Here is a 56,542-nt window from a genome sequence, read left to right as displayed (position 1 = left end):
GGTGACCATCCTCGAACTGATCGCCCCCGACCGCCCTGGCCTGCTGGCGCGGATCGGCAAGATCTTCCTGGACTTCGACCTGTCGTTGCAGAACGCCAAGATCGCCACCCTCGGCGAGCGCGTGGAAGACGTGTTCTTCATCACCGACGCCGACAACCAGCCGCTTTCCGACCCCCAACTGTGCAGCCGCCTGCAGGATGCCATCGTCGAACAGTTGCGGATCGACCAGGCCAGCGGAATCGAATCCTTTCGCCTGACCATTTAATGCCTTGACGAGACTTCGCGCCGATGAACAACGCTTTGAACCAGCTTCAGCCCTACCCGTTCGAGAAACTCCGCGCCCTGCTGGGCGGCGTCACGCCGGCGGCGGACAAGCGCGCCATCGCGCTGTCGATCGGTGAGCCGAAGCACACCTCGCCGGCTTTCGTGGCCAAGGCCCTGGCCGACAACCTCGACCAGATGGCGGTCTATCCGACCACCCTCGGCCTGCCGGCCCTGCGCCAGTCCATTGCCCACTGGTGCGAGCGACGTTTCGGCGTGCCCGCCGGCTGGCTCGATGCCGCCCGTCACGTGCTGCCGGTCAATGGCACCCGCGAGGCGCTGTTCTCCTTCACCCAGGCAGTGGTCACGCGCAGCGACGAGGGCCTGATCGTCAGCCCGAACCCGTTCTACCAGATCTACGAAGGCGCGGCCCTGCTGGCCGGGGCCAAGCCGCACTACCTCGCGTGCCTGGACAGCAACGGCTTCAACCCGGACTTCGACGCAGTGCCGGCGGACGTCTGGCAGCGCTGCCAGATCCTCTTCCTGTGCTCCCCGGGCAACCCCACCGGTGCGCTGGTGCCGCTGGAAACCCTGAAGAAGCTGATCGCCCTGGCCGACCAGTACGACTTCGTCATCGCCGCCGACGAGTGCTACAGCGAGCTGTACTTCGACGAGCAGAGCCCGCCGCCGGGCCTGCTGAGCGCCTGCGCCGAGCTGGGCCGCAGCGACTTCAAGCGCTGCGTGGTGTTCCACAGCCTGTCCAAGCGCTCCAACCTGCCGGGCCTGCGTTCCGGCTTCGTCGCCGGCGACGCAGAGATCCTCAAGGGTTTCCTGCTCTACCGCACCTACCACGGCTGCGCCATGCCGGTGCAGACCCAGCTGGCCAGCATCGCCGCGTGGAACGACGAAGCCCATGTGCGCGACAACCGCGACCTGTACCGCGAGAAGTTCGACGCCGTGCTGGAAATCCTCGCCCCGGTGCTGGACGTGCGCAAACCGGACGGCGGCTTCTACCTGTGGGCCAAGGTGCCGGGCAATGACGATGCCGCGTTCTGCCGCGACCTGTTCGAACAACAGCATGTGACCGTGGTGCCGGGTTCGTACCTGTCCCGCGAGGTCGACGGCATCAATCCGGGCGCCGGCCGGGTGCGCATGGCGCTGGTCGCGCCGCTGGCCGAATGCGTCGAAGCAGCGAAGCGGATCCGGGCATTCATCGAGGGCTGATCCGCCCATCGCGTTGTCGTGCCCGACCTCGGCGCGACAACGCCGGCCCTCCTGCCCTGCCGTAGCCCTGATCCCGCCGTCGCGCAACTGATATTTCTGTCAGTTGCGCCCGTTCGCCCCTCGCCGAACACTACCTTCGCGACAGCCTTGCCGAGGCTGGCAAACCCTTCGAAGGTGGCGATATGGAAGCTACACTCCAGGCGGTCATGGCGATCATGGGCACGGACGCCAAGAATCCCCTCCTCAGCGGTGTCGACAGGATCAGCACCTACCTGCTCAGCGAAACGCTGATTTCACAGGGCTACAGCAAGGACTCGGTGTACAACCTGCTTCATCTGATGGACAAGAGCAGGAACAGCTTCATCGAACGCGCCGAGCTGCCCGACCTGCTCGTCATCCGGAAGAAACTGGACAACTGGGATAGCGACAGGAACGGCAAGGTCACCTGCGCCGAGTTCATCGCCGCGCTGAGCAAGGACATGCAACTGACGGCCTCGCAACGCAAGATGTACGAACTGGCCTTCAAGGAGCTCGATGCCGACAACGATGGCCAGTTGTCTCAGCTCGAAGCCTTCGATGGCCTGGAAGTGGGCAGGGCCGGCTCGAAGACCCTGAGCGACGAGCAACTGCAGCGGATTCTCGGCGAACTGGGGCAAAAGGACCTGAACAACGACGGCAAGGTCAGCGTCAAAGAGTTCAGCGAGGTCATCGGCCCGTACCTGACCAAGGAAGATCTGCAGGCGTTGCTCAAGAAGATCAACCTCAATGGCGATAGCGAAATCACCTTCGTCGAGTACCTCAAGGACTATTACCTGGACTGGATCTCCGGCAACTGAAGCGGTCGTCGACCATGGCCGCCTTACTTCACCTGCCCCAGATTGGCCTCGCTCAGGTCCAGCTCGCCCAGCACCTTGCGCACCACGTCGTCACCGACTTCGTGACGCCGATGCAGCCGGTACAGTTCCAGGCGCTGCGCCCGCAACGCGCGCAGGCGCAAGCGGCGCTCCAGCTGGTCCATCTGCTCGGCCAGGGCGCGGGCCTCGGCGCTGTCGTTGTAGGCGTCGAGCTGCTGACGGTATTCGGCCATCAGTCGCGCCTTGAGTTCGGCGGCCAGCGCCGCCTGGGACGCATCCTGCGCGGCACCCGGCTCGGCGGTTTCCTCCGCTTCGAGGGCATGGATCGCCGCCTCGGCGGTGCGTCGCCAGGCGTCGTCGGCCTCCTGCTGCAAGGCATCGTCGGGACTCTTCTGTACCCCGCGCAGCAACAGCGGCAAGGCGATGCACGCCGCCACCAGCGACAACAGGATCACCCCGGCGGCAATGAAGATCAGCAGGTCACGCTCGGGAAACGCCTTGCCCGCGCCCATCAGCAAGGGCACCGACATCACACCGGCCAGGGTCACCGCACCACGCACGCCGCCCAGGGTCAGCAGCCAGCAGGAGCGCGCATTGGGCAGCAGCACCAGGTCGCGCTTGCCACGCCAGCGCCGGAGCGCGCCGATCAGGCGCCAGATGCTCTGCACCCAGACATAACGCAGCAATACCAGCACGACGAAGATCGCCACCACGTCCAGGCAGCGCCAGGCCAGGGTCGGCCAGAGCGAGGCCTCGTGACTGGTCACGGCCTTGATGATGTCAGGCAGTTGCAGGCCCAGCAGGAGGAAGATCAGGCCGTTGAAGGCGAACTCCAGCAACGACCACACGCTGCGGTTGAGCAGGCGGGTGCTGGTCTGCCGCGGCAGCAGGTCGAGCCAGCTCTGCATCATCCCCGCCGCCACCGCCGAGAGGATGCCGGAAGCCCCCAGTCGCTCGGCCAGCACGTAGGCGGCGAACGGCAGCAGCAGCATGAACACCACATGGGTCGCCGGGTCGTCCCAGCCACGGGCGATCATCCAGGCCCGCAGGCGCCCCACCAACCAGCTCAGGGCGACGCCGATGGCCAGGCCGCCGACCGCCACCAGGACGAAGGTCAGGCTGGCCTCGGTCAGCGAGAACACCCCGGTGATGGCCGCAGCCAGGGCGAACTTGAAGGTCACCAGGCCGGACGCATCGTTCATCAGGGCCTCGCCCTGGAGCATGTGCATCAGCGGGGTCGGCAGGCGGTCCTGGGTGATGGCGGAAACCGCCACGGCGTCGGTGGGCGACAGCACCGCGGCGAGGGCGAAGGCCACCGGCAGCGGAATGCTCGGGATGATCCAGTGAATGAAGTAACCGGCACCGACCACGGTGAACAGCACCAGGCCCACGGCAAGGGTCAGGATCGGCCCGCGCAGGCGCCAGAATTCGCGCTTGGGCATACGCCAGCCATCGGAAAACAGCAGCGGCGGGAGAAACAGGAAGAGGAACAGTTCCGGATCGAGCGCCACATGCAGGCCGAGGGTCGGCCAGGCCAGCAGCGCGCCGGCGGCGATCTGCACCAGCGGCAAGGGCAACGGCACCATACGCCCGACCAGTTTGGAGACACTGACCAGCATCAGCAGAATGAGGACGGTATAGGCTGACTGCATGCGGCGTGTTTCCTGTTCGATCCGATAACGTTGCGGACGCGCTGGACACCGGCGCGCCGTTTGACACATATAGTAACGAGCTGTCCCCCGAACGGGCCGCTGCACGAAGGTCGCAGGTTGCCGGGGAATGTGTAACACCATGCTACGCATCAGAGTGACAGAGTAGATTCGATGTCAGATTGGGGCCGCTGCGCGCCCGTTCGCGACGCGGCCGCAAAATACCGCTGAACACCAGGAAGGCCCCACCATGAGCACAGCACCGAACAACGATAGCCCCGATCGCGCCCTGCTCGTGATCGACATCCAGAACGACTTCACCCCCGGCGGCGCCCTGGAAGTGCCTCGCGGCGACGAAATCGTGCCGCTGGTCAACCAGATCGCCCAAGGCTTTCGCAATGTCGTCCAGGCTCAGGACTGGCACCCCGCCGGGCATATCTCCTTCGCCTCCAGCCACCCTGGCAAGGAACCCTACGACGTCATCGAATTGCCCTACGGTCCGCAGGTGCTGTGGCCGGATCACTGCATCCAGGGCAGCCACGGCGCGCAGTTCCACCCCGAACTGGACATCCCGCATACCCAGTTGATCGTGCGCAAGGGCGGCAACCCGGCGGTGGACAGCTATTCGGCCTTCTACGAAGCCGACCAGCAGACCACCACCGGACTGGCAGGCTATCTGCGGGAAAAGGCCATCAGCACGGTCTACGTGGTGGGCCTGGCCCTGGACTTCTGCGTGGCCTGGACCGCCCTCCATGCCTGCCAGGAAGGCTTCGTCACCTATGTGGTGCTGGATGCCTGCCGGGCCATCGACAACGACGGCTCGCTGGAACGGGCCATGGCCGACATGAGCGCTGCCGGCGTGATTTTCATCGAATCGCGGCAATTGCTCGCCCGCGCCTGAAAACTCGTCGGTCAGAAGCCGGCGCCGCAGCCGTGGCGCCGTGCCGATTGATGCCGCATAATCCCGCCCACCCCAATTTCCAGGAGTTGCGGGGGTCGCCCCGGGAGTGCCCGGCGCCCCTTGAAGTTCAATGGCTTACATTCTCTACGGCATCAAAGCCTGTGACACGATGAAAAAGGCGCGTACCTGGCTCGAGGAACAGGCCATCGGCTACGACTTCCACGACTACAAGACCCAGGGCATCGACCGTGACAGCCTGAACCGCTGGTGCGCCGAGCACGGCTGGGAAAAGATCCTGAACCGTGCCGGCACCACCTTCCGCAAGCTCGATGACGCGCAGAAAGCCGATCTCGACCAGGCCCGGGCCGTGGAGCTGATGCTCGCCCAACCGTCGATGATCAAGCGCCCGGTCCTCGACCTCGGCGGCAAGACCCTGGTGGGTTTCAAACCGGACCTGTACGCGGCCGCCCTGCAGTGAGCCGCCCGCTTTCAATCCATTTCAGTACGAGGTAACCGCATGTCCAATTCCCTGTTCAGCCTGGCCTTCGGTGTCGGCACCCAGAACCGCCAGGGCGCCTGGCTGGAAGTCTTCTACGCCCAGCCACTGCTCAACCCGAGCGCCGAGCTGGTCGCGGCCATCACTCCGCTGCTGGGTTATGCCGGTGGCAACCAGGCCATCGCCTTCAGCAACGCCCAGGCTGCACAACTGGCCGAAGCGGTGAAAGCCGTCGATGCGCAACAAGCCGCCCTGCTGACCCGCCTGGCGGAAAGCAGCAAGCCGCTGGTCGCCACCCTGCTGGCCGAAGACGCCGCCCTGAGCTCGACGCCGGAAGCCTACCTGAAGCTGCACCTGCTCTCGCACCGCCTGGTCAAGCCGCACGGCCTGAGCCTGGCCGGGATCTTCCCGCTGCTGCCGAACGTCGCCTGGACCAGCCAGGGCGCCGTCGACCTCGCCGAACTGGCCGAAGCGCAGCTGGAAGCGCGCCTGAAGGGCGAGCTGCTGGAAGTGTTCTCGGTGGACAAGTTCCCGAAGATGACCGACTACGTCGTGCCGAGCGGCGTGCGTGTCGCCGACAGCGCACGGGTACGCCTGGGCGCCTACATCGGCGAAGGCACCACCATCATGCACGAGGGCTTCGTCAACTTTAACGCCGGTACCGAAGGCCCGGGCATGATCGAAGGCCGCGTCTCCGCGGGCGTCTTCGTCGGCAAGGGTTCGGACCTGGGCGGCGGCTGCTCGACCATGGGCACCCTGTCCGGCGGCGGCAACATCGTGATCAAGGTCGGCGAAGGCTGCCTGATCGGCGCCAACGCCGGTATCGGCATCCCGCTGGGCGACCGCAACACCGTGGAAGCCGGCCTGTACATCACCGCCGGCACCAAGGTGCAACTGCTCGACGAGCAGAACCAACTGGTGAAAGTGGTCAAGGCCCGCGACCTGGCCGGCCAGACCGACCTGCTGTTCCGCCGCAACTCGGTGACCGGCGCGGTGGAGTGCAAGACCCACAAGTCGGCCATCGAGCTGAACGAAGCGCTGCATGCCCACAACTAAGTGGTACGATCGGGTCTGGCCTTTCGCCAGACCCGATATCCAGGCCCGAAGATCATGTTCCAACCCTCTCCCTGGCGCGCGGACTTTCCCGCCATCGCCGCCCTGCAACGCCAGCACCAGACCTATCTGGACAGCGCGGCAACCACCCAGAAACCCCAGGCCTTGCTGGACGCCCTGAGCCATTACTACGGCCATGGCGCGGCCAACGTGCACCGTGCCCAGCACCTGCCGGGCGCCCTGGCGACCCAGGCCTTCGAAGCCAGTCGCGACAAGGTCGCCGCCTGGCTGAATGCCGGCGGCAGCGGGCAGATCGTGTTCACCCACGGCGCCACTTCGGCGCTGAATCTGCTGGCCTATGGCCTTGAACAGCGTTTCGAGGCGGGCGAGGAAATCGCCGTCAGCGCCCTCGAACACCATGCCAACCTGCTGCCCTGGCAACAGCTGGCGCAGCGCCGCGGCCTGAGACTGGTGATCCTGCCACTGGCAGAGAACGGCCAGATCGACCTCGACGCCGCGCTGCAGCTGATCGGCCCGCGCACCCGGGTCCTGGCAGTCAGCCAGTTGTCCAACGTGCTCGGCACCTGGCAACCACTGCAGGCGCTGATCGATCACGCCCGCGCCCAGGGCGCGTTGACCGTGGTCGATGGCGCCCAGGGCATCGTCCACGGCCGCCACGACGTCAGCCAGCTGGGCTGCGACTTCTATGTGTTCTCCAGCCATAAGCTCTACGGTCCCGACGGCCTCGGCGTGCTCTACGGTCGCAACGAGGCCCTGGCCCTGCTGCGCCACTGGCAGTTCGGCGGCGAGATGGTGCAACTGGCCGGCTACCAGCAATCCAGCTTCCGCCCCGCGCCGCTGGGTTTCGAGGCCGGTACGCCAGCCATCGCCAGCGTGATCGGCCTCGGCGCGACCCTGGACTACCTGGCCAGCCTCGACGCCAATGCCGTGATCGCCCACGAAACTGCGCTGCACCAGTATCTGCTGCGTGGTCTCGGCGACCGCGAGGGCCTGCGCATCCTCGCCGCACCCCAGGCGGCCCTGGCCAGCTTCGTGGTCGACGGCGTGCACAATGCCGACCTCTCGCACCTGCTCACCGAACAGGGCATCGCGGTACGTGCCGGTCATCACTGCGCCATGCCGCTGGTCAACAGCCTCGGTCTGGACGGTGCGATCCGCGTGTCGCTGGCGCTGTACAACGATTCGGACGACCTGCAGCGTTTCTTCGATGCACTGGACCAGGCCCTGGAGCTGCTGCGATGAGCCTGCCCAACGACGCCCGGGAAGCCCTCGATACCTTCACCGCCGCCTCCGGCTGGGAACAGCGCGCGCGCCTGCTGATGCAATGGGGCGAGCGCCTGGCGCCGCTGACGGACGCGGAAAAGTCGGACGACAACCGTGTCCACGGTTGCGAGAGCAAGGTCTGGCTGGTGGCGCAGCAGGAGGCAGGCTGCTGGCGTTTCGCTGCGGCCAGCGATGCCCGGCTGATCCGCGGCCTGCTGGCGCTGCTGCTGGTACGGGTCGACGGCCTGTCCAGCGCCGAATTGCGGCAACTGGACCTGCCCGGCTGGTTCGATCAGCTGGGCTTGAGCCGGCAGCTCTCGCCGTCGCGCAGCAACGGCCTGAACGCCGTGCTGCAACGCATGGCTCAGCTCGCCGCGGGCGGCTGAGCGGCCTTGCGTTCGGCCGGGCGACGCGCGCCGGCCACCAGCTTGTCCACCGCCCGGCTCGCGGCCACCATGCCGAAGGTGGCCGTGACCATCATCACCGCGCCGAAGCCACCGGCGCAGTCCAGCTTGACCCCCTCGCCGACGAAGCTCTTGCTCAGGCACACCCCGCCATCCTCGCCCGGATAACGCAGTTGCTCGGTGGAAAACACCACCGGCACGCCATAACTGCGGCTGGTGTTGCGCGAGAAGTTGTAGTCGCGGCGCAGGGTCGAGCGCACCCGCGAGGCCAGCGGGTCGTTGTAGGTGCGGTTGAGGTCGGCGACCTGGATCTGCGTCGGGTCGATCTGCCCGCCGGCGCCGCCGGTGCTGATGATGGTGATCTTGCGCCGCTTGCACCAGGCGATCAGCGCGGCCTTGGCCATCACGCTGTCGATGCAGTCGATCACGCAGTCGAGGTGTTCGCCGATGTACTCGGCCATGGTCTCGCGGGTGACGAAGTCCGCCACCGCGTGCACGGTGCAGGCCGGATTGATCGCGCGCAGGCGCTCGGCCATCACCTCGACCTTGGCCCGCCCGACATTGCCTTCCAGCGCGTGGGCCTGGCGGTTGGTGTTGCTCACGCAGACATCGTCCAGGTCGAACAGCGAGATCTCGCCGACGCCACTGCGCGCCAACGCTTCCGCCGCCCACGAGCCGACGCCGCCGATGCCGACCACCGCCACATGGGCCGCGCCCAGGCGCTGCAGGCCGTCGACGCCGTACAGCCGGGCAATGCCGGCGAACCGTGGATCTTCAGTACTCATGCCGCACACCCCGCAAAAAACCGGCGCGCATTATAGGCCCCCGCGCGGGCAATGACAGCCCGCCAGGGATGTCTTCGGACGGCCCGCGCATTGGTCAGGATGATGGCAAAGCTGCTTTAATGTCCGGCGAAGTGTCCTACGCTGCAAAAAGTCTTGGACGACATATAACGGTCTTCAGAACTTCGTCACCTGAAGAAAATCCAATGGCTGTCTGGTCAACCTTCCTACAAGAACTGCACCGACATCCCCTGGATCCGCGCTCTCGGTGCGGGCCCGTTCCACTCTCCGGAACTCGAACAACCTATGTCATCGCGTAAATTTGGTCTCAACCTGGTGATCGTCATGGCGATCGCCGCGCTTTTCACCGGGTTCTGGGCGTTGATCAACCGCCCCGTCTCCGCTCCCGACTGGCCGGAACAGATCTCCGGTTTCTCCTATTCCCCGTTCCGCCTCGGCGAAAGCCCACAGAAAGGCCAGTACCCCAGCGAGGCGGAGATACGTGAAGACCTGGAACAGCTGAGCAAGCTGACCGACAGCATCCGTATCTACACCGTCGAAGGCACCCAGGCGGAAATCCCCCGGCTGGCCGAGGAATTCGGCCTGCGGGTGACCCTGGGCGTGTGGATCAGCCCGGACCAGGAGCGCAACGAACGGGAAATCCAGAAGGCCATCGAACTGGCCAACACCTCGCGCAGCGTGGTGCGGGTGATGGTCGGCAACGAGGCGCTGTTCCGCAAGGAAATCACCCCCGAGGACCTGATCAAATACCTCGACCGGGTGCGCGCCGCGGTCAAGGTGCCGGTGACCACCTCGGAGCAGTGGCACATCTGGAAGGAGCACCCGGAACTGGCCAAGCACGTCGACCTGGTCGCCGCGCACATCCTGCCCTACTGGGAATTCATCCCGATGAAGGATGCCGGGCAGTTCGTCCTCGACCGCGCCCGCGACCTCAAGCACCTGTTCCCGCGCAAGCCGCTGCTGCTCTCCGAGGTCGGCTGGCCGAGCAACGGGCGCATGCGCGGCGGTGCCGACGCGACCCAGGCCGACCAGGCGATCTACCTGCGCACCCTGGTCAACAAGCTCAACCGCCAGGGTTACAACTACTTCGTCATCGAAGCCTACGACCAGCCGTGGAAAGTCAGTGACGAAGGCTCGGTGGGCGCCTACTGGGGCGTGTTCAACGCTGCCCGCCAGCAGAAATTCAACTTCGAAGGGCCGGTGGTGGCGATCCCGCAGTGGCGCGTGCTGGCGGTGGGCTCGGTGGTCCTCGCCCTGCTCTCGCTGACCCTGCTGCTGATCGACGGCTCGGCCCTGCGCCAGCGCGGCCGGACCTTCCTGACCTTCATCACCTTCCTCTGCGGTTCGGTGCTGGTGTGGATCGGCTACGACTACAGCCAGCAATACAGCACCTGGTTCAGCCTGACCGTGGGCTTCCTCCTCGCACTCGGTGCGCTGGGGGTGTTCATCGTGCTGCTGACCGAGGCCCACGAACTGGCTGAAACGGTGTGGACCCACAAGCGCCGGCGCGAATTCCTGCCGGTGCAGGCGGACAACGCCTACCGACCGAAGGTCTCGGTGCATGTGCCGTGCTACAACGAGCCGCCGGAGATGGTCAAGCAGACCCTCAATGCCCTGGCGGCCCTGGATTATCCGGACTACGAAGTCCTGATCATCGACAACAACACCAAGGACCCGGCGGTGTGGGAGCCGATCAAGGCCCACTGCGAGCTGCTCGGCGAGCGCTTCAAGTTCTTCCACGTCTCGCCCCTGGCCGGTTTCAAGGGCGGTGCGCTGAACTACCTGATCCCGCATACCGCCGCGGACGCCGAAGTGATCGCGGTGATCGACTCGGACTACTGCGTCGACCGCAACTGGCTCAAGCACATGGTGCCGCACTTCGCCGACCCGAAGATCGCCGTGGTGCAGTCGCCGCAGGACTACCGCGACCAGCACGAAAGCGCCTTCAAGAAACTCTGCTACTCGGAATACAAGGGCTTCTTCCATATCGGCATGGTCACCCGCAACGACCGCGACGCGATCATCCAGCACGGCACCATGACCATGACCCGCCGTTCGGTCCTGGAAGAGCTGGGCTGGGCCGACTGGTGCATCTGCGAGGACGCCGAGCTGGGCCTGCGGGTGTTCGAGAAAGGCCTGTCTGCCGCCTATGCCCACAACAGCTACGGCAAGGGGCTGATGCCGGACACCTTCATCGACTTCAAGAAACAGCGCTTCCGCTGGGCCTACGGCGCGATCCAGATCATCAAGCGCCATGCCGCCAGCCTGCTGCGCGGCAAGGATACCGAGCTGACCCGCGGCCAGCGCTATCACTTCCTCGCCGGCTGGCTGCCGTGGATCGCCGACGGCATGAACATCTTCTTCACCATCGGCGCGCTGCTGTGGTCGGCGGCAATGATCATCGTGCCGCAGCGGGTCGATCCGCCGCTGCTGATCTTCGCCATTCCGCCGCTGGCGCTGTTCGTGTTCAAGGTCGGCAAGATCGTCTTCCTCTATCGCCGCGCGGTGGGGGTCAACCTCAAGGACGCCTTCGCCGCGGCGCTGGCCGGCCTGGCGCTGTCGCACACCATCGCCAAGGCGGTGCTGTATGGCTTCTTCACCAGCAGTATCCCGTTCTTCCGCACGCCGAAGAATGCCGACAGCCATGGTCTGCTGGTGGCGCTGTCGGAAGCCCGTGAGGAGCTGTTCATCATGCTCCTGCTGTGGGGCGCGGCGGCCGGGATCTACCTGGTCCAGGGCCTGCCGAGCAACGACATGCGCTTCTGGGTGGCGATGCTGCTGGTGCAGTCGCTGCCGTATGTGGCGGCGCTGGTGATGGCGATGCTGTCGTCGCTGCCCAAGCCTGCCGAAGCGGTGGAGCCAGCCTCCGCCTGACGGCACGCCTCCCCCGTAGGAGCGTGGCTTGCCCGCGAAGGACCGCAACGCGGTCCCAGGTTCGTGCAGTCGACCAGATTCCGGGGCCGCGTTGCGGCCCTTCGCGGGCAAGCCGCGCTCCTACGGCAATCGAGACATCCCCCATTCGCGGGCGCGCCAGACGGGCGAGCCCTGTCATCTCTTTTGCTATAAGATAACGCCCCAAAACCGTACCCCCCGCCTTGCCCCCGGAGTCCTTCATGACGGCCCCCGCCGAACTCTCGCCTACCCTCGAACTGGCCTGCGACCTGATCCGCCGGCCTTCGGTGACCCCGCTCGACTTCGATTGCCAGAAACAGATGATGCAGCGCCTGGGCGATGCCGGTTTCACCCTCGAGCCGATGCGCATCGAGGAAGTCGACAATTTCTGGGCCACCCACGGCACCCAGGACGGCCCGGTGCTGTGCTTCGCCGGTCATACCGACGTGGTCCCCACCGGCCCGGTGCAGGCCTGGCAGAACGATCCGTTCGAGGCGCTGATCGATGCCGACGGCATGCTCTGCGGCCGCGGCGCCGCCGACATGAAAGGCAGCCTGGCGGCGATGATCGTTGCCACCGAGCGCTTCGTCGCCGACTACCCGAACCACCGCGGCAAGGTCGCCTACCTGATCACCAGCGATGAAGAAGGCCCGGCCCACCACGGCACCAAGGCCGTGGTCGAGCGCCTGCGCGAACGCGGCGAGCGCCTGGACTGGTGCATCGTCGGCGAACCGTCGAGCACCACCCTGGTCGGCGACGTGGTCAAGAACGGCCGCCGCGGCTCCCTCGGCGCCCGGCTCACCGTGCGCGGCGTGCAGGGCCACGTGGCCTACCCGCACCTGGCGAAGAACCCGATCCACCTGGCCGCCCCGGCCCTGGCGGAACTCGCCGCCGAGCACTGGGACGAAGGCAATGCGTTCTTCCCGCCGACCAGCTTCCAGATCTCCAACCTGAACTCCGGCACCGGCGCCACCAACGTGGTCCCGGGCGAACTGGTCGCGCTGTTCAACTTCCGCTTCTCCACCGAGTCCACCGTCGAAGGCCTGCAGCAACGTGTCGCGGCGATCCTCGACAAGCACCAGCTGGACTGGGAGATCGACTGGGCGCTGTCCGGCCTGCCGTTCCTCACCGAACCGGGCGAACTGCTGGATGCGGTATCGGCCAGCATCAAGGCGGTCACCGGTCGCGAGACCAAGGCCTCGACCAGCGGCGGCACCTCCGACGGTCGCTTCATCGCCACCCTGGGGACCCAGGTGGTCGAGCTGGGCCCGGTCAACGCCACCATCCACCAGGTCAACGAGCGCATCCTGGCCAGCGACCTCGACGTGCTGACCGAGATCTACTACCAGACCCTGACCCGGTTGCTCGCCTGATGCTCACCTGCCCCATCTGCGCTGCACCGCTGGACCACCTCGACAACGGTGTCGGCTGCCCCGCCGGGCACCGGTTCGACCGCGCCCGCCAGGGCTACCTGAACCTGTTGCCGGTGCAGCACAAGAACAGCCGCGACCCGGGCGACAACCAGGCCATGGTCGAAGCCCGCCGTGACTTCCTCAACGCCGGCCACTACGCCCCGGTCGCCGCACGCCTGGCCGCGCTGGCGGCCGAGCGGGCACCCGCGCGCTGGCTGGATATCGGCTGCGGCGAGGGTTACTACACCGCGCAGATCGCCGATGCCCTGCCCAACGCCGACGGCTATGCCCTGGACATCTCCCGCGAGGCGGTCAAGCGCGCCTGCCGACGCAGCCCGCAGCTGACCTGGCTGGTGGCGAGCATGGCCCGCGTGCCGCTGGCCGACGCCAGTTGCCAGTTCATCGCCAGCGTCTTCAGCCCGCTGGACTGGCAGGAAGCCCGTCGCCTGCTCAGCCCCGGCGGCGGCCTGATGCGCGTCGGCCCGACCAGCGGCCACCTGATGGAACTGCGCGAGAAGCTCTACGACGAGGTCCGCGACTACGCCGACGACAAGCACCTGGCGCTGGTCCCGGCGGACATGACCCATGCCCACAGCGAAGTCCTCGAATTCCGCCTGAGCCTGGCCGCCCCCGCCGACCGCGCCAACCTCCTGGCGATGACGCCCCATGGCTGGCGCGCCAGCGCCGAACGGCGCGCCGCGGTGATCGACCAGGCAGCGCCGTTGCAGGTAACGGTGTCGATGCGTTACGACTATTTTGTCCTGCAGGACTGAGCCTTCCCGGAGAATCCCCATGCGCCAACCCGATATCGAGATCTACCTGAAGGACGCCGACGTCGACCACAAACAGATCGCCGCCTGGCTGGAGGCCGCCCTCGGTCCGTGCAGCGAGTGGAAGCAGAAAGGCCAGACCTTCAAGTGCACGGCCGGTGACATTCCTGTTACCTGGCTGCCCAAGGCCGTAGGAAAATGGAACAGTCTTTACCTGGAAAGTGACAAGACCCCGTGGGAAGACGACATCGCCTGTGCCCGCGCCGCCCATGCCGCGCTGAACGTCGAAGTGCGCTGCGCCCCGGGTAGCTGGGTCGAGGAAGAAGGGGAAGAAGACGCCGACCGCTGGATCCGCATCAGTGCCGACGGCGAAGAAGAAATCACCTGGAGAACCTGATCTCCAGCTACAGGCTGCGGACGCCCACGGTCGGCCCGCAGCCTGTAGCCATCCCCTCAGAGACCGACTACATCCTCGGCCTGCAGGCCCTTCTGGCCCTGGGTCAGGCTGTATTCAACCTGTTGCCCTTCGAGCAGGGTACGGTGACCCTCGCCACGAATCGCACGGTAGTGAACGAAAACGTCCGCCCCGCCCTCACGCTGAATGAAGCCATAGCCCTTGGCATCATTGAACCATTTCACACTTCCAGTCTCACGAGACGACATCTGTAACACTCCGGATTTTTATTTTGGACTCGCCTTGTCTGCAGGGGATTTTCGCCTCTGCGTACGCCGCTTGCGGAAAATCCCTGCAAGGGGCGGACCGAGTATAAGACAGACATAAATTAATTTTCATGACCAGGCCGGTTTTTGCTCAACTTGCGCGGATACGGCACACTTGCCCGCTGTCTGTACTTGCGTCCCATTTTCCAGAGCACACTCCGTATGACCCGTTCTCCCTTGCGCCGCCTGATCTTCGGCGCCCTGCGCCGACTGTTGTACCTGTGGGTTCGCTCCGAGACCATCAACCAGTCCTCCTTCACCCTCAACCTGGACCGCAGCCGCCCGGTGTTCTACGCGATCCAGGCGCCCTCGCTGACCGATCTGGCCGTGCTCGACCGCGAATGCACCAAAGCGGGGCTGCCGCGCCCGGTGCTGCCCGTGGCCGTCGGCAACCTGATGGAGCCGGCCGCGTTCTTCTACCTGACCCCGGAGCCGGACTGGCTCGGTCGCCAGTACAAGCGCGGCGCGCCGCCGACGCTGGGGCGCCTGGTCAGTGCGGTCAGCCAACAACCGGAGCAGGACGCGCAGATCATTCCGGTCAGTGTGTTCTGGGGACAATCGCCGGCCAGCGAGTCGAGTCCGTGGAAACTGCTGTTCGCCGACAGCTGGGCAGTGACCGGACGCCTGCGCCGCCTGCTGACCATCCTCATCCTCGGGCGCAAGACCCGCGTGCAGTTCTCCGCGCCGATCCACCTGCGCGAACTGGTCGGGCACAACAAGGGTCACGAACGCACCGTGCGCATGGCCCAGCGCCTGCTGCGCGTGCATTTCCGCAACCTCAAGACCGCGGTCATCGGCCCGGACATCTCGCACCGACGCAATCTGGTCAAGGGCCTGGTGCACGACCCGCTGGTGCGCCAGGCAATCCTCGACGAGGCCGAACGCGAGAAGATCCCGCTGGCCAAGGCCGAGGCCACGGCGCTGAAGTACGGCAACGAGATCGCCTCGGACTACACCTACACGGCGATCCGCTTCCTCGAAGTGGTGCTGAGCTGGTTCTGGAACAAGATCTACGACGGCATCAAGGTCAACCATATCGAGCAGGTGCAGGGCATCGCCCCCGGTCACGAAGTGATCTACGTGCCCTGCCACCGCAGCCATATCGACTACCTGCTGCTCTCCTACCTGCTGTTCCGCAACGGCCTGACCCCGCCGCACATCGCCGCCGGGATCAACCTCAACATGCCGGTGATCGGCGGCCTGCTGCGCCGTGGCGGGGCCTTCTTCATGCGCCGCACCTTCAAGGGCAATCCACTGTACACCGCGGTGTTCAACGAATACCTGCACACCCTGTTCACCAAGGGCTTCCCGGTGGAGTACTTCGTCGAAGGCGGGCGCTCGCGCACCGGGCGCATGCTGCAGCCGAAGACCGGCATGCTGGCGATCACCCTGCGCAGCTTCCTGCGCTCGTCGCGCACGCCGATCGTCTTCGTCCCGGTGTACATCGGCTACGAGCGGGTCCTGGAAGGCCGTACCTACCTCGGCGAACTGCGCGGCGCGAGCAAGAAGAAGGAGTCGATCTTCGACATCTTCAAGGTCCTCGGCGCACTCAAGCAGCGCTTCGGCCAGGTCTCGGTGAACTTCGGCGAGCCGATCCGCCTCAACCAGTTCCTCGACCAGCAGCAACCCGGCTGGCGCGAACAGCAACTGGCCCCGCAGTTCCGTCCGAGCTGGCTGAACGAAACTACCTCGCGCCTGGGTGAGAAAGTCGCCCGTCACCTGAACGAAGCGGCGGCGATCAACCCGGTCAACCTGGTGGCCCTGGCCCTGCTCTCCACCAGCCGCCTGGCCCTCGACGAGCGCGCCCTGACCCGGGTACTGGATCTGTACCTGGCCCTGCTGCGCCAGGTGCCGTACTCGCCCCACACCACCCTGCCGGAAGGCGACGGCCTGGCCCTGATCGGCCATGTCCGCGGCATGGACCTGCTGGCCGAGCAGCGTGATGCCCTCGGGCGCATCCTGTACCTGGACGAGCAGAACGCGGTGCTGATGACCTACTACCGCAACAACGTCCTGCACATCTTCGCCCTGCCGGCGCTGCTGGCGAGCTTCTTCCAGAGCAGCTCGCGGATGAGTCGCGAGCTGATCCTGCGTTACACCCGCGCCCTCTACCCGTACCTGCAATCGGAGCTGTTCATCCGCTGGGAGCTGGACGAACTGGATGCGGTGATCGACCAGTGGCTGGCGGCCTTCGTCGAACAGGGCCTGCTGCGCGAGGAAAACGGCGTGTACCTGCGCCCGGCACCGAGTTCGCGGCAGTTCGTCCTGCTGACCCTGCTGGCCCGGGCCATCACCCAGACCCTGCAGCGCTTCTACATGGCCACCGCGCTGCTGCTCAACAGCGGCCAGCACAGCCTCAGCGCCGAGGAGCTGGAAGACCTCTGCGTGATCATGGCCCAGCGCCTGTCGATCCTGCATGGCCTGAACGCCCCGGAATTCTTCGACAAGAGCCTGTTCCGCCACTTCATCCAGACCCTGGTGGAGCAGAACGTCCTGCGCCCCGACGAAGCGGGCCGGCTGGGCTTCCACGAGAAACTCGGCGAACTGGCCGAGGGCGCGGCCAAACGGGTGCTGTCGGCGGAGGTGCGCCTGTCGATTCGCCAGGTGGCCTTGCACCGCGACGAGCACAGCAGTAGCGACCAACCCACGGAGGCATGACCCTCTGCCAGACGTTTCCTACAGAATGTGAGGACGTCGGCTACCATAAAATCCGCTAAAGTCCTGAATGCCGGCCACCAGCCGGCATTCAGATCCGGAGACCTCATGAAAAAACTCTTCCTGCTGTGCTGCGCCTCGCTGCTCGCCGCCTGTTCCAGCCACAGCCCCGCCAACAAAGCCAGCCTCGATGGCGAAGTGTTCTACCTGCAACGTATCGCCCTGCCACCGAGCGCGACCCTGAATGTCGCCCTGCAGGACATCTCCCTGGCCGACGCCCCGGCAGTGACCCTCGCCAGCCAGAACGGTCCGGTCAAGGGCCAGGTGCCGCTGCCCTTCCATCTGTCCTACGACCCTGCCCAGCTCAAGCCTGGCCACCGTTATGCGGTGAGCGCGCGGATCGAGCTGGAGGGCAAGCTGTTGTTCATCAACACCGAGCAGCACAGCGTTAAACTCGACGGCAGCGATCCGCAACCGCTGCGCATCAGGGTTGACGCGGTTCGCTGATTCTTTCGTTCACCCGTTTCGATCAAGGATGCCACCATGTTCCGCCGTACCCTCACCTTCACCGGCCTGTGCGCCGGCCTGCTGCTGTCCGCCAGTGCCATGGCCCTGTCCCTTGGCGACCTGAGCCAGAAAGATGCCGCGGGCGGCCTCAAGGATGCCCTCAGCCAGGGCGCGCAGATCGCCGTCAAGCAACTGGGCAAGCCCGGCGGCTTCAGCAATGACCCCGAGGTGCGCATCGAACTGCCGGGCAACCTCGGCAAGGCGGCGAAGAAGATGAAGCAGTTCGGCATGGGCGCCCAGGTCGAGGAGCTGGAAACCAGCATGAACAAGGCTGCCGAGGCCGCCGTGCCGCAAGCCCAGGCAATCCTGCTGGACGCCGTGAAGAAGATGACCGTGGACGATGCCAAGGGCATTCTCAGCGGCGGCAACGACTCCGCGACCCAGTACCTGAGCAAGACCAGCCGCGAGCAGATCCGCGAGAAGTTCCTGCCCATCGTCAAGGCGGCCACCGACAAGGTGGGCGTGGCGCAGAAATACAACCAGTTCGCCGGCCAGGCCGCGGCCTTCGGCGTGGTCGATCAGAAGAGCGCCAATATCGAGGGCTACGTGACCGAGCAGGCGCTCAATGGCCTGTTCGAGATGATCGGCAAGCAGGAAGCCAGTATCCGCGAGAACCCGGCGGCGGCGGCCACCAGCCTGGCGAAGAAGGTCTTCGGCGCGCTCTGATCTGATCCGCTAATAGAAAGAACGACGCGGACCCGCTCCTGCAGGGTCCGCGTCATATTCACTCTTCCTTCCTGACCCTGAACCACGCCGCATACAACGCCGGCAGGAACAGCAAGGTCAACGCCGTCGCCACGATCAACCCACCCATGATCGCCACCGCCATCGGGCCGAAGAACACGCTGCGCGACAGCGGAATCATCGCCAGTACCGCCGCCAGCGCGGTCAGCACGATCGGCCGGAAACGCCGCACCGTGGCCTCGATGATCGCCTGCCAGCGACCCAGTCCAGCCGCGATGTCCTGCTCGATCTGATCCACCAGGATCACCGAGTTGCGCATGATCATCCCCGACAGGGCAATGGTCCCGAGCATGGCGACGAAGCCGAACGGCTGGCGGAACACCATCAGGAACAGCACCACGCCGATCAGGCCCAGCGGCGCGGTGAGGAAGACCATGGCCGTGCGCGAGAAACTGCGCAGCTGCAGCATCAGCAGGGTCAGCACCACCACGACGAACAGCGGCACGCCGGCGTTCACCGAGTTCTGTCCGCGCGCCGAGTCTTCCACCGTACCACCGACCTCCAGCAGATAGCCGTCCGGCAACTGCGCGCGGACCGGCTCCAGGGTCGGCAGGATCTGCTTGACCAGGGTCGCCGGCTGGTCCTTGCCGTAGATGTCGGCGCGCACGGTGACGTTGGGCAGGCGGTTGCGGTGCCAGATGATGCCTTCCTCGAAACCGTACTCCAGGGTCGCCACCTGCGACAGGGCGATACTGCGGCCGTTGTCGGTGGGCACCGAGAGACTGGCCAGGTGGTCGAGTTCGGTACGCTCCTGCTCGGTGCCGCGCAGCAGGATCTCGATCAGCTCGTTGTCCTCGCGGTACTGGCTGACGCTGCTGCCGGTCAGCGAACTCTGCAGGAAACGCGACAGGGCGGCGGTGCTCACGCCAAGGGCGCGGGCGCGGTCCTGATCGACGTTCAGGTAGACCACCTTGCTCGGCTCTTCCCAGTCCAGGTGGACGTTGGCCACATGCGGGTTCTCGCGGACCTTGGCCGCCACCTTGCGCGCCAGGGCGCGGACTTCCTCGATATGTTCGCCGGTGATGCGGAACTGCACCGGGTAGCCCACCGGCGGACCGTTCTCCAGACGGGTGACCCGCGAGCGCAGATCGGGGAACTGCTCGTTCAGCGTATCGATCAGCCAGGTACGCAGGACCTCGCGGTCCTCGATGGTTTTTGCCAGGACGACGAACTGCGCGAAGCTGGCCGCCGGCAGTTGCTGGTCCAACGGCAGGTAGAAACGCGGCGAGCCGGTGCCGACATAGGCCACGTAGTTGTCGATGCCTTCGCGCTGCCTGAGCATTTCTTCCAGACGCTTGACCTGCACCGCGGTGTTGCTCAGCGAGGCGCCCTCGGCCAGCTTCAGGTCGACCATCAGTTCGAGACGCCCGGACGCCGGGAAGAACTGCTGCTCGACGAAACGGAAACTCATGACGCTGCCGACGAACAGCGCCACGGTCGCCACGATCACCGTCTTGCGCCGGCGCACGCACCAGCCGACAAGACCCCGGATGCGCTGGTAGAACGGCGTGCCATACGGGTCGGTCTCGCCATCATCGGTGGTGCCGTGTTTCTTCGCATGCAGCTTGGCCAGGTCCGGCAGCAGGCGCTCGCCCAGATAAGGCACGAACACCACCGCGGCGATCCACGAGGCCAGCAGGGCGATGGTCACCACCTGAAAGATCGAGCGGGTGTATTCGCCGGTGCCGGACTGCGCGGTGGCGATGGGCAGGAAGCCCGCCGCGGTGATCAGGGTGCCGGTGAGCATGGGGAAGGCCGTGCTGGTCCAGGCGTAGCTGGCCGCCTTGAGCCGGTCGAACCCCTGCTCCATCTTGATCGCCATCATCTCCACGGCAATGATCGCGTCGTCCACCAGCAAGCCCAGGGCCAGCACCAGCGCCCCGAGGGAAATCTTGTGCAGGCCGATGCCCAGGTAATACATGGTGGCGAAAGTCATCGCCAGCACCAGCGGAATCGCCAGGGCCACCACCAGGCCGGTGCGCATGCCGAGGGAGAAGAAGCTCACCAGCAAGACGATGGCCAGCGCTTCCACCAGGACCCGGACAAACTCGCCCACCCCGGTCTTCACCGCCGCCGGCTGGTCGGAGACCTTGCGCAGCTCCATGCCCGCCGGCAGGTTGTTGGCGACGCGGGCGAACTCGGTTTCCAGGGCCTTGCCCAGCACCAGGATGTCGCCGCCGGCCTTCATCGACACCGCCAGGCCGATGGCGTCCTCGCCCATGAAGCGCATGCGCGGCGCGGGTGGATCGTTGAAGCCGCGATGCACCTGGGCCACATCGCCGATGCGGAAGGTGCGCTCGCCGACGCGGATGGGGAACTGCTCGATCTGCTCGACACTGTCGAAACGTCCGGTGACCCGCAGTTGCAAACGCTCGCTCGCGGTCTCGAAGAAGCCCGCGGTGCTCACCGCGTTCTGTTCCTCCAGGGCCTTCTGCACCACTTCCAGCGGCAGGCCGAGGGTGGACAGCTTGGTGTTGGACAGCTCGATCCAGATCTTCTCGTCCTGCAGGCCGAGCAGCTCCACCTTGCTCACGTCCTTGACCCGTTGCAGCTGGATCTGCACCCGGTCGGCGTAGTCCTTGAGCACGGCGTAGTCGAAGCCCTTGCCGGTCAGCGCGTAGATATTGCCGAAGGTGGTCCCGAATTCGTCGTTGAAGAACGGCCCCTGGATACCCGGCGGCAGGGAGTGGCGGATGTCCGCCGTCTTCTTGCGGATCTGGTACCAGAGCTCGGGGATATCCGCCGAGTGCATGGAGTCGCGGGCCATGAAGGTGACCTGTGACTCACCGGGGCGCGAGAACGAGACGATCTTTTCGTACTCACCGGTCTCCATCAGCTTCTTTTCGATGCGTTCGGTGACCTGGCGCGAGACTTCCTCGGCGCTGGCACCCGGCCACAGGGTACGGATGACCATGGCCTTGAAGGTGAACGGCGGGTCTTCGCTCTGGCCGAGCTTGGTGTAGGACAGCGCCCCGACGATCGCCAGCAGGAGCATCAGGAACAGCACGATCTGCCGATTGCGCAGGGCCCAGGCGGAAAGGTTGAAACCCATCGGGACTTACTCCTTGGCCGCCAGATTCACCGTACGATTGGACCGGTCCACCGGCCGTACCTGTTGTCCCTCGTGCAGCACGTGGCCGCCGGCGGCGACCACCCAGTCGGAGGCGCTAAGGCCTTCGAGCACCGGCACGCTGTCCTGGCCGTAGGCACCGACCCGCACCGCGGTGCGCTGCAGGGTGTTGTTGGCGTCGACGCGCCAGACGTAGGTCTGGCCGTTCTCCGCGGTGAGCGCCGAGAGCGGCACCGCCAGGGGAATCTGCTCGGCATGCTGGATGAACACCCGGGCACTCTGGCCCAGCTCGGCCGGGACCTTGCCGGTGTTGAAGGCGATGCGCGCGGCGAAGGTGCGCGAGCGCGGATCGGCGGCGGGCGACAGCTCACGGATGCGCCCGTCGAAGCGCTGCCCCGGTTGCGACCAGAGCTCCACGGTCACCGCCTGGCCCACGGCGAAGCGGCCGAAATTCTGCTCCGGCAGGCTGATCAGCACCTCGCGCTCGCCATCGGCGGCGAGGGTGAACACGGTCTGCCCGGCGGCGACCACCTGACCGACCTCCACCTGGCGCTTGGACACCACGCCATCCTGGGACGCGCGCAGCACCGAATAGCCTGCCTGGTTGCCGGCCACGTCGAACTCCGCGCGCACCTGCTTGAGCCGTGCCTGGCCGGCGCGGTAGAGGTTTTCCGCGTTGTCGTACTGGGAATGGCTGACCATCTGCCGGTCGAGCAGCTTCCTGTAGCGATCGCGCTCGGCCTGCACCAGGTTCAGATTGGCCTCGGCGGCGGCGACCTGGGCGCGGGTCGCTTCCAGTTGCAGGCGCACGTCCTGCGGATCCAGTTCGGCCAGCGGCTGATCGGCCTTGACCCGCTGCCCCTCCTCCACCAGGCGCTTGCTCACCTTGCCGCCGATACGGAACGCCAGCTCCGGCTCGAAGCGCGCGCGCACCTCGCCGGGGTAGCTGTCGACCGCCGCCGATGCCGGTTGCGGCTGCACCACCATGGCGGGACGGATGACGGTGGGTGGAGCGCTTTCCTGCCCGCAGGCGGACAGCAGCGCGACCAGAACGGCGGGCAAAGCGACGGGCAAGGCATGGCGCAACATGGGAAATGACCTTTCGCGAAGGGTGCTTCGAATATTTATACTGGCGGGTATATTAAATCAGGGTGTTGCGCTGCGAAAGGTGGGAGTCAGTACTTTGGCCCCTTGAGGTTCACTCAAAATGAGAACGTGGTCATTCAAAATGAGAACGAATGCACCAAAATAGTGCGATCCATGAAATGCTTTTTAGAGGCTAGAAGCTGAGTTCGGTGGATGCCCTCAAGGAGCTCAATACCTCACCCGTCTGCCGGCACGCCCGCCGATGAGTTCCTCTCGTCACAAGCGGTAGGACTGTGAAAATGGCGTATCGCCATACATTTGCTAGCGTTCATGCACCTACTTCATGGCTGGGAGACGGCAATGGATGTGCATGCGATGGTTCGCGATTGGCTCTGGGAACAACAGGACTGGCTGCAGAACGCTGCTGAACGTCTGATTAACCAGGGGCAACTCGCGGGCACCGACCTGGATGAACTGGTGACGGCAATCAAGTCACCTGCCGGCCGCCTGATAAAAAAGGAGAGGAAATTTGCAGGCTTAACAGAGGCTCAGTTGCAAGGCAGCACCCTACGGCTAGCCAGCATCAATGATGTGGTCGGGATCGAAAGCCTGCTTCTTCGCTCCCCTCTAACGTTTGGCTCAGGAAACCTCACCGTTATCTACGGCCACAACGGTTCGGGCAAGTCCAGCTACACCAGGATTCTCAAGCACATATCCGGCAAACCCCGGGCGGTCGAACTCAAGGCGAACGTCTTCCTCCCAGCACCCGTCGAGCAAAAGTGCCTTATCGACTTTTACTACAACGAGACCTTGGTCAACTCAGAATGGCAGGTTGGATCTGCACCAATCGAAGCACTTCAACATATCGACATTTTTGACAGCGATGAGGCGGGGCACTACCTACGTACCGAGAGCTCAGCGACCTACATCCCGCGCGTGGTATCGCTCTTCGAACAGTTGGCTAGCGCCGTTGAACAGATCAAGAATCGCCTTGTTTCTGAGCAAGCCGCCTTGGTGAGCAAGCTCCCCAACCTCCCCTTGGCCTACGCGCAAACTCCGGCGGGGCTGAACTATAAAACGCTTGAAAAACTCAACAACACTGCGCTGGAAGCACTGCTCGGTTGGACGGAAGAGCACCAGAAGCAAATTGATAATTTGACGGAAAGGCTCAAAGTAGAAGATCCGTCTACAGCTGCTAAGCAAAAGCGGAGCACCAAACAGCAGGTGCAACTGATCGTACAGTCGCTCACGCAAGCATCGGTTGCTTACTCACCGGACAACATCAATTTTCTGCGTCAACTTCGTCAGGATGCCGACAAAAAGCGAGCAGCGGCCAAGGAATTTGCTAAGACCAAAGACGACGGTCTGGAAGGTGTAGGATCGGAAACGTGGCGGGCTATGTGGAACGCAGCCCGAGCCTACTCACAGATTCCCTATCCGGACGCTCTGTTTCCTGTAACAGATGACGCTCAGTGCCTCCTGTGCCAGCAGCCTCTTGCACCTGCTGCCCAGAAACGGCTCCAAAATCTGGAAGATTTTGTGAAGGGGGAACTCGAAACAGCAGCCCAAACAGCCGAAGCAGCTTACAAAGGTGCACTGGCACGCCTTCCTACGCAGCAAAACGAGCAACAAATTCAAACGCAGTTCGAGGCAGGCAAGCTCCAGCACGAGAGCTGGAAAAGCTATCTTCAAAAATTCTGGAATCGCGTCGGCGAATGCCGCGACCGACTCCTCACAGAAGAGTTGATTGATACCGCTCAGCCTGCCGAGAACAGCGCCCAGGCCGTTGAAACGTTGCGGTCCTACATGAATGATCTAGAAGCTCAAGCTGCTCAATTCGATCTCGATGCCCGGGAGTTTGACCGAACCAAAGCACAGCAAGAGAAACTGGCTCTCGAAGCGAAGCAATGGGTATCTCAACAGAGTCAGGCAGTGCGCGACGAGGTCGCTCGGTTGCAGAGAATCAAGGAATATGAAGGATGGAAAACCCTGGCGAGTTCACGCCGTGTCTCTCTAAAAGCAACGGAAGTTGCGGAGGTCGCGGTCACCGAGGCCTATACGGCCCGGTTCAATGATGAGCTTGAGCGGCTGGGCGCCAAGAGGATTCGTGTCGAACTGGTCAAAAGTAAAACCCGTGGCGGAAAGGTTCTTCATCAACTGCGCTTGCGCGGTGTGGTCCATGGTCAGAACACTCCTGAATCGGTGCTCAGCGAGGGAGAGCGGCGGATTATATCCCTCGCTGCGTTCTTGGCGGATGTAGCAGACAAACCCGGATCTGCACCCTTCATATTTGATGATCCTATCTCCTCGCTCGATCATGATTTCGAATGGCTCGTCGCATGTCGTTTGGGCGAACTGGCCAGGACCAGGCAGGTGATCGTATTCACTCACCGGTTGTCGCTTTATGGCGCGATGGAAGACGTCGCCAAAAAGGCTGGTGATACCTGGAGAAAACAGCACTACCGCTCTCTTTGCATCGAGTCGTTCGCGAACGCCGCAGGACAACTCGCCGATCCGGAAACTTGGAACAGCAATACCTCCGCTGCCAGCAATATCTTGAAGAACCGCCTTCAAGCGGCTAACAAAGCGGCGGAAACCGGGGGGGCGGCAACCTACAAAGCCCTGGCACAGGGCATTTGTAGCGACTTCCGAAAACTACTTGAGCGATCAGTGGAGGAAGACCTACTGAATGGTGTCGTTATTCGACACCGCAGAAGCGTCACAACGATGAACAAACTCAGCCCTCTGCAGAATATGCTCGTGGATGAGTTGAGGACCATCGACACCTTGATGACAAAGTACAGCTTCTTCGAGCACAGCCAATCATCCGAAACACCTGCAGCGATCCCTGAAAGCGAGGAACTGCTGTCAGACATTGAAAGCCTGATCACGTGGCGTAGTAGCATGAAAACCCGAAGAAAAGCTTATGAGGGTTGGTGATCCCAACGCGCCTCGCTCGCTTTACTTTAATGAAGTAGCGACACGTACAGCTTGGCTGGAAGATGCCCAACCTTACCCGCCCCAACCGGGGCGGGCACTTCACCATTATTTGCCCTCGACCGCACGGTGAGACCAAAGGTATTTGTGTGCATAGCAAAACCAACAGAAACTGGTTTTGTAGTCATCCAGTGCGGTTTTCTATCTATACTATTAGAAATCATCGCTATACACAATCAGCACCATCAAATCATAGCAACTTATTTAATGATCGCGACAACTGACTCTTTAGCCAGTATCAGTTCCTGGCAGGCGCCACCATGAGGACCGCATGGTCTCGATATAGTGCTCTCGGAAGAAACACCCTTTGCGACTCTTAGCTTAAACACATCTCCTACCCCCCAAACCACCCAAGGCTTGGAAATAGCACACCCATCGACAAGAGGGATACTGTTACTGAGCGTTTCGCAGGTTTCTTTCTTGAGAAGAACCTTTTGGGATTGATAGTGCCCCACCCCCAAAATTGCCATCATTCGAGCGGGAAACACGACTGTGCCTCGCATTGCTACTAGAGCAATGACCGCCAAACACAGGCTCGCTGCTAGCCCAGCACGCAGTGATAGCCTTGATGCTGCGGCATTGGCCAGAACGATTAAGCTACCCAAAGACCATCCCACTACCGCAGCCTCTGGCGAAACTCGACCGTTCCAATCCTCGAACGAACTAAGGAAAGTGAAACCAATTATGAAACACGCGACATTGGTACACAACAAGCTCAGCCAAGTAAAAACTATGTAGTTTATAATTTGAGACCACGTACCGCCGGACACTTTCTTAAGCCATCCGCCAAAGACCACCGGTAACGCAAGAGGTATGACTATGAAAATCGCCGTCACACTCCAACTCTCATCATGAGACTTCCACGACAACACCGAAAGAACGGTATTAAGCAACAGCGGCAGGGCAAACCAGATGAGCATAAATCGGGAGGCTGTCATCCCGTCCATGCCTGTAGCCCCAAAAAAATAAGTGCCAATACTATTTTCTTTTTTTATACACGTGTCGGCCCAGCTCCAACCCGGGAAAAACAACCCTAACGAAACCACAACAATTAAAGCCGCCCCCATCAGAAAAGCGGAGACGAGAAGAGAAGTTAGAGCAAAAAGGTCGACACTTGGAAAAAATGAGATCTGGCAGAAATAAATGAAATAAATCAGAAAACCTATAAACAGTGGTACCCCTTTGAGCAGGGCCCCAAAATTTTCTGCCACAACGCGTTTACAAGTTGAACTAATCGATTGCTCAAGACTGTCACGACCTAGTTCATCCGCCATATATCCTCCGTTCATTCCTTAGGCTAATAAGCACCAGTTCAATAGGATGCATGAACTTGCAGGGCATCTTTAGGCAGTGCCGCACTCCATCAGACCAACTGCCGATTTTCAACATCCGCGCAGCGACGGTCCATCCAACTGTACAACGGCAAGGTTACCGCTTGGATCAACAGCATCCTAATGATCTGCATAGCCATGACAAGTGCCACGGCGAGATCCAAAGCCTCCGCTGTCAGGCTCATTTCGTGAGCGCTTCCAGGCATCATGCCAAGCGCTAGGAATCCTCCGATCAAGTTTCAGCACAGCGCCCGCCCGCCGTGCTGAAATAGCCCATCACTCCCGCCACGAGCAACAGCCAGTCCCATGAGTCAGATGAACTTCTCCGATTTCGAGTATGCCGGCAAACGTAAGCAGCCCCGTCGAGAGAGCTTCCTAGCCGAGATGGAGCAAGTCGTTCCGTGGAGCGGACTGGTGGCACTGGTCGAGCTTCATTACCCAAAGGCTGGCGGTGGTCGCAAGCCCTATCCGCTGGATTGGACTGCATAGGTAGCACTGCTACCTGTGCACCCGGCGCGCCTGGCCAAGCCAAGACAGAAGTAACCAGTCCAAGTTCTTCCCTTCAGCAGATGAACATCACTGTACTACCGCGAGCGGAGGGCCACGCCAATCGATCCGGGTCCTGCCCAAAGCAAACGGGTCGAAAGGGAAAGCCACTTCACCGAGGACAGCGTTAGACGTCGACGCTCTATAGATACTGGGGGAGGAATTCAATGCGCCCTAGCGAGTTTTATTGCAAATCTCACCCCATCTCTAACGTTTTTGACGTGAACATCGCCGCCCATTTTTTTTATATATTGCTTGGCAACGAACAGACCCAATCCCTGATGCTCATCGCTGGAGTCACGACTGCTCACGCCGTACTCAAAGATTTCATCAATCGGATAAAAAGGGATGTGTGGCCCCTGGTTACCCACCTCAATCAGCGCCCAGCTTGCGTCAGCGAATACCTTCAGGGTAATTTCTGTTCCCTCATTTCGAAACTCTTTCGCGTTATTCAAGATTGCCGTCAGTGACGCTTCCAACATGTCGCCGTCGGCACTGACGTACAATGATTCGAAAGAGCGAAAAAATTTAATAGCTCCCCCGCTTGATTCAGCAGCATTTTCCAAGTACTCGACCACATTCTCCTTAGTGAGGTGACCACGAGATGCGCTGATCGCCTCCTTGGGACCAAGCGACTTTCCCGAACTTTGCCCCGCAGAGTTACCGGAGAGCATTTTCAAAGCATACGAAATTCTCTTAAGGCTCTTCGCACTTGGGTCGTCAGGCTTACTGTGACGTATCAATAACTCTTGCAAGGGTGATCTGATTTCATGGCCTATGGCGCGAAGAGTATCGCTTTCTTTCTTGGCGTTCTCCAACGCTTCTCGCCCATACGTGGTAATCGACTTGTGCAAGTCTTCAATACTGGCCCATAGCACGCCCACTTCGTCATACCGATTAGAGATCACGTACGGTAACTTGAAATCGTCCGCATCCGAGAAACGTCCTCGCATGTAGATGGTGTTACGCCTAACCTTGTTCAGAGGCGCCAGAACATAGCGATAGAAGACAAAGCCACTGATTATCAGGAGAGTGCCGAGAACCGCTGCAAACACCAGAATCGCTTTTGCCGCCGCGCTCCACCCGCCCAGTACCAGAGCAGGGTTTCCGCTCAGCTCTATCCTGCCGCCATTGGAGAGCACGGTAGATCTATTAGTGGCAATTGCGGGCGTCACGAGCTCAACGACGGCGTTGGTCAGCTGTGCCAGCAACGAACGGTTTTCATTGCGACCATTATGGCTACCTGCGAACACCTCAATAGGCTTACTTTCGGGAGAGGTAATGAAGCGAAGACTTTCTCCTGGTGACAAATACTGCGACATAGACTCAAACGAGAAAACAGGTCGCTCGCTGACTTCCAAGCCATTCATGAGCACTTCGCCTTGACCGCCACCGACAGGTCCAAGCAATTTCAATGCGACCCTCGCTTGAGAAATGTCTTCAGGAGGCCAGGTGCTCTGCGCTTCAGACGCTTCCATATAGGCGTAAAGCGGCAATTGAAGAATGAACTCGTAGCTACTGATAGATCCTGAAGGGGTCAGGTGCGCCAGAATGCGTCCCTTGATATCGCGCTCACGAGTAAAATCGTTGGCCCCTTGCTTGGTGGTTTTGAAACCAGCAATGCTCCACGCTGGTGAGAACAGCTTCGCAGTCGAAGCTTCCGCGCGGCGCACCGGATCGAAGCTAGCGACAAAATGGCTCGTGCGCCCTCGTGCGGTCACTGCCACGCTGAAGTGGTGGGCCGTAAAGGGAGATTTCGCATACGTCGGTGAAGTCAGCTCGCTGTCGACGTGGAAAGTGCCACGAAGATACACCAACGCACCATAATAGCGATTTTCTAGTACCCCGGCGCACAGCTGATTGCGAGGATCCCGCAAGGTCTTGAAGCTGCAACCTAAAAGCGGCTTAAGGTCGTCAACATGGCCAGGCTTGACATTAATAAACTCAAGGGGCAATTTTGCCACCGGTACACCGCGCCCGTCTGAAGATTGCTCTCCGAAGTTAGAAAAGGCAATATCCCCCTCCAAACCTTCGAATTCAGCCGTGACACGCTGCAACGTTCTTTGAATGGCTGCCTGATATTGCTGCGCTACTGATATGTAGCTGAACCGCAGTACTGCAATCGTACCAAAGAACACCAGCAACACCATACCGGTCATGACGCCCACGATGAGCACCCGAGCCTTGGCCCGGTAAAGATTTCCTCCTAATTTACTTAAGGATTGACGCAGTCTTGCCATTGCACACCTTTCATCCTGATTACAACCACATGATCCGGTGACTCACTCACGTCTTCCAATGCGTCACGTATATTCTTAACGTGTTGGCGAATAGCTTCTGGATTTCGGCCGGACTTCACTAACTCGAAAAAATCGGCGTATGGAACGTAAGAGCCTCGACGCTCATAAAGTCGCCAGAGAATATTCTTGGCCGTCTGTGGAATATTCAGTGCTTTATTCTTGAAACGCATTCTTCCCGTGGACTGGTCGTAAGTGATCAGCGCTTCCTTATCTTCTCCACTCGGTGCAGTCTGCGCCCTAAGCACTTGCAATACCAGTTCGACAAACTCTTGCCCATCCGGAGGAATAGGCTTTTCCATGTAGTCCCAGACATCTAGCTGACGCATGACACCACGGTATAAAGAGGCATCCAGCCCGGAGACCACCATAACCGGCGACTTGTGATGACTTATGTTAGTTCGAAGTATTCCAACGCCAGCGTTTTTCTCCGGCGGCAGCTCGATATCTAGAACAATCAAACTAAATGCAGTTTCTACAATTGCCTTCTCGGCGGTTTCTCTATCAAAGAATTGGTGAACCTCAATGTCCTTGCCAATGCTTTTGCAGAACCCAGCAAGGGCATTGTTCGTGTCAGGAGAGTCTTCAATGATGGCGATTTTTTTCATGCTTGTTACCTCGTGCGCATATGGGGCTAGGGTAGCAGTTTTACAACCCCCGCCGCTGCGCACCAACGTGAGTGTTTACTCACGTTTGAGCCTGAAAACTTGCCTTGGCTCGTAAAAACTCGCGATGCGGTGGAGGAGCAAACGCCTGGTAATGGATCCAATTGTTGGCGCCTACCCCTCTAACGACTCCTTACGTAGCCTTCAGTTCAAGCCAATCACGGCCCCTGAAACATGCGCCAACGCGGCGCTTGTTCAATTAATCCGCAACTGATCCGAGGTTCACATGGCAGCACATTATGAGATCTTCCGCTCCACCCAGAACAACCAGTATTACTTCCACCTGAAAGCGCCGAATGGCGAAATCATTCTCGCGAGTGAGGGCTACATCCAGAAATCCGGTTGCGAGAACGGGATCGCCTCGTGCAAAACGCATTCGCCGTACGACCAGTATTACGACAAACGTATCGCACAGAACCAGCGCCCGTATTTCGTACTGCGCGCCGCTAACAATCAGATCATCGGCACCAGCCAGATTTACAGTTCGACCTCCGCCCGCGACCAAGGGATCGTCGCAGTGAAGGCCTACGGTCCGACCGCCACCACCATCGACCGGACCTAACTCCTGAACGGGCCGCTGTTTAGCAAGCGGCCCTTCGACTTCAACGAACACGTTCTACTCGGAGCCAATGATGACTACCTTTACCGTGTCGTACGACCTCATAAACAACAAGAACTACAAGCTGCTGATCGACGAACTCAACCGCCTCGGCGCGCATCGCTCACTGGAGTCCTTTTGGCTGGTGGCCTACAACAGCACCGCGAAAGGCCTGCATGACCATCTCAGGAAATTCATGGACAGCGACGACAAGCTCTGGGTATCCGAGCTGACACGCTCCTTTTATTACTCCCAAGTCAACAGTGGCACCAATGCCTGGATCGACAAGAACCCGCCTGCCCGCTAGTCGCCGAAGAACTGCGAATTTAGCTACAACAAGCCTCGATGGATCGGGGCTTTAGGCGTTGGAAGATCAGTGCGTCAGCCCGACGAGGCGACGATGTGGCGTGCTCTATTGGTATAGAGAAAGCGGTTGGCTTGACCACGTGACACCCAGACCTGCATGGCGCGCTCCACCAGACTCCAGGTATCGTCAAGATTCAGGTCATTGAGTTCGGAATGAGCCATGGTGGGAGCAAACCATACTTCACCTTCAACGGTTATCTTGAACTCGTTGTAGTCGACATAAGGCCCCTCACTCTTGCTTTGCTTCATCACCTGTTCGGCTTCGTGCCGCAGCTTCTCAGCCGTCCCTCGCATGATGCAATTGACAACAACGATGTGATGTGACGTGAGCGCCATAACGAGCTGCTCGACGTAAACAACCGCGTCATCAATCACCAGAACCTGATGCATGCCATGTTCCCTCTTAGGCTTCAAGGCTTGGATACCATCGCCTACCCGATCTCACAAGGTCGCTGGATGTCCGAACGGTCCGCTCGCAAATGGCGACAAGCACAAAGACAATGCGACCAAGACTAGCTGAGAGTGAAAAACGCACCCTGATTTTGAGTAACACCTTGGCCCAGATTGATGAATCATGAGGTACGCAATCCTGCGTATTGAAGGAGATTCGCTTGAACTATCTGAAGTCCCCTCTCGACAATGACCACACCAGCTTGCCGAAACGTATCGCCGCCGGGATCCTGTTGCCACCAGTGATGGCGATGGTCACCATCAAAAGCAACGAGTTGATTACGGCCACTGAGCAGGTCGTCGCGGATCTGGGTATCAGCCACGCGCTGCCGTATGTTGTTGCCTGCATTTGCGTCTTTGTCATCACGCGTGCCTTTGAGGGGATCGCCCTCACTCTGTACCGCGCTTACAAGCTGTTTTAATGCCCTGAAGCCCTGCCGCCGTTTTTCGCCAGGGCTCTCTCCTCGCTTCCGGTGTCAACGTCTTTACCGCCGCCAGTTGCCAAACGGGGCGTCCGCCTCGACGTAACGCATGGCCGACTGCACATCACGCCAGCCGACATAATCCATCAGCGCCTTGGCACTCCACTGGTTGGCGCTGGCCCAGGTGGCAAAACCTCGCCGCAACGAATGTCCACTGTAGCCATCCCCTTCCAGGCCGCTGCGTTCGAATGCCCTCCGGAGAATGCGAGACACGCTGTAGCTGTGCAACCCGCTGCCCAGGCGCCCCCAACGATCTACGTTGCGCAGCAGCAGGCCTTCGCTCAAGCCGCTATAGGCCAACCAGTCTTCGTAGGCCTGGACCGGGCAGAGCCGGTGGAGTGCTGGCACGCTCATGTGACGACCCAAGTTAGCCCGATCGGTTTTGCTGCTCGGTAGCAACAACCGCAACCCCCGACCTCGCTCAAGCTGGATGAACTCGATACGCAAGCGACACAGTTCATCCGCCCGCAGGGCTCGCCAGAACCCGAGCAACAACAGCAGACGGTCGCGGCATGCTCGCAGACGCGCGACACCATGATCGACCTGTTCCTCTTGCCTCAAGGCCTCGATACACGCCTCCAGTTCCTGAAGCTGCACCGGCTCAGCCTGTCGTGGCGGACGCGGGTGCAACGCGCGGATGCCGCGCAGCACCTCGCGCACTGCCAAGGCTTTGGTCGGATCGGGAAAGCCGTGCTGCTGGTGCCAACGCGCCAGGGCGGCTAGATGAGTGCGCAAGGTGCCAGGTGAATAGTGGTCGGCATGTTCGGCCAGGTAGCGCGCGACATTGGCCTGGGTAGCCGGAAGAAAGCCTCCCCACTCCCTTTCGAAATGGTCGACCACCTGGGCATAGCGGCGGCTGGTGCTCTCGCGCCGCGCCGCCTGACGATAGTGCTCGGGATCACTCATGGTGCGGGACTCCCATGCTGCAAACCGGTCCCTGGCTGCCGATTTTTGGCGCTGGGGTTTGAGAAATCAGGATTCTCGAACGCCATTCCGTCTGACAGATTTGACCGTGCCTATCCAATTTAAAGGCGTAATTCCATACTCGAAATACACCACGAAATCGTCGGAGAGCGGACATGGCACGCGGTGGAATCAACAAGGCGCAAGTACAACGAGCTCGCGATGCGCTGCTGGCACGTGGCGAAACGCCAAGCATTCAGGCGGTGCGTATCGAGCTGGGCAACACCGGCTCGAACAGCACTATTCAGCGCTACATCCAGGAGCTGTCAGCCTCCGAACCTCGCCCGCCCATGGTTACGATCGAGGACGAGATGCAGGTACTCATGCAGAGTCTAGCCGAGCGACTTGCGGCAGCCGCACAAGACGCTGTCAGCGCAGATAGGGCTCGTCTGGAAAGGGAGAAAGGGGCGTATATCCATCAGCGAGAAGTCGAAGAAGCCCGCCATCATGAACTGCAGAAAGCACACACCCTCGCTCTGGCCGAGCGGCAGGAAGGTCAGGCCAGAGAGAAAGAATTGAACAACCGGCTGCAGAAGGTTGAGACCGAGGCACGCCGACTGCTCGAAGTAGAGCAAGCGCTTCAGCAACAGTTGAGTGAGCGCTCAACTCGCATCGCCTCACTTGAAGGACAATGTCAGCACGCCAGAGACGCCTTGGAGCACTATCGCAGCCACCAACTGGCTCAGCGAGAAGATGAACTCAATCGATACGAGGAGCAAGGACATAAGCTGCAGACAGAGTTGCGTCGCACACAGGAACAACTGATGGTGAAAAACGAGGAGCTGGGCCAGGTTTATCGCGATCTTGAGCGCTTGACAGCTGAACACAGCCTGCAAGCCGTCGAAGTCAGAAAGCTCATGGACAGTCAACGCAGCTTGCAACTGGCCGTACAGTCAGGGGTTGAAAAGACGCAGGCCTTGCAGCTACAGCTGTCTGAAGCCCGGGAAAAAGCACGTGGCTATCTGATACGCCATCGTCAAGACCGGCGAGAACTTCGAACCCAAGCCCTTCAGTTCAGCCAATTGCACACGCTTTTGGTGACGAGCCCCGTGAGGCATCCGATAGATACAGAGCAGCCCTGACGCCGATTCACCAAGCTTCGATACGAACTCCAGGATCAATATCTTCGCGCCACTCCAGAATTTTCTTCTTCGTGAGATTGAGGCTTTCGTACGAGCGACCACTCATGACCCAATGTCGCAAGATTTTTGTGTCATCTGACATTCGCCACACAATGTTCAAGACCTCATCGTTTGGAACATTCGAGAACGAGCAAGACCTTATGCAGCCGATCATCTCGTGCATCAGCACCACCACCGCCTCGTAATCTTCAAACTCCTCGAACCAGCCCCAGACCTCATGCATCAGTAAGCCGCGCGGCAGCCTCAGTGCATTCACGAGACTAAAGAATTCGCGCCGCACGTCCCACAACGGAGAGAACACTGTGCATAAACAAATGTAGTACGCCAAGTTCTTCTTCACCCACTCCCGGTGCAACGCATACTGTGTCGAGTCAGTTCTGAGCGCCGAGATCAGTATGAACAACTTTTTCCAATGCGGTGGGCGGCAAACGAGGTTCATAAAATCATTGGAAAACGGTGATAACCGCTGGTCTCTAACTCGAATCAATCCGACGCGTTCATTCCAGAAGCTCGGATCAACAAAATCTGGCTCCAGAGCGCAGGCCAGCAGGTTCTCTAAGATGCCCTGGATATTTGGGTCGGCCATTTGAAGCTTCTTATAGAACTGAAACTTCGGCCACGCTCCTCTGAAGAAGCCATTCCATTTGTTGTTAGATGTGTGACGAAACGGTGGATGAGAATACTCCCAGGCCTTCCTCAACCCGCATGCTGTGTGTGGTAGCCGGGCATCATCGGCATAGGTATGCGCAAGCAGCATACCGAGAAGCTGCTTCGGAGAGACCAGCGGTGGGCTCGTTGCCATCATGCGCTCTCCCTCTGGGGTCTAGTGTAAGCATTCCGCGGATTACGAATCCCTTGCGTTTTTTCCAATTGCGATTCAGTGAAAGCTCAATCTAGAGCGTTTTCCGACTGCGATTTCAACAGGGTTTAGGCACGCGACATTACGTAATCTCGGGTATAGCTTATTCCCATGGCCTCATGAAAAGCAGAAACCAGACTAGCGGCTTTTAAATGGAATTATTTGGCCACGATCCACTAGCACGCAATCGGTGTGCTTCAAGAATAACGTTTTTCGTGAGGTGGCCATCATGGAAAAAAATACAGCCTTTTCTCGTGCTAGTCGATACGGGTGCTGTGGCAACCATTTGGTTCTCTTCCCCTCAAGAAAGAACAAGTGCCAACTGAGATGCAACAGCATGCTGGAGGCCGATTACTGCATCAATCTTGAGTATGATCATGAAGTAGTCAGATACACGACCAATGTCCCGAGCATTAAATTCTTAGTGGGTAATAAATTACATAGCTATACCGCTGACTTTATTGTGGAAACCCAAGAAAGCATTAACTACATCGAGATCAAACCCGACTTCACCACACTGTCAGCCAGAACACAGGAAAAATTAAACAGAGGCAAGGAAGCCCTTTCGACTCAAGGCACCCCCTTGCGCTACGCTAGCCTTGAAACTATTCGCAACGGTTGCTGTTTTCGAAACAAAGAATTTCTTTACTTCAATTCATTCCATGTCAGCAGGGACGAACTCGGTTATTGCATGCAATTTATTTCTGAAATTCAATACCCTACCAGCATCTCGGAAATAATTAAAAACAATCACCACCCAAGCCTGAAGTCACTTTACCTTGCAATATTCATAAGACAACTAGATTTCAATATGAAAAAAATAATTTCGCCTGTTAGCCTGCTGCAACAGGGAGTTAACTATCCGAATGCAGCAGACATAGACACATCGAGGTAAAACAACTTCAACCCCCTACAACAGATACCACGCCATTGAAAGTTTAACGTCAATAGGCAGCAAAATGAAAACCTTCCCTCCCAAACCTGGTGCTCGCTACACCATCGGCCACCACACTTATGAAGTCGTCTCAATAGCAGACGACCAAATTTCACTATGCTCTCTCGTTAACCAATACCGTCGCTATCTGGATCACGCGACATTCTCAACATTGGAGCAACGAGGAGAGATAACTTTAAAGCAACGTGCCCCCGTTGACTACAACATGGCCGCAAACTATCTTTCACTTAGCGAAAAGGATAAAAAATCATACAACACCAAACTCAGATACGTGTGTACCGCTCTGGAAAAATTCGGTGGGAGGCTGCCTGTAAAGGAAACGAAAGAGCTAATCTATGTGATTCGCAACGAAACACAGGACGACACTCCCCCTGCCTACTCGACTCTAGCACGATGGGTATCGATATATCTGACAAATGCTCGTAACCCATTGACTCTACTCAGGCAAAAGAATAGAGGTCAATCCAAACGTGTTAATCAACGAGCAGAAGAACTATCAAAACATTACGTAGAGACCTCTTACTTAACGCTGGAGAGGCCATCCATGAAGCATAGCCACGAACTTTTTAAAGGGCATATCGCCGCCGAAAACAAAACCCGCTTTTCCGAGCAACTACCGACAATTAACCCTCTTTCATATTCAACATTCAAACGAAGAATCCACAAGATGGATAATAGTTACAAGGACACCAAACGCTTCGGGAAAAAGGCTAGCCGAAAACTTAATAAATTTGGAGGTCATCTTTATATGAGCCAAAATCCATTCGATACCACATTTGACTCTCAGGTGATGGATGTCATGGTCGTGGATAGTGAAGGTGTAGCAATTGGAAGGCCCACTCTTTCTGCTCACCTCAACCCACTCACCAGACGGTGTTGCGGCTGGGATATCTCATTAGGGGCGCCTTGTGCTGAAAAGATGATGCGCGCAACAGTGCGAGCTATCGCGAGCAACGGGAAGATGAGCACCATCACCAGTGATAATGGAGCTGAGATATTCAATATCTGGGCACAGAGCACGTTTAATCTTCTCGGAATAAAGACTGATTATGTACCCATCGGAGATCCTGACGCAAAAGCTCACATTGAGCGCTTTTTCGGAACTGTGAACTCAAGTTTTTGCCATAACCTCCCAGGTACAACGAAATCATCACCTACAGATCGAGGGGATTACCCATCAGAGGAAAAGGCGTGTCTTACCATCGAGAATTTGCGCGAAATTTTTAAAGATTGGGTAGATGTTTATCATGACACATGGCACTCAGGCATTTTTACTTCCCCTCATCTAAAACATGATTCTATTGTCAAAGAGATATTACCGCCTGAGCAGCCATCCGAAGAGGAGCTTAAAACTTTGTGCATGAGCATCTGGCGAGTAAGAATCACAGCAGGTCGAGTCACAAAAAAAGGGTTGTTCTGGACCGGCCCGGGATTGCCAGAAATTGCGCGACGCTTGAAAAAAAATGAGAAAGCAATCGTCTATTTCAACCCATGTGATCTCGGAACTGTATGGGTTGCGCATCCGAACTCTCCCGATGAGTGGCACCCAGCGGAAGGCACTAGGGCTGATTACCAACAAGGTCTGACACTTTCGGATCATGACCTGATTCTTGAGGCATTGAGATCCGAAAAAGTCACATTCAACCATGACATCGCTAGCGAGAAACTTTATCGCCTTGCCGAAAAAATTCAAAACATGAGAAAAAAAGCAGGTAAGAAAAAATCTAAAAAACAAAAATCAGACCTCGATGAAAGCGCTGGCCATGCCGCTATCGAACAACCAATTTTGGTTGCTTCTGTCGACATCACTGATCTCGCTGAACATCAAAAAACCTACGTTACATATCGACAACCCGCCGACGAGGACGATAAAAATGGAGAATGAAGAACGTACACTCGTCGAGAATTTTTCGCACTTCAAAATCGGTCATACTCAATACCAAAACGCACTTGAAATCATTCACGACTCTATTGAAGCAACAGCGCTCCGCAGTGAACCTGCGTGTGCTCTTTTGCTAGGGGAGCCAGGAACGGGCAAGACCAGTGTTTGCCGTCAACTCATGGCGGAATACGGCCCTCCATACAAGTCAAAGAAACAAAACAAAATAGTCACTATCCGTCCAATCGTATATTGCCGGCTTCCCAACCCTATTACTCTAAAGGGGTTAGCCACTAGTTTGATATATCAATTTAACGCCAAGGTAGAACACGACATCATGAACCACTTGGATTTCCGAATTCAACAACTCCTCAGAACCTGTGAGACTCAGGTGATCGTTATAGACGAACTGCAACATTTACTAAGACGAGGGGCCAGTAGAACTAAGGAAGTCGTTTGCGACTGGCTCAAGGTTCTTTCCGACTTATTTGGCGGCGAGATTATCTTGACTGGCACCCCAGACTGCGAAGAGATCATAGACCGTCATGACGCGCTGTCTGGGAGATTTCCATATAGGATGACGCTAACTCCCTTCGATCTCGCAAACAAGGGCCATCAGCGAGAGTTTTTCAATCTGATTCAAGCGTTTTCCTCAGAGATCCGCAACACCATGCAATTCAGTGAAATGACCCCACTTACCAATCAGGAGATGTTCCTCGCATTATATGCAGTCAGCGGTGGGAACATGAGGTCGTTACGGAGCATCCTGTACAGCGCCATTGTTCACGCCTTCGAACACAATAGACACTCCTTAACAAAAAATGACTTCTATCGAGCAGCTGAAAGCGTCACCTTAAAGACACGGCTGTTTCCAGCAAACCCCTTTGACATGTCCCTAAGTCAGTTAGAAAAGAACTTATTCAGAGTCCACTACGATGGCTGAGTTATCGTACATCCCATTACCCGCCCCGTTCGAAAGCCCGATCAGCCTCTTATACAGATGTGCAACACACAATGGTGTACTTACTTTAAAAAAATTCAACACCATTCATAAACTACATCTTACCGAACTGATCAGTAGCTATTGGATGCACACGGAAGCAGTCAATCTCTTCACTAGTCAGCGTGTTCTCAGCCGTAGAGAGAAGCAACAAGTACATGATGGCTTTTTCGACATTATCCGTAGATCGCGTACGAACTATGCCTGTATTCACGGTACAGAGGTTCCGGCAACCTTGCTTCGTAAAAGCTTGGCGTTGTGCCCTGCATGTATCCGGGAAGAGCATATAGACATAACACACCTGTTCAAACCCATCGACACGTGCCGGATTCACGGAATAAAACTCGTGAGAATTTGTCCTGGGTGTAACAATACGATTGACTGGCTCTCTTTGAATGACTACTCCTGCGAATGTGGTTTCAATCTCAGATACTCGCATACTGCCACCGCTGACCCAGCCGCGAGCATAAAACTCGCAGAGGCAATATCCTCAAAAAACCATCATTTCTTTGAGATGTTGTGGATTGCCTTTCAAACATACTGCCACTGCATAACCAATGGCAATGAAAATCTGCTTCTATCCTGTATAACTCAAATGGCGACCGGCCAAGAGCAGGACTTTTATCAGGCCATCAATAGAATAATAGACTTTTATCCAAGCCTGCATTGCCGCGCGCTTCTTGTCCCTGCGCTGGAGAGCAAATACGACGACTTTCGAGAGTTCGCACTTCGTTATCACTGCCAATCCTTACAAATCAAACCTAAGCATCACAGCCCCACCTGCGACTGCAGTGAGTTCAGTTACTCGCCAAAGGAGCTAAAACTGCTAATCAGAGAAAATCGAATTTTTCATCAAATGATCTCCAGCGGCGAGATATCCAGAACCAAAGCCTCGTACGAAAGTCAGGAAAAACTAACCTTTCACATTCACAATTTGTGCGAGAAACTGTGGCAATGGGAAAACTGGTCAACTGCGAAAACCCCAGCAACCGCTTCCACCGAATCGCCCCTGCTTAAACTACAAGAGGCTGCAAACTTCCTGAAAATCACCCCAAGCAGTTTAATAACACTTGTGCTATCCGGAATTATCCCCAGCTACTTCCCGAAATCAAGTAGATGTCACTTTTTCTACAAGCATGACCTGGAGCAATTCAAGGAAAAATACGTGTTACGGTCAGAAGTTTCGGCCCGAGCCAGCCGAGTTTGCGGAGCAACGTCAGTCTTACGCTATCAAAAAGAATTCAAGATCGACCGCATTGCGTCCCGTCGCCCAATTGCCATTTATCTCAGATCAGAAATCCCAGAAAGAATTACAGAGCTATTAAATCTTAATAGCGTCGAATTACAGCCAACAAAACTTGAGAGAGCTGGCTTCCTAAACCTGAACCAAGTCGAGAATTTTTTCCCTTCATTTAATGCCAAATTCATAAAAGCAATGAATGAAATGGGTATTCTTAAAAGCTTACCCTTGGCACCGAAAAAAAGTTGGCGTCCAAATCCTAAGAAATACTTCACCAGAGAAAGTGTTGAAAACGCCCAAGCCTGGCTAAAACCGTACATGTCCACGTTGCAGCTCGCTGAGGAGCTTTGCTACCCCAAGACATCACTGGAGCGGCGCTTCATACAAACCAGACATATTAAATTCTCCTTATTAGGATCGCAAATATTAATCTACCAACCAGAAGTCGAAAAAATTCGAATCCATATAAACCAGTACGTAACCGCTGCCGAATTATTTTCCACCACGGGAATCCCGATGGTAGCGATTAAGAGAGCTGTTAAACTTAACCTGCTGACACCGATCGGAGCCGAACACGCTGACTATATACGCGATCTCCCCCTTTTCCTAAGAACTGAAGCTGATACCTACATCAAAAAGTACTTTAATAAAAAGCGAATCAGTACGGCTGTTGATCGCTTTCACAAATAAAAAATAAAGTATAAAGGCAAAACTTCCGCATTTCCTTTTTCCTACCTTCGCCTGCTGCACGCGCATGACGAGTGATCACCACGCCATGAGAGACGCTACGTCTTTCGGAGTAGACTTGGCACAAGCCGCTGTTAGGACATACAGTAGTTCACAAGTCTGTCAGCTCAGAGGGATGAAAATGAAAGTGTTCGTCAGCTCCGTGGTAGGAGGGTTTGAGCAGTACCGAGCGGCAGCGAAGAAGGCGATTACGTTGCTTGGACATACGCCGGTGATGTGCGAAGACTTCGGCGCGCGTCCTTACTCCTCGCAACAGGCATGTATGACCGAAGTCGAACAGGCTGATGCCGTAGTGCTGATCCTGGGCGCGAGTTTTGGGTATCAGACTGATACCGATGAATCTGTCACCCAGCAGGAGTTTCGACGGGCAAAGGCGACCGGTAAACCAATCCTGGCCTTCATCGAAACCGTTGAAATGGATGAGCGCCAGAAAGCGTTTTCCCGAGAAGTCTCTGACTACCTAGACGGCCTGTTCCGACTGAGTTTCTCCAATCAGTACGAGCTATCGGACGGCATCGTTCAGGGATTGAATCAGATGTCCGTAAACCGCAAAGCCATGTCGGAACAAGAGTTCGTGCAGTGCTTGCAGCAGCGCAATGGCAACGGCCGGTGGGGCGGCTATGAACAGGAGGCTCGCCTGGAGGTTGCTTTCATGCCTCAGCCTCAAACCTTGGGCACTCTGCGCGCAGCCCATGCTAAACATGAGTCGTTTTTTCTGAAGCTCTGCCAAGCTGGACTGGGCTCGATCAAGAGCGGCTACGAAGACTTCGACAGTGCTGATCAGACGGGGATCGATGCACCGGGGGTGAAGTGGCGCCACCACGAAAGCGGCCTGTGCTGGCTGTCCATTTCCCTTGCCAACGCCTCAGCATCCCGAGGCGTCATGGATTCCTATTACCTTTCGCCATCCAAGTGTAGATCAGCGGCTGAAGCCGCATTCGGATTGCTGTGCGAAGGTAAAAGCGGATGGTTCCAGATCAGTTTGACTGGGGTCGACCACAAGCTATTTGCTGAGCCTCCGGCTTCATCTACCAACAGCATTTCTTTGCCATACAGATCTGAGCAGAAGCTGGAAGAGCGGAGCCTACTGATTCCCGCCACACAGGCAGCATACCGCCATTGGCTGGACGAAGTGATGTTCCGGTTTGAACGTAAGATGTCGATGTGAGCACTGTTGAAAATGGGCTTTCTGCGGGGATTCATGGACGAGAGTAGCCGGCATGAACCTCTGCTAGCCCAGGGACTAAATGGAGCTGTTCTCGATTTCGATTACTGATTCCACAGGCAATCCGCGCGACGTTCAGTTTCGATGTGTTTACTGCGTTTTCACTCAGCCTGAGCCGGTAGCAGTCATCCGAGTACCTGCCTTTAGCAGGTCACGGGTGGCGGCTGAGCCGGTCAAATCCGATGTAGGCGTCTGGTCACACCAAATGGGAAATCGCCAGAGCTCAGGCCTGCTCGTCCCCTCAAAACGCTCTATTAGACGTAGACCGTTACGGCTATCAGGACTGACAGTCAGTAATGGTTATCCAGACTGATCATCACTACTTTTAACCCCCTCTCGGTAACGATAGGTCTCGGAGACAAAATCGATAAAAGCGACGGCAGCGGCTACAGCCAAGCGGGCATGGCGGGGCTGCAGACCGCGGTGCTGGCCATCGCGCCCGTGGCCAGTACCATACAGCCCTCGCAATTGAGCAAGGTGGCTGGTCATCTGCGTTAAGGCGCGAAGAATCATCCTGATGTTCTCAGCTCCCTTCGCCGCTTCGCTTACCCCTTCTGGGACCAGGTTCAAGGCTTTAGCGACTTTCTTGGTGAGGTCTCCCAGATCGTCGGACTTCGTGAAGGCAATGTCTCGTTTCGTCAGAATCGACTTGCAGCAGGTCTCAACCAGTTCTTTGGCGGTGCCGATCGCAAGCGCCGGATCACGCTCTACAGCATTCTCCAGTCGCTCAATTTCCTTGGCCATCCAGCCGGCGTCGAGTGCATCCGCGACGGTTTTTGCGCGCAGCACCGCGCGGGCTGAATTGTGATGGACAGAGCGGTAGGCAAAGCGTGGCCGTCCAGAGATTTGCTCCTCTTCAAACAGCTCCCAACCCGCTGCCCTCAATTGCTGATTGAAATGCAGCACCAGCTTGAGCGCTTCGTCCCTCACCGGTCGGACCACGGGGTGAACTGTTTCGCAAAGGAAGCGTAGGAACTGCTCCGCGCTGCCTTCGAGGAGCTGGAAGCGGCTGTCGTTGTAGACCCAGTCGATATCCCAATCGTCGTTGTTGAACCGGTGTTGGAAGATGTCACCGACTGCGTCCTTGTAGCGCGCGTCTCTCGAAGGTAGCGATTGGAGGTCGTACAGCCGGTTGAGAAACTCGATGTCATCGAGTTGGCCATACCAGACGGTATTCTCCAGGCGCATGCCGTCCAGGACGTTTTGGCGTACGTTGCGAGGGAGCTCAGAAGTGTCTGAGCGCCAGTCTGTCCGGTACTCCAGCGCGGGTACGATACAAGCGGAATACCAGTCAGCCACCTGGTGTTCGAGGATTGTTTTGAGCCTGGCGGTGATCTGCTCTTCCAACTGACCGCGCCTTACACCCAGACGTGCGTAATCCGGTGCAGGGAGCTTGAACTGAATCTCCCAGATGTCCGTGCCGCCATTCCAATTGTCGTGCCCGGTGAGCTCTGCTTTAGCCGGGTAGCCGCGAACAACCGCCGCTGCCTCGTTCGCCCCCTCGGCTCGCAAGAGCTCATGCACCGTCGCAAGCACGCTCTCCAGATGATCGCTGTTTTCCACGCTTCAACTCCAGTCTATTGGGCGCAGTAATCGCGTTGGTTGATCAAGCCTGCAGGCTCCGCCCGAATTGACCGGTTCGTATCTGCACGCTGTGATTAAATACCATAGAGGCAACCTGCCATCCCTATTCAATCGAGAGGTGCAGCGGTTTGAGTCCAGAAATCATTGTCATCGACAACTATCAAGAACTGCTCGCCAGAGAGGCTTTCGAACCCTCCTTGGCGTTTCATCCCCAGGCACCTCGCCACTTTGGCGCCGTCATCGCGCCTTACCGCTTCCTGGAGCGGGTTGAATGTGGGATCGCCAGTTGCCGGCAACCGCACCTGAGCGGATATCTGGTCACTACCAGCGACAGTAAAGAGACGGCCATTGGAATTGACTGTGGCAAGACCCATTTCGGTGCTTCCTTCTCTCGGGAGCGCAAACGAGTCGACGCGGCGATTGCCCGCAAGCGTCGCATCGAGACTGTGACGCGGATGATTGAACGAATGGCAGAAGTTCTGCCGGTGGTGGAGGATATTCACCGGCAGTATCGGGAGCTGGTCGACCTCAAACTCCGACTTCAGGGCGCGATCGACACAGCTGTGATGTCAGAGTTGAAGGTACGAGCTCGACGCGACACCCCTGTGATCGAACGTCGAGTGGCCATGACGGAAGCGGAAGCTGAGGTGTACTTCGAGACCAATACCCGCAGACCGGGCGATGGATGGCCAACAAAAGGCGAGTTCCTGGCCAACCTCGAAGGCCTCGATTTCTTCAAAGACGGCGCCAAGGTTCTGTTGCTGACCAATCTGGTCGCTCCGATCAGCGAACTCAGCAAGACCAAGGCCGATGAGGTTTCACTCATGAAGCCGCGGCAGCTCGTGGCAACTGCAAAGTGGGTCGGCGAAGTGCCTCAGCACATTGCCAAGGCCCAGCGGGTCGTCGCCAGTGGGCACGCATTCTTTAAGCCGGACAACCTCGCCCGCCTCATTCACCTGGGTGCGGCAGCTGCGCCGCTTCGGATGATGATTGCTGATCTAGAAGCTGAGTAGCGGACAGACTGATGTAAGGTCGAATCAGTGGGCTGCGCTTAGCTGGGGGTACCAGGCTGCATAAAAAGTATTGATCACGTAGTGCCGGTTGAAGTCTGATGCACTGTCAAGCCACCAGGCTGGGCCGCGTTCACCGAGACGGGAAATTGCCTATCATTTGGCCAATGGTTTGCAGCGATGCTGACCAGCCGTTTGAATTCGACGTGACCAGTCGAACATATCGCTGAGGGGCCGAAGCAATAATTCACGACTGACCGCTAACGACCCCATAGCAGACGTTCAACTACAAGCGAAGGTTTCCCAAAATGAGCCATCCACGAGACTGGAAAATGCAAATTATCTATCCTGATAATGAATGTGCGTCAAGCGGATTGGAGAGGATGATCATCACTGGCTTGCGAGTGCCGTTCGAAAGTGGATGTCACCATATCGAGACATCGTGTGATAGATTGCCGTTTTGATTGCTTAAATGGGAAAAAAAGTGACCTCTGAGTCAAACCGAATTTCCGCTGCAAGCACCGCCTATGTTGATGCAGTATGTCGTGCGTGGGGGTGGTCATGGCAAGAGGTAGGACAGGCCGATGATGACGGTTTTGATGGGCTAGTGTACCTGCGAAGCAAAAGGATTAATGAAGACCGACCTAAGGATCGGCGATCGTGGAAACATGAATTCACCGGTGGCCTTATCCAAGTTCAAGTAAAGAGCGGGGCAAGCTATGTGGCCTGTACGGGTGAAGATTTTCTCGAAATTAGAATTCCAAATCTTGAAGCCAAACGAGGTCTTTGGAGTAAGTCACCGCTGCCTGTTGCGCTGCTCTATGTAAAGGAGGCGTCTTCGGGGAAGCTAGTAAGCCAAGCATGGTGGGCCGATCTCAAGCGCGCGGACTCCTATACACAACGGGGCACTGTGATTGTCCAGCTAAAAAACAGATTTCAATCGGGCATCGAGTGCATTCGACCATTTTCACGACTGGCTACGGGTCAGCATAGAGCGCAGGGTCTCGTGGAAATTGACATGACGCAGAAAGGTAGTTTGCCAGATCGTATTAATTCGCTTTCTAAACCAGTCAAGTTTGCAGCCTGGGAGTTTTATAAATCGTGGAAGGCCGCAGGAGCCACGCACCCCACACTTGGCGAGGTCATAATTAATCGAACTGGCTGGTCTCACATTACCCGTGCAAAACGACCACTTGCACGTATAATGGCAAGTTTTGAGTTACTACCTACCGCTGCGCGTATTATTTCGACAGTCGAAACTTGGCATAGACTTAGAAGAGGTCTAAAGACTCGACGGTTCCCTGACGACTCATGGGCGGAATACGACTACGTGGGCGTCTCTGCATTAGTAAAGTGGCCTGCGCGGGAAGCGTCAGAGGTAATAGTAATCCTTAAGCGTGAGACTACCTTTAGTGAAGATCTGATAACCAAAGACTCTAATGCAAAGTGCCACATTAGAGTTATAGGAACAAAAACTTGGTTTTATTCCGTGTACGAGCCCGGTAGACGTAAAGGAAAAATTTGATCGGTGCGTCACTCTCAGACTGATCCAGACGTACCAGGAAGCCCAGTACCGGCGGGCTAGGTAAGAGTTAGCCACTCTCTATTGTGTGAGCACCGATCAGCGAACACAATAGCACAACCACCAAGTAGAGGTCTATACGCGGTAGAGCAGGGAGCGCTAGAAAGCTGGTGTTGTAGAATTTTAGATTTTTTTGGCTCCCGGTGAAAAGACGGATGCCGATAAAAAGCTAGCGATCAATATCAAAGCCCTGCTTTCTTAAGTTTTTCGACTAAAAATTGAGTTTGCAGGAGTCTCAGTTGGCGTCGATAATCTCAAGGCGTACATAGCGTTCGTTGAACGGAAAATCTCGATGACTGCCCTCGCGCCTCACCGGCTAGAGTGTAAAATCATTATTCAATGACAATGGTAAATACAAGGGATTTTTATGATTGGAATAATGGGTACAACCTTCATCGATATAAAGCATGAACAGGGCGCTAAAATTATAACCATCACACAAAGAGGAACTTTAAAAAGCAATGTTATACCTTCTGTGGTTGTGGTATGCGAAGACGCGGTTGCAGAGAAGGTTCTTGATTTAGTCAACTCGGAAACTAATGGCTCATATAAAATTGTCACCGCAGGGGCTTGGGGGAATATGGCTACTCTGTTGTACGGAATGTACTTCTATCGACGTCATTTGCAACAGACAGGTGACACAAGGTTTCTGGAGGTTTTGTGCGTCACAGATGGAGATATAACACCTCAGTGGTTTCAGAAGGTCATAGAGGAAACCCATCGTGGAAGTCATGCGCCCGAGCATATAAAAGAAACTCTTTCTTTGATAAAGCAAAGCATTATCAGCTTTGAATTGTCAGAGCATCCGGAAAACACAAAGGGAATACCCGAGTACAATCACAAAAAGTGGTTGGAAGAAATTTCTCCGGACCATCTTAACAAACATTTCGAGTCTCGTCTTGCGGTGTTGAACTCTTGCCTAGAGAGGTGTACGCCCAATCAAGAAGATGGAGTTAGAAGCGAGATCTTCGACATCAAGAGAGAAATCTCAGAAACACTACAAATTATTGAAATCTCCCAGAGAATGAAGTTCAAGGCTATTGAGGGCTTCGTAGATTATCACGCTTATTATAAGCGACTGTCTGCCACTCTCAAGCGCAAAGATACGCTTATATATTATCAGCATTATGCCATAGTGTATGCAGTGCTGAGCATCATTAAGAAATTTAATCCTGCTCGCTGGAATGCTTATATAGCCCCTGTTAAAAAAGCCATGGAAGAAGCCTCACGCAATCAAACTGATGTATTTAGGAAGGATCGATTTAACAACAAAGAAATTGGATGAGGAAGTAAATTCCCTGCAAGGAGCTCTTCATTTATGATTATTAGCCTGATAAATTATCATTAGATCAATGGTTCGCCGAGAATATTTATAATGCTGAATAATTTCTCAGTTGTGCGATGTGAGCAGCGCCCCATGATTTTTGTGCACCATATAATTTTATTGCAGATCGCGATGGGTTTTCAATATAAATTGCAAGGTAATATTTATGGGTTATCTAATTGGATTCGCGAGTGCCTTTCGTTCGCTCCTGCCGAGCTTTGAGGATAACCGACATCGGCCAACGGCCGCTATGCGTCGTTAGCTGCCGGTCGTGGATCACTACTTTCGGCCCTTTGCCATACGTGCGACTGGTCACGTCGAATCCAAACGTGTGGCCACGTGAGTGCAATTACGCACCGATAGCGGCCTTAGTTCTTGACGCTCTCGAATTGGCGTGAGAACAAACTAGTGGCTACCAGCCTTCACTCTAATCCTGAAAGTGAAATTTGTGTGACTGAGAGCCAATCTCGTTGAACCGCTGCCCTCTCTTCCTTAACGGCACCCCGTCGGTCTTGCTGGACATCCTATCTCTCTTTGGCTTCCGCCCCCAACTCCGATACCTCGTAGGAGCCTTGGCTTTACCCACGTTCTGATTTCCCAGCACCGTACCGTCAGCTCCTGATTCTCAGCCCCAATGACCCTGCAACGGGAAATTCTCAAATTGAATGAACATTTTTTCTCACACACTTGGACATTGCAGCGCTAACCCTTTGATGTGCCGTAGCGACGTTCTCATTTTGAGTGGACCTCAACGTGGCCAGCCTTTTCCGCTGGGAGGGACAGCACTACTTATGCGTATTGTTTTACGCATTACATTGCATATACTGCAAACCATGTGTCTCCCACTCCGGGAGTCTGACAAACACACAAAATGAGGCAAAAGCCCATGAGTGCACTTCTTGACCGGGCCGACCAGGCAGTGTCTGCTACCGCGATGGTTCGTGGCTTCAGCGCGAAATTGAAGGAAGTTACCAGCGGGAAGGTTTCCCATCTGGTGATTTTCAAGGACAACGAACCAGCCGCCGTACTGATGAGTGTCGAGAGCTATCAGACACTGCAGGATGAACTCGAAGACCTTCGTGCCGAACGCCAGGCCATCGACCGCCTGTCCACCCTGGACGAAGAAAGGACCGTGAGCCTCGAGGACATGGAGGCTCGCTTCAAGTAGGCAAGAGCCAATGCGATGGAACGTACGCTTTCACCCGGACGTCGAGCAGGACCTCAAGCATCTGGGCACGACTGAAGCCCGCAGAATCCTCAAAGTGATCCGCGAGCGCATCGCCGAAGGCGAGCCCGACAAGATCGGCAAGCCTCTGCGAGGTGCGCTTGCCGGCTACCGTCGCGTCCGCACGGGTGATGTACGTATCGTCTACCGCATCGATGGCACTGAGATCGTCCTGGTCCTCTGTGTCGGTGCCCGGCGCGACGCCGAAGTCTACCAAGCTGCCACCTGGCGCCTTTGACCCCGCCCGCTACTGCGGCGGGAAATCCTGGTGAGCGCACTGCGCCCGCAACAGCTCGACCACCTGCTGGCGAAACCAGCGCCGCAGCCCATCCCCATGGGTGCGGGCATGCCAGATCTGCATCACCTCCACCTGCGGCAACGCCAATGGCAGGGCGTGCATGCGCAGGTCCGGATCCCGCTCCACCGCTTCCTCGGCCAGTGAGCGCAGGCAAGTCAGCAGCAGATCGGTGCCCCGCACCAGGCGGGTCGGGGCAATGAAGCTGGACAATCCCGCCACCACTCGCCGCTCCAGTCCACGGGCCTTCAGCGCGCGATCCACCACGCCGTCGAGGTCGCCGGTGAGGGTGGTGATCAGGTGCTCGCAGTCGAGAAAGGCCTGCAGATCGAGCCCCTCGCTCAACCGGCGATTGCCCTGGGACGCGAGCACGACGAAGTCCTCGCTCAACAGACGCTGCTGGTGAAAGGTGTCCGGCAGGTCGGTGTAGAAGCCGGCGATGGCCAGGTCACAGGTGCCCTTCTCCAGTTCCTCGCGAGGCAGCACGCCACGGGTGTTGTGGGTGATCAGCACGAGATTGGGCGCCTGGGCGCGCAGGACCGGCAACAACCGCGGCAGGAGGATCTGCTCCATGTAGTCGGTGCTGTAGAGGTGCAGGCGCTCGGCGCGGGCGAGGAAGTCCTGGCCGTCGCAGACGTCGTAGAAGGCTTCCAGGTCGCCCACCAGTTGCCGCACCCGTGGCGCCAGTTCGTGCGCACGCGGTGTCGGCGTCAGGCCGCGGGGCGCACGGACGAACAATGGATCGCCGAACTGATGGCGCAGCTTGTTCAGCTTGTGACTCAGGGCCGGCTGGCTCAGGGCCATGCGCGCGGCCGCCAGCGAGGCGTTGCGCTCCTGATAGAGCACATGGAAGACCAGCAGCAGGTTGAGGTCTTTCTTGGCGATATTCATTTTTTGGAAGGCTGTGATAAATGCTTTCGAATTCTCGAATCATAGTGACTGTCGGAAGATGACGTCCATCGACCTCGGGAGTTCTTTCATGACCATCAGCATCTTCGCCACCATCACGCCCCGTCCGGAACACCGCGATGCCGTTGAACAGGCATTGCGCATCATGGTGCAACAGTCTCGCAGCGAGCCCGGCAACCTGCGCTATGACCTGTTCATCCGTGAAGGCGAGCACCTGGCGTTCGACCTGTTCGAGCTGTATGCCGACAGCGCCGCCGTGGAGGCGCACCGCCAGAGTGCGCACTACCAGCATTACCGCACGGTCAGCGCCGACTGGCTGGCAGCCCCCACCGAAGTACGCCTGGCCCGTCCACTGGACCTCGCCCCCTTCAACTGAATCAGGAACCACCCGCATGACCAAGACCACCCAACTGGCAATGGCGCTGGCCGGCGCCCTGCTCGGCGCATCCGCCACCGCCGCACCCAAGGGCGAAGTGCTGGTGCTGCTGTCCAGCGAGAACGTGCTGCCGCTCAAGGACGGCAAGCAATACCCCACCGGTTACTACCTCAACGAGTTCGGCGTGCCCGCCGACCATCTGCTCAAGGCCGGCTACAAGCTGGTGCTGGTGACGCCGAAGGGCAATGCACCGAGCGTCGATCAGCGTTCGGTGGATCCGCAGTACTTCGCCGGCGACGCAGCGGAAATGCAGCGCATCCAGCACGTAGTGGCGAGCCTGCCGGGGATCGACGACACCCTGTCGCTCAAGGAAGTGCTGGCGGGCGATCTGGATCACTACGCCGGGCTGCTGATTCCCGGTGGTCATGCGCCGTTGATCGACCTGGCCAACAACCCCGAGGTCGGCGCCCTGCTGCGGCATTTCCACCAGGCCGGCAAACCGACCGCGGCGATCTGCCACGGCCCGATTTCCCTGCTCTCGGCGCAGGCGGATCCGGCCGCTTACCAGGCCGCACTGGCCCGTGGCGACAAGCCGGCGGCCAAGGACTGGATCTACCAGGGTTACCGCATGACGATTTTTGCCGACGCGGAAGAGCAGGTGTTCGAAAGCACGCTCAACGGCGATCGCATCCTGTTCTATCCGGCGAAAGCGATGGAAGCAGCGGGTGGCGACATGAGCTACGCCCAGGCCTGGCGTCCGAATATCGTGGTCGACCGGGAATTGATCACCGGGCAGAACCCGTTTTCCGATCATGAGCTGGGCAAGGCACTGGTGAGCAAGCTGGGTGAGGCCCCGCGTCGTTGATCGGGTGACCTCGGCGCCGCTCACGCGGCGCCTGGCGAGCTCGCGGGCCGATCAAACAGCGTCCCAGGCGCGCTTCTTCTCCAGCACAAAGTCGATGAACGCGCGCAACCGCAACGGCACGTGCCGGCCATGCGGATACAGCAGGGTGAACGGCCGCGAACGCCCACCGAAGTCCTTCAGCACCTCGACCAGCGTACCCTCGGCCAGCTCCCGCTCGACGATGAAGCGATAGGTCTGGAACAGGCCTGCGCCGCCCTTGGCCAGGGTCACGCCGCCAAGTACATCGTCGGAGCAGACATACCCGCCATTGGCGAGAATCTCCCGCGGCTCGCCGCCCTCGTTGAACAGCCAGGCGATACGCCGGCCACTGCTGGGCAACTCGAACTGGATGCACTCATGTCGCTCCAGATCATCCAGCGAAAGCGGTTCGCCGACCCGGGCCAGGTACTCGGGCGTAGCCACCACCACCAGCACCGCGTCCTCCAGCAACCGGGCGATCAGCGTCGAGTCCGGCTGGGCGCGCACGCGAATGGCCGCGTCGTAGCCTTCGCCGACGAAGTCGATGTTGCGATTGCTCAGATGGATATCCACCGTGACCCCCGGATAGCGCCCGCGAAACTCCGCCAGCAGCGGCAGGATGCGGTGATGCCCGTAGGTGGTGGGCAGGCTGATGCGCAGGGTGCCGGTCGGTTCCTGCTGCTGGCCCATCACTTCGCGCTCCGCCTCGACCAGCTGGGCCAGAACCTGACGGCATTGCTCGTAGTAACCCCGGCCACCGTCGGTCAGACGAATGCTGCGCGTGGTGCGGACGAACAGGCGCACCCCCAGGCGTTCTTCCAGTCGTCCCACCGAACGGCTCACCGCTGCCGGGGTCACCCCCGCCGCCAGCGCTGCCGCGGTGAAACTGCCCTCCTCCGCTGCCAGACAGAACAGCTCGATGCTGCCCAGCAGCACATCGTCGAATTGTCGTTTCACCATTGATTACACCGTGTATCAACTGAAGTGCCGGACGCCCTATTTATCCGAACGTGCCGCAAAAATATAGTCCTCCCAACAGCGCGCTGAACACCCTTTCGGAACCTTTGTGGAGGCATCTTCATGAGCAAGCAAACCGTCGTCATCACCGGCACTTCCAGCGGCATCGGCCTGGGCCTGGTCCGGGCGTTTTTGGCACGCGGCTTCAACGTCGTCGGCAACGCCCGCAGCGAAGAACGGCTGTGGGAAAGCAAACTGGCCCTCGGCAACCCGGCGAACTACATCGGCGTGGCGGGCGACATCGCCCGGCCGGAAACCGCCGAGCAACTGTTCAAGGCCGCGATCGAAACCTTCGGCCAGGTCGATGTGCTGGTGAACAATGCCGGCTTCTTCCTGCCCAAGCCGTTCACCGACTACACCCCGGCCGAGCTGGACAGGCTGCTGGAAACCAACCTCAAGGGCGTGGTCTACGCTTCGCAGGTCGCCGCGCGGCACATGATCGAGCGTCGCCAGGGGCATATCGTCAACATCACCGCGGCGGTGGCGCTGCAGGCCAATCGTGCGGTACCGGCGGCACTGCCGGTGCTGATCAAGGGCGGCCTCAACCAGATGACCCGCGCCCTGGCCCTGGAGCTGTCGCCGTACAACATCCAGGTCAACGCGGTGGCCCCCGGCATCATCGAGACACCGATGCACGACCCGGCGATCCACGACTTCCTCGCCGGCCTGCAGCCCAGCGGGCGCATCGGCCGGATCGAGGACATCGCCGAAGCCGTGCTGTACCTGGCCAATGCCGACTTCACCACCGGCGTGGTCCTGCCGGTGGATGGCGGCATGAGCACCGGCACCTGGTAACCGCACACCCCACCTCACAGGAGCGCACGGCATGCCTTTCGTAAGCCTTCGCATCACCCGCGACGGGGTGACCCGGGAACAGAAAGCCCAGGTCATCAAGGAATTCACCGAGACCCTGGAACGGGTCCTCGGCAAGCGGCCGGACCTGACCCATATCGTGATCGAGGAAGTGGATACCGATAACTGGGGCTATGCGGGAATGACCACGACCGAATATCGCAGCAGGGAAGAGAAGAGCCGCTAGCCTTCCGGCTGTCTCCCGGGCGGGTCCGCTCAGAGGAACGCAAGCCACTGCGAAGGTCCGCACGGCCCAACAGGCTGGGCGGACCTTCGCAGTTCCTGCCGCCAACGAGATCACAGGTGGGTGGCGCAGGGCCGCAACACGAAGCAACCTGCAGCAATCCCCGCTCGAAAAACGTCAATAGCCATCAGTCGATGAGTGCCGCCTGACGACACAGCGCCTGCGTTGTACTATTTCCCGCCTATCAGTCCGAAACGTGCCCCATGCCCCAAGACCCCACCGTATCCAGCGGCCCAGGACGGCCCAAGGATCTGGCCAAGCGCCAGGCCATCCTCGAAGCAGCCAAGGCGCTGTTTCTCACCAATGGCTATGCCAGCACCAGCATGGATGCCGTCGCGACAGCGGCAGGTGTGTCGAAACTCACGGTCTACAGCCACTTCAACGACAAGGAAAACCTGTTCACCGCAGCCATCCTCGCCACCTGCCAGGCGCAATTGCCCGGGCTGATCTTCGAGCTGCCCGAAGGCGTGCCGCTGGAGCAGGTGCTGATGAACATCGGCCGGGGTTTCCAGGCCCTGATCAACAGCGATCACTCGATCAAGCTGCACCGCTTGATCATCACCCAGGGACCGCAGGACCCGCAGCTGGGGCAGATTTTCTACGAGGCGGGGCCGCAGCGGATCCTTGGCGAGACGGAAGCCCTGCTGCGCCTGGCTGACGAACGCGGCATGCTGCGGATTGCCAATCCGGCGACGGCGGCCGAGCACTTTTTCTGCCTGCTCAAGGGCGGGGCGCACTTCCAGCTGCTGCTGGGCTGCGGCGAGCCGTTGACGGCGGAGGCCACCGAAGCGCATGTACGGGAGGTGGTGGAGCTGTTCGTGCGGGCGTATCGAACTTGATGGATGAGCTGCCTGTGCCCCTCTCCCACAGGGCATAGGTATCTACACAATTCTGGATAGCTGCCGAAGTCATTGTGGGAGCGAGCTTGCTCGCGAACGGCGGCGTAGCCGTCGCAAAATCTGAGTCCCGGGTCTGTCTGACAAACTCTGCACTCAGGTTTTGCGGCCGCTTCGCGCCCGTTCGCGAGCAAGCTCGCTCCCACAAGGTTCGTGTCGGCCACTTGTGTAGATACCTATGCCCACAGGGACACAGGCCTGTCCTCAAGCAAGATTCAGGGCTTCAGCGCCTTCTTCGGATAGATGTCATAGCGACTGGATTTGCCCTCCAGGCTATGGCTCGGCTTCGGCCCCTCGATGATCGGTGCCTTGCGCGGGCGCTTGACCACCACCCGGTGACTGGCCAGGGCCAGAGCCGCCTCCAGCAGCGCCGGGGCATCCAGGTCATCGCCCACCAGCGGGCGGAACACGCGCATTTCCTTCTTCACCAGGGCACTCTTGTCGCGATGCGGAAACATCGGGTCGAGGTAGATCACCTGCGGCGGCTCGCCCTGCCAGTCACGCATGCGCTCGATGGCATTGCCGTGCAGCAGGCGCATGCGCGCGACGATCGGCCCCACCTCGACATCCGCCGCGGCCCGCGCCAGGCCATCCTCCAGCAAGGCCGCGACCAGCGGCTGACGCTCAATCAACTGCATCTCGCAACCCAGCGTGGCGAGAACGAACGCATCCTTGCCCAACCCCGCCGTGGCATCCAGCACCCGCGGCCGCACGCCCTGGGCGATACCCACTGCCTTGGCGATCATCTGCCCGCTGCCACCACCGAACAGGCGTCGATGTGCGGCGCCGCCCTCGAGGAAATCCACCCGCACCGGCCCCGGCGCCTGCGGGCCGAGCTGCTGGATCTGCAAGCCGTCCACCCCGACCTGCACGGCAAACGCGGCGCCGTCGTCGTGCAACGGCAAGCCCAGGCGCGCCGCCCACTCCGCGGCCCGCGCCTGATAGTCGGCGGTCAGTGCCTCGACCCGGATTCCGCCCTCGACCTGCTGCTCCACACTCACCTTCCTGCTGCAAAAAAAGTTAAAGATCGGCGCCCGTGGCCGATACACAAAGTACGCGCCATTTTGCCAGAGCTCTTCGACGCCGATGTCAGAGATTCTTCAACTTCCCTCAGGCTACCTGTCACCCGTCGGTGACTACAGCCGCCACAACACCCAGGCCCTGGGCGGCGTCAGCCACCTGTGGGGGGACTTCTTCGCTCGCGCCCTGGCCGCGCAGCAGGAAGAGGGCGTGGTCCGCCAGCCACTGCCGGTGGAAGAAGTGGATGTCGCGACCGGCGAACCGATCACCGGCAGCCAGACCCTGGCGCAGATCCACAGCCAGCGCCTGTGCAATGTCACCGACAGCGAAATCGCGCCGCCGGAACCGCTGTTCCTGCCGATCGCCGAATTCGAGCTGGACCTGCTGGACAAACCCGCCCCGCCCTTCAGCGCCGCCGAGCTGATCGAGCAGCAGCGCCAGCTGGACATCAGCAACAACTGGGTGCGCCCGATCGTCATGAGCCAGGGCCATCCACATCCGCAGCCGGGCCCGGCACCCGCGGCGTACCCGCTGCACCTGCCGATCGCCGAACTGGAACGCAACCTGCTGGACCCCGCACCGGAGCCGTTCGACGAAGTCACCCTGGCCAAGCAGCAGCATGACCTGGACTTCGACCTGCAGTGGGCGCGCCCGGTCGTGCTCAACAACGTCCGTATCGCCGCCTAACGACAGACCCGCCAACGCCCCATGTCCAGGTGGAAATGGTTGTGGTGCGCA

The 56,542-nt window shown here is 58.8% G+C and carries 53 protein-coding genes and 1 pseudogene (2 of these 54 only partly in view); 37 read left to right on the top strand and 17 right to left on the bottom strand.

Going from position 1 to position 56,542, the window contains the following annotated elements; all coding sequences use genetic code 11:
* The 3 genes from RTI28_RS21410 to RTI28_RS21400 form a co-directional block, all read left to right on the top strand.
* Positions 1–265, top strand: partial view of a [protein-PII] uridylyltransferase gene (locus tag RTI28_RS21410; RefSeq protein ID WP_316922289.1) — the 3' portion only. It extends 2,438 nt beyond the left edge of the window; only the last 265 of its 2,703 coding nucleotides appear in the window; the start codon falls outside the window, past its left edge; it ends in the stop codon at positions 263–265.
* A 23-nt stretch (positions 266–288) separates the two neighbouring features.
* Entirely contained in the window at positions 289–1,485 is a 1,197-nt protein-coding gene (dapC, locus tag RTI28_RS21405; protein ID WP_316922288.1) for a succinyldiaminopimelate transaminase, read from the top strand.
* A gap of 182 nt (positions 1,486–1,667) precedes the next feature.
* The gene (locus RTI28_RS21400; protein WP_316922287.1) at positions 1,668–2,321 is read left to right on the top strand and encodes an EF-hand domain-containing protein; all 654 of its coding nucleotides are present in this window, start codon (positions 1,668–1,670) and stop codon (positions 2,319–2,321) included.
* Positions 2,322–2,344: 23 nt separating this feature from the next.
* Here RTI28_RS21400 and RTI28_RS21395 read toward each other — a convergent pair whose 3' ends face one another.
* Complete coding sequence (locus tag RTI28_RS21395; protein WP_316922286.1) at positions 2,345–3,991, bottom strand: Na+/H+ antiporter; 1,647 nt, start codon at positions 3,989–3,991, stop codon at positions 2,345–2,347.
* 247 nt (positions 3,992–4,238) lie between these two features.
* Between RTI28_RS21395 and pncA the strand changes: the two genes are divergently transcribed.
* The 5 genes from pncA (at position 4,239) to RTI28_RS21370 (ending at position 8,108) form a co-directional block, all read left to right on the top strand.
* Positions 4,239–4,889, top strand: a complete 651-nt coding sequence (gene pncA / locus RTI28_RS21390; protein ID WP_316922285.1) for a bifunctional nicotinamidase/pyrazinamidase — start codon at positions 4,239–4,241, stop codon at positions 4,887–4,889.
* A 130-nt stretch (positions 4,890–5,019) separates the two neighbouring features.
* On the top strand, positions 5,020–5,367 hold the full coding sequence (locus RTI28_RS21385) for an ArsC family reductase (RefSeq protein ID WP_316922284.1): 348 nt from the start codon (positions 5,020–5,022) through the stop codon (positions 5,365–5,367).
* 39 nt (positions 5,368–5,406) lie between these two features.
* Positions 5,407–6,441: a 2,3,4,5-tetrahydropyridine-2,6-dicarboxylate N-succinyltransferase gene (dapD, locus tag RTI28_RS21380; protein WP_316922283.1), complete on the top strand. Its 1,035-nt coding sequence runs from the start codon at positions 5,407–5,409 to the stop codon at positions 6,439–6,441.
* A gap of 54 nt (positions 6,442–6,495) precedes the next feature.
* Positions 6,496–7,701: a cysteine desulfurase gene (locus RTI28_RS21375; RefSeq protein WP_316922282.1), complete on the top strand. Its 1,206-nt coding sequence runs from the start codon at positions 6,496–6,498 to the stop codon at positions 7,699–7,701.
* The gene (locus RTI28_RS21370; RefSeq protein WP_316922281.1) at positions 7,698–8,108 is read left to right on the top strand and encodes a SufE family protein; all 411 of its coding nucleotides are present in this window, start codon (positions 7,698–7,700) and stop codon (positions 8,106–8,108) included. The genes RTI28_RS21375 and RTI28_RS21370 overlap by 4 nt, the downstream gene beginning before the upstream one ends.
* Here the strand turns inward: RTI28_RS21370 and tcdA are convergent.
* Entirely contained in the window at positions 8,087–8,911 is an 825-nt protein-coding gene (gene tcdA, locus RTI28_RS21365) for a tRNA cyclic N6-threonylcarbamoyladenosine(37) synthase TcdA (RefSeq protein ID WP_316922280.1), read from the bottom strand. The two genes, RTI28_RS21370 and tcdA, sit on opposite strands and share 22 nt — an antisense overlap.
* Before the next feature lie 303 nt (positions 8,912–9,214).
* Here tcdA and RTI28_RS21360 point away from each other — a divergent pair, with 303 nt between their 5' ends.
* The 4 genes from RTI28_RS21360 (at position 9,215) to RTI28_RS21345 (ending at position 14,400) form a co-directional block, all read left to right on the top strand.
* Positions 9,215–11,803, top strand: a complete 2,589-nt coding sequence (locus RTI28_RS21360; RefSeq protein ID WP_316922279.1) for a glycosyltransferase — start codon at positions 9,215–9,217, stop codon at positions 11,801–11,803.
* Positions 11,804–12,042: 239 nt separating this feature from the next.
* A complete protein-coding gene (dapE, locus tag RTI28_RS21355; RefSeq protein WP_316922278.1) occupies positions 12,043–13,194 on the top strand; it encodes a succinyl-diaminopimelate desuccinylase in 1,152 nt (383 codons plus the stop codon).
* Positions 13,194–14,006 (top strand): putative RNA methyltransferase, encoded by an 813-nt coding sequence (locus tag RTI28_RS21350; protein ID WP_316922277.1) that lies wholly within the window; start codon positions 13,194–13,196, stop codon positions 14,004–14,006. The genes dapE and RTI28_RS21350 overlap by 1 nt, the downstream gene beginning before the upstream one ends.
* Positions 14,007–14,025: 19 nt before the next feature.
* On the top strand, positions 14,026–14,400 hold the full coding sequence (locus tag RTI28_RS21345; RefSeq protein WP_316922276.1) for a hypothetical protein: 375 nt from the start codon (positions 14,026–14,028) through the stop codon (positions 14,398–14,400).
* A gap of 56 nt (positions 14,401–14,456) precedes the next feature.
* Here the strand turns inward: RTI28_RS21345 and RTI28_RS21340 are convergent, their stop codons facing one another.
* Positions 14,457–14,666 (bottom strand): cold-shock protein, encoded by a 210-nt coding sequence (locus RTI28_RS21340; protein ID WP_009395290.1) that lies wholly within the window; start codon positions 14,664–14,666, stop codon positions 14,457–14,459.
* A gap of 219 nt (positions 14,667–14,885) precedes the next feature.
* Here RTI28_RS21340 and plsB point away from each other — a divergent pair, with 219 nt between their 5' ends.
* The 3 genes from plsB to RTI28_RS21325 all read left to right on the top strand — a co-directional run bounded on the left by plsB (position 14,886) and on the right by RTI28_RS21325 (position 18,611).
* Entirely contained in the window at positions 14,886–17,381 is a 2,496-nt protein-coding gene (gene plsB / locus RTI28_RS21335; RefSeq protein WP_316922275.1) for a glycerol-3-phosphate 1-O-acyltransferase PlsB, read from the top strand.
* A gap of 105 nt (positions 17,382–17,486) precedes the next feature.
* A complete protein-coding gene (locus tag RTI28_RS21330; RefSeq protein ID WP_316922274.1) occupies positions 17,487–17,885 on the top strand; it encodes a YbaY family lipoprotein in 399 nt (132 codons plus the stop codon).
* Between the two features lie 36 nt (positions 17,886–17,921).
* Positions 17,922–18,611 carry a DUF4197 domain-containing protein gene (locus tag RTI28_RS21325; protein ID WP_316922273.1) on the top strand — a complete coding sequence of 230 codons (690 nt, stop codon included), beginning with the start codon at positions 17,922–17,924 and terminating at the stop codon, positions 18,609–18,611.
* A gap of 58 nt (positions 18,612–18,669) precedes the next feature.
* On the opposite strand, the gene RTI28_RS21320 is transcribed toward RTI28_RS21325, so the two are convergent.
* The gene (locus RTI28_RS21320) at positions 18,670–21,741 is read right to left on the bottom strand and encodes an efflux RND transporter permease subunit (protein WP_316922272.1); all 3,072 of its coding nucleotides are present in this window, start codon (positions 21,739–21,741) and stop codon (positions 18,670–18,672) included.
* 6 nt (positions 21,742–21,747) lie between these two features.
* Positions 21,748–22,848 (bottom strand): efflux RND transporter periplasmic adaptor subunit, encoded by a 1,101-nt coding sequence (locus RTI28_RS21315; RefSeq protein ID WP_316922271.1) that lies wholly within the window; start codon positions 22,846–22,848, stop codon positions 21,748–21,750.
* A 357-nt stretch (positions 22,849–23,205) separates the two neighbouring features.
* Between RTI28_RS21315 and RTI28_RS21310 the strand changes: the two genes are divergently transcribed.
* Positions 23,206–25,785 carry an AAA family ATPase gene (locus RTI28_RS21310; RefSeq protein ID WP_316922270.1) on the top strand — a complete coding sequence of 860 codons (2,580 nt, stop codon included), beginning with the start codon at positions 23,206–23,208 and terminating at the stop codon, positions 25,783–25,785.
* Between the two features lie 257 nt (positions 25,786–26,042).
* Here the strand turns inward: RTI28_RS21310 and RTI28_RS21305 are convergent, their stop codons facing one another.
* Positions 26,043–27,116 carry a hypothetical protein gene (locus tag RTI28_RS21305; RefSeq protein WP_316922269.1) on the bottom strand — a complete coding sequence of 358 codons (1,074 nt, stop codon included), beginning with the start codon at positions 27,114–27,116 and terminating at the stop codon, positions 26,043–26,045.
* 89 nt (positions 27,117–27,205) lie between these two features.
* On the bottom strand, positions 27,206–27,379 hold the full coding sequence (locus RTI28_RS21300; protein ID WP_316922316.1) for an AbrB family transcriptional regulator: 174 nt from the start codon (positions 27,377–27,379) through the stop codon (positions 27,206–27,208).
* Positions 27,380–27,479: 100 nt separating this feature from the next.
* Between RTI28_RS21300 and RTI28_RS21295 the strand changes: the two are divergent.
* Positions 27,480–27,647 (top strand): annotated as a pseudogene (locus RTI28_RS21295) (IS5/IS1182 family transposase); the annotation flags it as partial.
* A gap of 236 nt (positions 27,648–27,883) precedes the next feature.
* On the opposite strand, the gene RTI28_RS21290 reads toward RTI28_RS21295, so the two are convergent.
* Positions 27,884–29,959: a HAMP domain-containing sensor histidine kinase gene (locus RTI28_RS21290; protein ID WP_316922268.1), complete on the bottom strand. Its 2,076-nt coding sequence runs from the start codon at positions 29,957–29,959 to the stop codon at positions 27,884–27,886.
* Entirely contained in the window at positions 29,935–30,624 is a 690-nt protein-coding gene (locus RTI28_RS21285; protein WP_316922267.1) for a response regulator transcription factor, read from the bottom strand. Before RTI28_RS21285 ends, RTI28_RS21290 begins: the two co-directional genes overlap by 25 nt.
* Before the next feature lie 283 nt (positions 30,625–30,907).
* Here RTI28_RS21285 and RTI28_RS21280 point away from each other — a divergent pair, with 283 nt between their 5' ends.
* Together RTI28_RS21280 and RTI28_RS21275 are read left to right on the top strand one after the other, a co-directional pair.
* The gene (locus RTI28_RS21280) at positions 30,908–31,243 is read left to right on the top strand and encodes a YegP family protein (RefSeq protein ID WP_316922266.1); all 336 of its coding nucleotides are present in this window, start codon (positions 30,908–30,910) and stop codon (positions 31,241–31,243) included.
* 70 nt (positions 31,244–31,313) lie between these two features.
* A complete protein-coding gene (locus RTI28_RS21275) occupies positions 31,314–31,586 on the top strand; it encodes a hypothetical protein (protein WP_316922265.1) in 273 nt (90 codons plus the stop codon).
* A 74-nt stretch (positions 31,587–31,660) separates the two neighbouring features.
* On the opposite strand, the gene RTI28_RS21270 is transcribed toward RTI28_RS21275, so the two are convergent.
* The gene (locus tag RTI28_RS21270; RefSeq protein ID WP_316922264.1) at positions 31,661–32,035 is read right to left on the bottom strand and encodes a hypothetical protein; all 375 of its coding nucleotides are present in this window, start codon (positions 32,033–32,035) and stop codon (positions 31,661–31,663) included.
* Positions 32,036–32,256: 221 nt separating this feature from the next.
* On the opposite strand from RTI28_RS21270, the gene RTI28_RS21265 reads away from it, so the two are divergent.
* The gene (locus tag RTI28_RS21265) at positions 32,257–32,517 is read left to right on the top strand and encodes a hypothetical protein (RefSeq protein ID WP_316922263.1); all 261 of its coding nucleotides are present in this window, start codon (positions 32,257–32,259) and stop codon (positions 32,515–32,517) included.
* Between the two features lie 63 nt (positions 32,518–32,580).
* Here the strand turns inward: RTI28_RS21265 and RTI28_RS21260 are convergent, their stop codons facing one another.
* Complete coding sequence (locus RTI28_RS21260) at positions 32,581–33,483, bottom strand: site-specific integrase (RefSeq protein WP_316922262.1); 903 nt, start codon at positions 33,481–33,483, stop codon at positions 32,581–32,583.
* 173 nt (positions 33,484–33,656) lie between these two features.
* Between RTI28_RS21260 and RTI28_RS21255 the strand changes: the two genes are divergently transcribed.
* Complete coding sequence (locus tag RTI28_RS21255) at positions 33,657–34,622, top strand: DNA-binding protein (RefSeq protein WP_316922261.1); 966 nt, start codon at positions 33,657–33,659, stop codon at positions 34,620–34,622.
* 7 nt (positions 34,623–34,629) lie between these two features.
* On the opposite strand, the gene RTI28_RS21250 is transcribed toward RTI28_RS21255, so the two are convergent.
* Entirely contained in the window at positions 34,630–35,487 is an 858-nt protein-coding gene (locus RTI28_RS21250; RefSeq protein WP_316922260.1) for a hypothetical protein, read from the bottom strand.
* Between the two features lie 283 nt (positions 35,488–35,770).
* Here RTI28_RS21250 and RTI28_RS21245 point away from each other — a divergent pair, with 283 nt between their 5' ends.
* The 5 genes from RTI28_RS21245 to RTI28_RS21225 all read left to right on the top strand — a co-directional run bounded on the left by RTI28_RS21245 (position 35,771) and on the right by RTI28_RS21225 (position 42,530).
* Positions 35,771–36,436: a hypothetical protein gene (locus tag RTI28_RS21245; RefSeq protein ID WP_316922259.1), complete on the top strand. Its 666-nt coding sequence runs from the start codon at positions 35,771–35,773 to the stop codon at positions 36,434–36,436.
* 64 nt (positions 36,437–36,500) lie between these two features.
* A complete protein-coding gene (locus RTI28_RS21240; protein ID WP_316922258.1) occupies positions 36,501–38,381 on the top strand; it encodes a hypothetical protein in 1,881 nt (626 codons plus the stop codon).
* Entirely contained in the window at positions 38,371–39,318 is a 948-nt protein-coding gene (locus tag RTI28_RS21235) for a TniB family NTP-binding protein (RefSeq protein ID WP_316922257.1), read from the top strand. The genes RTI28_RS21240 and RTI28_RS21235 overlap by 11 nt, the downstream gene beginning before the upstream one ends.
* A gap of 145 nt (positions 39,319–39,463) precedes the next feature.
* Complete coding sequence (locus tag RTI28_RS21230; protein WP_410479022.1) at positions 39,464–41,305, top strand: helix-turn-helix domain-containing protein; 1,842 nt, start codon at positions 39,464–39,466, stop codon at positions 41,303–41,305.
* Between the two features lie 178 nt (positions 41,306–41,483).
* A complete protein-coding gene (locus RTI28_RS21225; protein ID WP_316922255.1) occupies positions 41,484–42,530 on the top strand; it encodes a DUF4062 domain-containing protein in 1,047 nt (348 codons plus the stop codon).
* Positions 42,531–42,887: 357 nt separating this feature from the next.
* On the opposite strand, the gene RTI28_RS21220 is transcribed toward RTI28_RS21225, so the two are convergent.
* A complete protein-coding gene (locus RTI28_RS21220) occupies positions 42,888–44,150 on the bottom strand; it encodes an abortive infection family protein (RefSeq protein WP_316922254.1) in 1,263 nt (420 codons plus the stop codon).
* Positions 44,151–44,299: 149 nt separating this feature from the next.
* Here RTI28_RS21220 and RTI28_RS21215 point away from each other — a divergent pair, with 149 nt between their 5' ends.
* The 5 genes from RTI28_RS21215 to RTI28_RS21200 all read left to right on the top strand — a co-directional run bounded on the left by RTI28_RS21215 (position 44,300) and on the right by RTI28_RS21200 (position 49,550).
* Entirely contained in the window at positions 44,300–45,184 is an 885-nt protein-coding gene (locus tag RTI28_RS21215; RefSeq protein WP_316922253.1) for a hypothetical protein, read from the top strand.
* A 469-nt stretch (positions 45,185–45,653) separates the two neighbouring features.
* Complete coding sequence (locus RTI28_RS30460; RefSeq protein WP_410479021.1) at positions 45,654–46,706, top strand: DUF4365 domain-containing protein; 1,053 nt, start codon at positions 45,654–45,656, stop codon at positions 46,704–46,706.
* Positions 46,707–47,142: 436 nt separating this feature from the next.
* On the top strand, positions 47,143–48,048 hold the full coding sequence (locus tag RTI28_RS21210) for a hypothetical protein (RefSeq protein WP_316922252.1): 906 nt from the start codon (positions 47,143–47,145) through the stop codon (positions 48,046–48,048).
* A 973-nt stretch (positions 48,049–49,021) separates the two neighbouring features.
* Positions 49,022–49,255: a type II toxin-antitoxin system Phd/YefM family antitoxin gene (locus tag RTI28_RS21205; RefSeq protein WP_316922315.1), complete on the top strand. Its 234-nt coding sequence runs from the start codon at positions 49,022–49,024 to the stop codon at positions 49,253–49,255.
* Positions 49,256–49,265: 10 nt separating this feature from the next.
* Positions 49,266–49,550 (top strand): type II toxin-antitoxin system RelE/ParE family toxin, encoded by a 285-nt coding sequence (locus tag RTI28_RS21200; protein ID WP_316922251.1) that lies wholly within the window; start codon positions 49,266–49,268, stop codon positions 49,548–49,550.
* Between the two features lie 9 nt (positions 49,551–49,559).
* On the opposite strand, the gene RTI28_RS21195 is transcribed toward RTI28_RS21200, so the two are convergent.
* On the bottom strand, positions 49,560–50,498 hold the full coding sequence (locus RTI28_RS21195; RefSeq protein ID WP_316922250.1) for a LysR family transcriptional regulator: 939 nt from the start codon (positions 50,496–50,498) through the stop codon (positions 49,560–49,562).
* Between the two features lie 88 nt (positions 50,499–50,586).
* On the opposite strand from RTI28_RS21195, the gene RTI28_RS21190 reads away from it, so the two are divergent.
* Both RTI28_RS21190 and RTI28_RS21185 read left to right on the top strand, forming a co-directional pair.
* On the top strand, positions 50,587–50,892 hold the full coding sequence (locus tag RTI28_RS21190) for a putative quinol monooxygenase (RefSeq protein ID WP_316922249.1): 306 nt from the start codon (positions 50,587–50,589) through the stop codon (positions 50,890–50,892).
* Positions 50,893–50,908: 16 nt separating this feature from the next.
* Positions 50,909–51,757 carry a type 1 glutamine amidotransferase domain-containing protein gene (locus RTI28_RS21185; protein ID WP_316922248.1) on the top strand — a complete coding sequence of 283 codons (849 nt, stop codon included), beginning with the start codon at positions 50,909–50,911 and terminating at the stop codon, positions 51,755–51,757.
* Positions 51,758–51,808: 51 nt separating this feature from the next.
* On the opposite strand, the gene RTI28_RS21180 is transcribed toward RTI28_RS21185, so the two are convergent.
* Positions 51,809–52,732: a LysR family transcriptional regulator gene (locus tag RTI28_RS21180; RefSeq protein WP_316922314.1), complete on the bottom strand. Its 924-nt coding sequence runs from the start codon at positions 52,730–52,732 to the stop codon at positions 51,809–51,811.
* Between the two features lie 123 nt (positions 52,733–52,855).
* Here RTI28_RS21180 and RTI28_RS21175 point away from each other — a divergent pair, with 123 nt between their 5' ends.
* The 3 genes from RTI28_RS21175 to RTI28_RS21165 all read left to right on the top strand — a co-directional run bounded on the left by RTI28_RS21175 (position 52,856) and on the right by RTI28_RS21165 (position 54,727).
* A complete protein-coding gene (locus RTI28_RS21175; protein ID WP_316922247.1) occupies positions 52,856–53,587 on the top strand; it encodes an SDR family oxidoreductase in 732 nt (243 codons plus the stop codon).
* Between the two features lie 31 nt (positions 53,588–53,618).
* On the top strand, positions 53,619–53,831 hold the full coding sequence (locus tag RTI28_RS21170) for a tautomerase family protein (protein ID WP_042121960.1): 213 nt from the start codon (positions 53,619–53,621) through the stop codon (positions 53,829–53,831).
* Between the two features lie 260 nt (positions 53,832–54,091).
* Positions 54,092–54,727 carry a TetR/AcrR family transcriptional regulator gene (locus RTI28_RS21165; RefSeq protein WP_316922246.1) on the top strand — a complete coding sequence of 212 codons (636 nt, stop codon included), beginning with the start codon at positions 54,092–54,094 and terminating at the stop codon, positions 54,725–54,727.
* Between the two features lie 272 nt (positions 54,728–54,999).
* Here RTI28_RS21165 and RTI28_RS21160 read toward each other — a convergent pair whose 3' ends face one another.
* Complete coding sequence (locus RTI28_RS21160) at positions 55,000–55,779, bottom strand: class I SAM-dependent methyltransferase (protein ID WP_316922245.1); 780 nt, start codon at positions 55,777–55,779, stop codon at positions 55,000–55,002.
* Positions 55,780–55,870: 91 nt separating this feature from the next.
* Between RTI28_RS21160 and RTI28_RS21155 the strand changes: the two genes are divergently transcribed.
* Positions 55,871–56,491, top strand: coding sequence for an energy transducer TonB (locus tag RTI28_RS21155; RefSeq protein ID WP_316922244.1), 621 nt, complete (start codon positions 55,871–55,873; stop codon positions 56,489–56,491).
* On the opposite strand, the gene RTI28_RS21150 is transcribed toward RTI28_RS21155, so the two are convergent.
* Positions 56,488–56,542 carry the 3' end of an extensin family protein gene (locus RTI28_RS21150; RefSeq protein WP_316922243.1) on the bottom strand. The gene runs 638 nt beyond the window's last position, so 55 of the gene's 693 nt are visible here — the last part of the coding sequence; the start codon falls outside the window, past its right edge; the stop codon is at positions 56,488–56,490. The two genes, RTI28_RS21155 and RTI28_RS21150, sit on opposite strands and share 4 nt — an antisense overlap.

The organism is Pseudomonas sp. zfem002 (assembly GCF_032621685.1).
GTDB classification, from domain to species: Bacteria; Pseudomonadota; Gammaproteobacteria; order Pseudomonadales; family Pseudomonadaceae; genus Aquipseudomonas; species Aquipseudomonas japonica.
The sequence above is the reverse complement of the archived record's forward strand: the minus strand, read 5'-3'. Positions and strand labels throughout refer to the sequence as shown.

What these genes read in the sequence shown, in the direction of transcription:
- dapC (WP_316922288.1), top strand. Translation starts at nt 289, where the DNA reads ATGAACAACGCTTTGAACCAGCTTCAGCCCTACCCGTTCGAGAAACTC.
- RTI28_RS21400 (WP_316922287.1), top strand. Translation starts at nt 1,668, where the DNA reads ATGGAAGCTACACTCCAGGCGGTCATGGCGATCATGGGCACGGACGCC.
- RTI28_RS21395 (WP_316922286.1), bottom strand. Translation starts at nt 3,991, where the DNA reads ATGCAGTCAGCCTATACCGTCCTCATTCTGCTGATGCTGGTCAGTGTC.
- pncA (WP_316922285.1), top strand. Translation starts at nt 4,239, where the DNA reads ATGAGCACAGCACCGAACAACGATAGCCCCGATCGCGCCCTGCTCGTG.
- RTI28_RS21385 (WP_316922284.1), top strand. Translation starts at nt 5,020, where the DNA reads ATGGCTTACATTCTCTACGGCATCAAAGCCTGTGACACGATGAAAAAG.
- dapD (WP_316922283.1), top strand. Translation starts at nt 5,407, where the DNA reads ATGTCCAATTCCCTGTTCAGCCTGGCCTTCGGTGTCGGCACCCAGAAC.
- RTI28_RS21375 (WP_316922282.1), top strand. Translation starts at nt 6,496, where the DNA reads ATGTTCCAACCCTCTCCCTGGCGCGCGGACTTTCCCGCCATCGCCGCC.
- RTI28_RS21370 (WP_316922281.1), top strand. Translation starts at nt 7,698, where the DNA reads ATGAGCCTGCCCAACGACGCCCGGGAAGCCCTCGATACCTTCACCGCC.
- tcdA (WP_316922280.1), bottom strand. Translation starts at nt 8,911, where the DNA reads ATGAGTACTGAAGATCCACGGTTCGCCGGCATTGCCCGGCTGTACGGC.
- RTI28_RS21360 (WP_316922279.1), top strand. Translation starts at nt 9,215, where the DNA reads ATGTCATCGCGTAAATTTGGTCTCAACCTGGTGATCGTCATGGCGATC.
- dapE (WP_316922278.1), top strand. Translation starts at nt 12,043, where the DNA reads ATGACGGCCCCCGCCGAACTCTCGCCTACCCTCGAACTGGCCTGCGAC.
- RTI28_RS21350 (WP_316922277.1), top strand. Translation starts at nt 13,194, where the DNA reads ATGCTCACCTGCCCCATCTGCGCTGCACCGCTGGACCACCTCGACAAC.
- RTI28_RS21345 (WP_316922276.1), top strand. Translation starts at nt 14,026, where the DNA reads ATGCGCCAACCCGATATCGAGATCTACCTGAAGGACGCCGACGTCGAC.
- RTI28_RS21340 (WP_009395290.1), bottom strand. Translation starts at nt 14,666, where the DNA reads ATGTCGTCTCGTGAGACTGGAAGTGTGAAATGGTTCAATGATGCCAAG.
- plsB (WP_316922275.1), top strand. Translation starts at nt 14,886, where the DNA reads ATGACCCGTTCTCCCTTGCGCCGCCTGATCTTCGGCGCCCTGCGCCGA.
- RTI28_RS21330 (WP_316922274.1), top strand. Translation starts at nt 17,487, where the DNA reads ATGAAAAAACTCTTCCTGCTGTGCTGCGCCTCGCTGCTCGCCGCCTGT.
- RTI28_RS21325 (WP_316922273.1), top strand. Translation starts at nt 17,922, where the DNA reads ATGTTCCGCCGTACCCTCACCTTCACCGGCCTGTGCGCCGGCCTGCTG.
- RTI28_RS21320 (WP_316922272.1), bottom strand. Translation starts at nt 21,741, where the DNA reads ATGGGTTTCAACCTTTCCGCCTGGGCCCTGCGCAATCGGCAGATCGTG.
- RTI28_RS21315 (WP_316922271.1), bottom strand. Translation starts at nt 22,848, where the DNA reads ATGTTGCGCCATGCCTTGCCCGTCGCTTTGCCCGCCGTTCTGGTCGCG.
- RTI28_RS21310 (WP_316922270.1), top strand. Translation starts at nt 23,206, where the DNA reads ATGGATGTGCATGCGATGGTTCGCGATTGGCTCTGGGAACAACAGGAC.
- RTI28_RS21305 (WP_316922269.1), bottom strand. Translation starts at nt 27,116, where the DNA reads ATGGCGGATGAACTAGGTCGTGACAGTCTTGAGCAATCGATTAGTTCA.
- RTI28_RS21300 (WP_316922316.1), bottom strand. Translation starts at nt 27,379, where the DNA reads ATGCCTGGAAGCGCTCACGAAATGAGCCTGACAGCGGAGGCTTTGGAT.
- RTI28_RS21290 (WP_316922268.1), bottom strand. Translation starts at nt 29,959, where the DNA reads ATGGCAAGACTGCGTCAATCCTTAAGTAAATTAGGAGGAAATCTTTAC.
- RTI28_RS21285 (WP_316922267.1), bottom strand. Translation starts at nt 30,624, where the DNA reads ATGAAAAAAATCGCCATCATTGAAGACTCTCCTGACACGAACAATGCC.
- RTI28_RS21280 (WP_316922266.1), top strand. Translation starts at nt 30,908, where the DNA reads ATGGCAGCACATTATGAGATCTTCCGCTCCACCCAGAACAACCAGTAT.
- RTI28_RS21275 (WP_316922265.1), top strand. Translation starts at nt 31,314, where the DNA reads ATGACTACCTTTACCGTGTCGTACGACCTCATAAACAACAAGAACTAC.
- RTI28_RS21270 (WP_316922264.1), bottom strand. Translation starts at nt 32,035, where the DNA reads ATGCATCAGGTTCTGGTGATTGATGACGCGGTTGTTTACGTCGAGCAG.
- RTI28_RS21260 (WP_316922262.1), bottom strand. Translation starts at nt 33,483, where the DNA reads ATGAGTGATCCCGAGCACTATCGTCAGGCGGCGCGGCGCGAGAGCACC.
- RTI28_RS21255 (WP_316922261.1), top strand. Translation starts at nt 33,657, where the DNA reads ATGGCACGCGGTGGAATCAACAAGGCGCAAGTACAACGAGCTCGCGAT.
- RTI28_RS21250 (WP_316922260.1), bottom strand. Translation starts at nt 35,487, where the DNA reads ATGATGGCAACGAGCCCACCGCTGGTCTCTCCGAAGCAGCTTCTCGGT.
- RTI28_RS21245 (WP_316922259.1), top strand. Translation starts at nt 35,771, where the DNA reads ATGGAAAAAAATACAGCCTTTTCTCGTGCTAGTCGATACGGGTGCTGT.
- RTI28_RS21240 (WP_316922258.1), top strand. Translation starts at nt 36,501, where the DNA reads ATGAAAACCTTCCCTCCCAAACCTGGTGCTCGCTACACCATCGGCCAC.
- RTI28_RS21235 (WP_316922257.1), top strand. Translation starts at nt 38,371, where the DNA reads ATGGAGAATGAAGAACGTACACTCGTCGAGAATTTTTCGCACTTCAAA.
- RTI28_RS21230 (WP_410479022.1), top strand. Translation starts at nt 39,464, where the DNA reads ATGCACACGGAAGCAGTCAATCTCTTCACTAGTCAGCGTGTTCTCAGC.
- RTI28_RS21225 (WP_316922255.1), top strand. Translation starts at nt 41,484, where the DNA reads ATGAAAGTGTTCGTCAGCTCCGTGGTAGGAGGGTTTGAGCAGTACCGA.
- RTI28_RS30460 (WP_410479021.1), top strand. Translation starts at nt 45,654, where the DNA reads ATGGGAAAAAAAGTGACCTCTGAGTCAAACCGAATTTCCGCTGCAAGC.
- RTI28_RS21210 (WP_316922252.1), top strand. Translation starts at nt 47,143, where the DNA reads ATGGGTACAACCTTCATCGATATAAAGCATGAACAGGGCGCTAAAATT.
- RTI28_RS21205 (WP_316922315.1), top strand. Translation starts at nt 49,022, where the DNA reads ATGGTTCGTGGCTTCAGCGCGAAATTGAAGGAAGTTACCAGCGGGAAG.
- RTI28_RS21200 (WP_316922251.1), top strand. Translation starts at nt 49,266, where the DNA reads ATGCGATGGAACGTACGCTTTCACCCGGACGTCGAGCAGGACCTCAAG.
- RTI28_RS21195 (WP_316922250.1), bottom strand. Translation starts at nt 50,498, where the DNA reads ATGAATATCGCCAAGAAAGACCTCAACCTGCTGCTGGTCTTCCATGTG.
- RTI28_RS21190 (WP_316922249.1), top strand. Translation starts at nt 50,587, where the DNA reads ATGACCATCAGCATCTTCGCCACCATCACGCCCCGTCCGGAACACCGC.
- RTI28_RS21185 (WP_316922248.1), top strand. Translation starts at nt 50,909, where the DNA reads ATGACCAAGACCACCCAACTGGCAATGGCGCTGGCCGGCGCCCTGCTC.
- RTI28_RS21175 (WP_316922247.1), top strand. Translation starts at nt 52,856, where the DNA reads ATGAGCAAGCAAACCGTCGTCATCACCGGCACTTCCAGCGGCATCGGC.
- RTI28_RS21170 (WP_042121960.1), top strand. Translation starts at nt 53,619, where the DNA reads ATGCCTTTCGTAAGCCTTCGCATCACCCGCGACGGGGTGACCCGGGAA.
- RTI28_RS21165 (WP_316922246.1), top strand. Translation starts at nt 54,092, where the DNA reads ATGCCCCAAGACCCCACCGTATCCAGCGGCCCAGGACGGCCCAAGGAT.
- RTI28_RS21155 (WP_316922244.1), top strand. Translation starts at nt 55,871, where the DNA reads ATGTCAGAGATTCTTCAACTTCCCTCAGGCTACCTGTCACCCGTCGGT.